Annotated in this window: 42 protein-coding genes and 4 pseudogenes (1 of these 46 only partly in view); 26 read left to right on the top strand and 20 right to left on the bottom strand. The window is 61.2% G+C overall.

What is annotated here, in order from left to right; genetic code table 11:
• Nucleotides 1-566: 566 nt before the first annotated feature.
• Nucleotides 567-731, top strand: a pseudogene (locus QSV46_RS23025) (IS5/IS1182 family transposase); the annotation flags it as partial.
• On the opposite strand, the pseudogene QSV46_RS23030 reads toward QSV46_RS23025, so the two are convergent.
• A pseudogene (locus tag QSV46_RS23030) lies at nt 731-891 on the bottom strand (IS5/IS1182 family transposase); the annotation flags it as partial. The pseudogenes QSV46_RS23025 and QSV46_RS23030 overlap by 1 nt on opposite strands.
• Nucleotides 892-1,672: 781 nt before the next feature.
• Between QSV46_RS23030 and QSV46_RS23035 the strand changes: the two are divergent.
• A complete protein-coding gene (locus QSV46_RS23035; RefSeq protein WP_314957078.1) occupies nt 1,673-1,930 on the top strand; it encodes a hypothetical protein in 258 nt (85 codons plus the stop codon).
• Nucleotides 1,931-2,267: 337 nt separating this feature from the next.
• Here QSV46_RS23035 and QSV46_RS23040 read toward each other — a convergent pair whose 3' ends face one another.
• Complete coding sequence (locus tag QSV46_RS23040; protein ID WP_314957080.1) at nt 2,268-2,822, bottom strand: peroxiredoxin; 555 nt, start codon at nt 2,820-2,822, stop codon at nt 2,268-2,270.
• 538 nt (nt 2,823-3,360) lie between these two features.
• On the opposite strand from QSV46_RS23040, the gene nifH reads away from it, so the two are divergent.
• The 7 genes from nifH (at nt 3,361) to QSV46_RS23075 (ending at nt 10,357) form a co-directional block, all read left to right on the top strand.
• Complete coding sequence (gene nifH / locus QSV46_RS23045; protein ID WP_314957411.1) at nt 3,361-4,251, top strand: nitrogenase iron protein; 891 nt, start codon at nt 3,361-3,363, stop codon at nt 4,249-4,251.
• A gap of 66 nt (nt 4,252-4,317) precedes the next feature.
• Nucleotides 4,318-5,085: a nitrogen fixation protein NifQ gene (locus QSV46_RS23050; RefSeq protein ID WP_314957082.1), complete on the top strand. Its 768-nt coding sequence runs from the start codon at nt 4,318-4,320 to the stop codon at nt 5,083-5,085.
• A 278-nt stretch (nt 5,086-5,363) separates the two neighbouring features.
• Complete coding sequence (gene nifW, locus QSV46_RS23055) at nt 5,364-5,696, top strand: nitrogenase stabilizing/protective protein NifW (protein ID WP_314957083.1); 333 nt, start codon at nt 5,364-5,366, stop codon at nt 5,694-5,696.
• Nucleotides 5,697-6,814: 1,118 nt separating this feature from the next.
• On the top strand, nt 6,815-7,930 hold the full coding sequence (locus QSV46_RS23060; RefSeq protein WP_409997198.1) for an electron transfer flavoprotein subunit alpha/FixB family protein: 1,116 nt from the start codon (nt 6,815-6,817) through the stop codon (nt 7,928-7,930).
• A gap of 10 nt (nt 7,931-7,940) precedes the next feature.
• On the top strand, nt 7,941-9,248 hold the full coding sequence (locus QSV46_RS23065; RefSeq protein ID WP_314957085.1) for an FAD-binding protein: 1,308 nt from the start codon (nt 7,941-7,943) through the stop codon (nt 9,246-9,248).
• Nucleotides 9,249-9,289: 41 nt separating this feature from the next.
• Nucleotides 9,290-9,586 carry a ferredoxin family protein gene (locus QSV46_RS23070; protein ID WP_314957087.1) on the top strand — a complete coding sequence of 99 codons (297 nt, stop codon included), beginning with the start codon at nt 9,290-9,292 and terminating at the stop codon, nt 9,584-9,586.
• A gap of 243 nt (nt 9,587-9,829) precedes the next feature.
• Nucleotides 9,830-10,357, top strand: coding sequence for a hypothetical protein (locus QSV46_RS23075; RefSeq protein ID WP_314957089.1), 528 nt, complete (start codon nt 9,830-9,832; stop codon nt 10,355-10,357).
• An 805-nt stretch (nt 10,358-11,162) separates the two neighbouring features.
• On the opposite strand, the gene QSV46_RS23080 is transcribed toward QSV46_RS23075, so the two are convergent.
• From QSV46_RS23080 to QSV46_RS23145, 14 genes are all read right to left on the bottom strand, one after another.
• Entirely contained in the window at nt 11,163-12,026 is an 864-nt protein-coding gene (locus QSV46_RS23080; protein WP_314957091.1) for an SPASM domain-containing protein, read from the bottom strand.
• A gap of 1,540 nt (nt 12,027-13,566) precedes the next feature.
• Nucleotides 13,567-14,301: a hypothetical protein gene (locus tag QSV46_RS23085; RefSeq protein WP_314957093.1), complete on the bottom strand. Its 735-nt coding sequence runs from the start codon at nt 14,299-14,301 to the stop codon at nt 13,567-13,569.
• Nucleotides 14,302-14,755: 454 nt separating this feature from the next.
• Nucleotides 14,756-15,883 carry an NAD(P)/FAD-dependent oxidoreductase gene (locus tag QSV46_RS23090; RefSeq protein ID WP_314957095.1) on the bottom strand — a complete coding sequence of 376 codons (1,128 nt, stop codon included), beginning with the start codon at nt 15,881-15,883 and terminating at the stop codon, nt 14,756-14,758.
• 5 nt (nt 15,884-15,888) lie between these two features.
• Nucleotides 15,889-17,871 carry a LodA/GoxA family CTQ-dependent oxidase gene (locus QSV46_RS23095; RefSeq protein ID WP_314957097.1) on the bottom strand — a complete coding sequence of 661 codons (1,983 nt, stop codon included), beginning with the start codon at nt 17,869-17,871 and terminating at the stop codon, nt 15,889-15,891.
• A gap of 24 nt (nt 17,872-17,895) precedes the next feature.
• Nucleotides 17,896-18,552, bottom strand: a complete 657-nt coding sequence (locus tag QSV46_RS23100; RefSeq protein WP_314957098.1) for a hypothetical protein — start codon at nt 18,550-18,552, stop codon at nt 17,896-17,898.
• A gap of 27 nt (nt 18,553-18,579) precedes the next feature.
• Nucleotides 18,580-19,920, bottom strand: a complete 1,341-nt coding sequence (locus QSV46_RS23105) for a hypothetical protein (RefSeq protein WP_314957100.1) — start codon at nt 19,918-19,920, stop codon at nt 18,580-18,582.
• A gap of 67 nt (nt 19,921-19,987) precedes the next feature.
• Nucleotides 19,988-20,839, bottom strand: coding sequence for an MBL fold metallo-hydrolase (locus QSV46_RS23110; protein ID WP_314957102.1), 852 nt, complete (start codon nt 20,837-20,839; stop codon nt 19,988-19,990).
• A 9-nt stretch (nt 20,840-20,848) separates the two neighbouring features.
• Nucleotides 20,849-21,964: a hypothetical protein gene (locus QSV46_RS23115; protein WP_314957104.1), complete on the bottom strand. Its 1,116-nt coding sequence runs from the start codon at nt 21,962-21,964 to the stop codon at nt 20,849-20,851.
• Nucleotides 21,965-22,002: 38 nt separating this feature from the next.
• A complete protein-coding gene (locus QSV46_RS23120; RefSeq protein ID WP_314957106.1) occupies nt 22,003-23,469 on the bottom strand; it encodes a hypothetical protein in 1,467 nt (488 codons plus the stop codon).
• A gap of 712 nt (nt 23,470-24,181) precedes the next feature.
• Entirely contained in the window at nt 24,182-25,282 is a 1,101-nt protein-coding gene (locus QSV46_RS23125; RefSeq protein WP_314957108.1) for a hypothetical protein, read from the bottom strand.
• A 241-nt stretch (nt 25,283-25,523) separates the two neighbouring features.
• Nucleotides 25,524-25,991 (bottom strand): hypothetical protein, encoded by a 468-nt coding sequence (locus tag QSV46_RS23130; protein ID WP_314957109.1) that lies wholly within the window; start codon nt 25,989-25,991, stop codon nt 25,524-25,526.
• A gap of 44 nt (nt 25,992-26,035) precedes the next feature.
• Nucleotides 26,036-28,219, bottom strand: coding sequence for a multicopper oxidase domain-containing protein (locus QSV46_RS23135; RefSeq protein WP_314957111.1), 2,184 nt, complete (start codon nt 28,217-28,219; stop codon nt 26,036-26,038).
• 935 nt (nt 28,220-29,154) lie between these two features.
• Nucleotides 29,155-29,544, bottom strand: coding sequence for a hypothetical protein (locus tag QSV46_RS23140; protein ID WP_314957113.1), 390 nt, complete (start codon nt 29,542-29,544; stop codon nt 29,155-29,157).
• 454 nt (nt 29,545-29,998) lie between these two features.
• Entirely contained in the window at nt 29,999-32,578 is a 2,580-nt protein-coding gene (locus QSV46_RS23145; RefSeq protein ID WP_314957115.1) for a caspase family protein, read from the bottom strand.
• Nucleotides 32,579-32,662: 84 nt separating this feature from the next.
• Between QSV46_RS23145 and QSV46_RS23150 the strand changes: the two genes are divergently transcribed.
• Nucleotides 32,663-33,001 (top strand): hypothetical protein, encoded by a 339-nt coding sequence (locus QSV46_RS23150; protein WP_314957117.1) that lies wholly within the window; start codon nt 32,663-32,665, stop codon nt 32,999-33,001.
• A gap of 201 nt (nt 33,002-33,202) precedes the next feature.
• Here QSV46_RS23150 and QSV46_RS23155 read toward each other — a convergent pair whose 3' ends face one another.
• Nucleotides 33,203-33,487, bottom strand: coding sequence for a hypothetical protein (locus tag QSV46_RS23155; protein ID WP_314957119.1), 285 nt, complete (start codon nt 33,485-33,487; stop codon nt 33,203-33,205).
• A complete protein-coding gene (locus QSV46_RS23160) occupies nt 33,451-34,122 on the bottom strand; it encodes a hypothetical protein (RefSeq protein WP_314957121.1) in 672 nt (223 codons plus the stop codon). Before QSV46_RS23160 ends, QSV46_RS23155 begins: the two co-directional genes overlap by 37 nt.
• Nucleotides 34,123-35,491: 1,369 nt before the next feature.
• On the opposite strand from QSV46_RS23160, the gene QSV46_RS23165 reads away from it, so the two are divergent.
• From QSV46_RS23165 to QSV46_RS23210, 10 genes and pseudogenes are all read left to right on the top strand, one after another.
• Complete coding sequence (locus QSV46_RS23165; RefSeq protein WP_314957123.1) at nt 35,492-35,734, top strand: hypothetical protein; 243 nt, start codon at nt 35,492-35,494, stop codon at nt 35,732-35,734.
• The gene (locus QSV46_RS23170) at nt 35,731-38,202 is read left to right on the top strand and encodes an AAA family ATPase (RefSeq protein WP_314957125.1); all 2,472 of its coding nucleotides are present in this window, start codon (nt 35,731-35,733) and stop codon (nt 38,200-38,202) included. The genes QSV46_RS23165 and QSV46_RS23170 overlap by 4 nt, the downstream gene beginning before the upstream one ends.
• A 217-nt stretch (nt 38,203-38,419) precedes the next feature.
• Nucleotides 38,420-43,099, top strand: a complete 4,680-nt coding sequence (locus QSV46_RS23175; protein WP_314957127.1) for a hypothetical protein — start codon at nt 38,420-38,422, stop codon at nt 43,097-43,099.
• 113 nt (nt 43,100-43,212) lie between these two features.
• Nucleotides 43,213-43,395 carry a hypothetical protein gene (locus QSV46_RS23180; RefSeq protein WP_314957129.1) on the top strand — a complete coding sequence of 61 codons (183 nt, stop codon included), beginning with the start codon at nt 43,213-43,215 and terminating at the stop codon, nt 43,393-43,395.
• 503 nt (nt 43,396-43,898) lie between these two features.
• Nucleotides 43,899-44,855: an ArdC family protein gene (locus QSV46_RS23185; protein ID WP_314957415.1), complete on the top strand. Its 957-nt coding sequence runs from the start codon at nt 43,899-43,901 to the stop codon at nt 44,853-44,855.
• 108 nt (nt 44,856-44,963) lie between these two features.
• Nucleotides 44,964-47,054 (top strand): annotated as a pseudogene (locus tag QSV46_RS23190) (ParB/RepB/Spo0J family partition protein).
• Between the two features lie 184 nt (nt 47,055-47,238).
• Nucleotides 47,239-51,261 (top strand): strawberry notch-like NTP hydrolase domain-containing protein, encoded by a 4,023-nt coding sequence (locus tag QSV46_RS23195; RefSeq protein ID WP_314957131.1) that lies wholly within the window; start codon nt 47,239-47,241, stop codon nt 51,259-51,261.
• A complete protein-coding gene (locus QSV46_RS23200; RefSeq protein WP_314957133.1) occupies nt 51,261-52,322 on the top strand; it encodes a toprim domain-containing protein in 1,062 nt (353 codons plus the stop codon). Before QSV46_RS23195 ends, QSV46_RS23200 begins: the two co-directional genes overlap by 1 nt.
• 327 nt (nt 52,323-52,649) lie before the next feature.
• Nucleotides 52,650-53,573: a DUF2493 domain-containing protein gene (locus QSV46_RS23205; protein WP_314957136.1), complete on the top strand. Its 924-nt coding sequence runs from the start codon at nt 52,650-52,652 to the stop codon at nt 53,571-53,573.
• A 137-nt stretch (nt 53,574-53,710) separates the two neighbouring features.
• The gene (locus tag QSV46_RS23210) at nt 53,711-54,187 is read left to right on the top strand and encodes a hypothetical protein (protein ID WP_314957138.1); all 477 of its coding nucleotides are present in this window, start codon (nt 53,711-53,713) and stop codon (nt 54,185-54,187) included.
• Between the two features lie 86 nt (nt 54,188-54,273).
• Here the strand turns inward: QSV46_RS23210 and QSV46_RS23215 are convergent.
• Nucleotides 54,274-54,369 (bottom strand): annotated as a pseudogene (locus QSV46_RS23215) (hypothetical protein); the annotation flags it as partial.
• A gap of 380 nt (nt 54,370-54,749) precedes the next feature.
• Between QSV46_RS23215 and QSV46_RS23220 the strand changes: the two are divergent.
• Complete coding sequence (locus QSV46_RS23220; protein ID WP_275173028.1) at nt 54,750-55,070, top strand: DUF736 domain-containing protein; 321 nt, start codon at nt 54,750-54,752, stop codon at nt 55,068-55,070.
• Nucleotides 55,071-55,235: 165 nt separating this feature from the next.
• Here the strand turns inward: QSV46_RS23220 and QSV46_RS23225 are convergent, their stop codons facing one another.
• Complete coding sequence (locus tag QSV46_RS23225) at nt 55,236-55,514, bottom strand: helix-turn-helix domain-containing protein (RefSeq protein WP_314957142.1); 279 nt, start codon at nt 55,512-55,514, stop codon at nt 55,236-55,238.
• Between the two features lie 106 nt (nt 55,515-55,620).
• On the opposite strand from QSV46_RS23225, the gene QSV46_RS23230 reads away from it, so the two are divergent.
• The 5 genes from QSV46_RS23230 to QSV46_RS23250 all read left to right on the top strand — a co-directional run.
• Nucleotides 55,621-55,899, top strand: a complete 279-nt coding sequence (locus QSV46_RS23230) for a DNA -binding domain-containing protein (protein WP_314957144.1) — start codon at nt 55,621-55,623, stop codon at nt 55,897-55,899.
• A 157-nt stretch (nt 55,900-56,056) separates the two neighbouring features.
• On the top strand, nt 56,057-56,239 hold the full coding sequence (locus QSV46_RS23235; protein ID WP_314957146.1) for a transcriptional regulator domain-containing protein: 183 nt from the start codon (nt 56,057-56,059) through the stop codon (nt 56,237-56,239).
• Between the two features lie 58 nt (nt 56,240-56,297).
• Nucleotides 56,298-56,819 (top strand): DUF2285 domain-containing protein, encoded by a 522-nt coding sequence (locus QSV46_RS23240; RefSeq protein WP_409997204.1) that lies wholly within the window; start codon nt 56,298-56,300, stop codon nt 56,817-56,819.
• 124 nt (nt 56,820-56,943) lie between these two features.
• Nucleotides 56,944-57,222, top strand: coding sequence for a helix-turn-helix transcriptional regulator (locus QSV46_RS23245; protein WP_085398892.1), 279 nt, complete (start codon nt 56,944-56,946; stop codon nt 57,220-57,222).
• A 2-nt stretch (nt 57,223-57,224) separates the two neighbouring features.
• On the top strand, nt 57,225-57,671 hold the 5' end (the start) of the coding sequence (locus QSV46_RS23250; RefSeq protein ID WP_314957155.1) for a replication initiator protein A. Its footprint extends 456 nt past the window's final position; the window shows 447 of its 903 coding nt (coding positions 1-447); the start codon lies at nt 57,225-57,227; the stop codon falls past the right edge of the window.

Here is a 57,671-nt window from a genome sequence, read left to right on the forward strand (position 1 = left end):
GCGCGCCACCGCCCGAGACGATCCGAAAGAAATTACCCGCACGCCTCTTCCGACAACCTGAACTACCTCTACGATCTGTTCGCGAAAGCCGCTGAAAAGTCTGACGCGGCAGCGAATAACCTGAGAGAGCCTACTCTGTCTGCGTAAGTTGGCGAATGATCTCGGGCGTCTGGGACGTATGATTAGAGCGGACCACGCATCCTTGCGCGCTCACGCCGAAAAGTACCTGATTTCATGACCGCCACATGATTGGCACGATGGGCATGTTTCTTCGATTGCGAGAGGGCTGCTGGCTCGATGGTCGGCGTCAAGCCCCTTGCCCCTCTAAGGCAGACGGTGATCTCATCGAAGCTGCCTGTGGTCTGAGTCGGAGAACTACCAGGACTGACGGTGATAAGCTTCGCAATTTTCCAAAACAGTTCATTGAAGACCTGAAGCACCTACCAGGCTGCTAAACAGTGGTTTTGCGAGTTGGTTGGGTGTGATTCCGTGCGCGTGTCTGATTCCTTTGGGCTGGGGATGCGATGCGCCGGGCAGATCAGCGGACGGAAGACATATTCAGCTAGCTGCCGTTGGAGCAGCGCGTTCCAGCGGATCATCGCCTCCGTGCCATCCGCGACTTGGCCTGCGCGGCGCTGAAGGATCTGTCGCGACTTTGCCTGTACGCGCGCCATGGCCGACCGTCGATTCCGCCGGAGCGGCTGTTGCGGGCGCTGCTGCTGCAGGCGTACAGCCCGTTGCCGTTCTCCATCATCAGATGCCCCATGTGGCAGAGCTTGGCCTCGTTGCCAGCGCCCTTGCGAAACAATCGGGCGTCGGGTCGGTCGAAGAATGCGTGTTGTTCTTGCGCTTCTCGCCACGGAAGCCGCGCTCGACATTGCGTCCCTGCCCGCTGCCCGTTTGTTTTTCGCTTCCACTTGGCCAACTTCGCAAGGAACGGTTCCTACCGCTGGACCTGAGCGTCGAGCAGCGACTGGAACGGTCGCGAGCGAGACCTGCTGCTCGGGCGCAGCCCGGATGCGTTCTTCGTTACCTGTGGGGCATCGTCTCGGCGATTGCGGTGCGGCGCTACAACTTCGCGCACGTATACCAGCAGATCGGGCTAAGGCTTCAGGTTGTTCGCGTTCTGCGACCCTCGAAATAAGGGGCGGCATTTCGAAGTACGCCCGAGCGGCTTGCGATCTGGACTCGGCCGCGTTGTACGCGTGTCACTTCGATATCGGCGAGGCGGTCCAGATCCGCCACCACACGTCAATCCCTCGTACGCCGTCATCCCGTTCGCGCACCTTTGATGCAGCGCCGAGACCAGCCTGTTCAACTGATCGCTCTTTTCCTCAGGTCGCCAGTGGCCGTCGACCAGTGCTCTTCGGTGACGAGATTGGGCTCGCGCCAGGCGGTCGAGAGTTGCTCCAGCACGCTCGACTTCTCGGATTTGCTCGAGTGCACCTTGAGACAGTAGTGCCGAGCCCGGTGGCCTGCAACTGACGCCTTCGGGCGCCGCAGTCTTCTGCGCTACGAACAGCACCGTCTTTTCGTGTGCGAGGCAGTTGGCGATACTCTGGACTCTAGCCCGGGCGGGCCGAACAGTACATAGTCCGCGCCGCGCTTGGGGCAACGAAGGTAGCAGATCTGCAAGGAGGCCGAGAGCGGCGCGAACAGTTCGATCGGATCGATGATCTCGCCGATGGTTCGCGCATCGATGAAGCTCGCCCCGGACCCATCGTGGCTGTGGGTCGGCGGTATCGATCGGGTGACGCGCGACGGGATTGGGCTTGAGCAAATCTGTGCGGTCGACGGAATCCTTTCACATCAGGTGCTTGATGAAGGACAGCGTCGCGAGCGTGATCGGTTCGGTGACTTCCCAGCCCTTGATGCTCTCAATGTGGCCGCGGACACCTTCGAGCTGGGCAGGCGGATTGGCTCACTCTGAAATGAGTGGGTTTGAGTTGCGCCGGTGCTCTCCGTTTGTCGGCCGAATTCATTGGCGGGCTGCTGAAAGACGAGCTTTAGAAATGCGGCGGAAGCTGATCTGGATGATCGGGCTTCCAACGATGCTCATGGGCCTGTTCGCCCTCCTGTTGGGTTGCCGTATCGCCAAAACAGTCGCGTCGATGACGGCAGCCATGCGCCAGCTGGGCGACGGCCGTTGCGATGTGGTTCTGCCGGGTAGCGGATCCAGGAAATGGCCTCCACGTTAGACCGTACCGAGTCTGACGTTCTTCGAATGCGGGAGCTTCTCCTTCAACTGCACGATCCAACATGTTGCCTCAGGCAGGTTTAAGCGTGTCGCCGCCGATCTCGCGGTTGCAAGGGCAGAGCTCATGAGTCTGTATCGCATCCAGAACGCGTAGCGTGTCCTTTGGGCTCCGGCCGACATTGAGGCTTGTCGCATAGACATGCTGGATGGTGTTCTCAGGATCGGCGATGAAGGTGTAGCGATGCGCGATGCCATCACACGAGCGCACTCCAAGGCCATCGACCAGTGCGCCATCGGTGTCGGCAAACTGCCAGATCGATAGACGGTGCAGGTCTTTGTGCTCACGCCGCCAGGCGAGCTTGCAGAACTCGTTATCGGTCGAGCCACCAAGTACGACTGCATCGCGATCGGCAAACTCCTTGGACAGGCGGGCAAACTCAGCGATTTCGGTTGGGCAGACGAATGTGAAATCCTTCGGGTAAAAGAAGATGACTTTCCATTTTCCTGGAAAGCTCCTCTCAGTCAGCGTCTCGAAGGCGCTCTGCCCGTTCTCCTCTGGCAGGTGAAAGCCGGGCTTCACGCCTGTGATTTCGAACGGCGGCAACTTACTTCCAATTCCAGACATATTGTCCTCACTACAACATCGCGTCACGCGGAACCTGCGTTCGGGGCCTCGCAAAGCAAGCGATATGCCACCCGCTCTGACGGCAAGTACCCACCGTGCCGGTCATGAAACATTCGCCTTTGATGATGGCAGTGTCCTCGAACCCGATCTGCACCGTATGATCTCCTCAGTCGCCTCGGGCTAAGGCCCGGCATTCCCCGTTCCGCGCCCTGTCGCCGGGCGCTCGTAATGGAATCAATGCGCCAGGGCTTTGTCCGGTTTCTGTCAAAGCCCTTGCCGCTGTCGCGTCCGCCACGGCATCCGCTCTCGGACGCCGCGCGATTAGTCCAGCATGCTCAGGCGCTTGACGCACCTGCGAACGAAATGGCACGCCGGTTGCTAAATGGATGCAGCAACAACGAGTGAGGGCTGAGGGCACGCCGACGCCGATGGCGAGCGATGGCCTCCTTCCCGAAACCCGTGTGGCCACGTTTCTGAGAGAGAAACAGCCTCGCGCGTTCGGCGCGAAAAAGTTGGCAATCGGTTGATGGAGAGCAACATGTCTTCGCTGAGACAAATCGCGTTTTATGGCAAGGGTGGTATCGGTAAATCGACGACGTCGCAAAATACGCTGGCGGCCCTTGCTGAGCTAGGCCAAAAGATTCTGATCGTCGGTTGTGATCCCAAAGCAGACTCGACCCGCCTTATCCTGCACGCCAAAGCGCAGGACACCATTCTGAGCCTGGCGGCGAATGCCGGCAGCGTCGAGGATCTCGAAATCGAGGACGTCATCAAGCTCGGCTACAGAGACATTCGGTGCGTCGAGTCCGGCGGCCCGGAGCCGGGAGTCGGGTGCGCCGGAAGAGGCGTGATCACTTCCATTAACTTTCTGGAGGAGAATGGCGCCTATGAGGACATCGACTACGTTTCTTACGACGTGCTCGGCGACGTCGTCTGCGGCGGCTTCGCGATGCCTATCCGCGAGAACAAGGCACAGGAAATCTACATCGTGATGTCCGGCGAGATGATGGCGATGTATGCCGCCAACAACATCTCCAAGGGTATTCTGAAGTATGCGAATTCCGGCGGCGTGCGCCTCGGTGGCCTGATCTGCAACGAGCGGCAGACCGACAAGGAGCTGGAGCTTGCAGATGCTTTGGCCAAGAAGCTCGGCAGCCGGCTGATCTACTTCGTGCCGCGCGACAACGTCGTTCAGCACGCGGAGCTGCGCCGCATGACGGTGTTGGAATACGCGCCAGATTCCAAGCAGGCGGATCACTATCGCAATCTCGCGACCAAGATCCACAATAATGCTGGACAAGGCGCTATCCCGACGCCAATCAGCATGGACGAGCTCGAGGATATGCTCATGGAGCACGGCATCATCAAGCCCGTCGACGAGAGCTTGGTCGGCAAGACCGCCGCCGAGCTCGCCGCTGTTTCGGCATAATTCGTGTTGTCGGCCTTCTCGATCCGGGAGGGCCGACATCGTCCACTCAGATGCTGGGGGACCCTCATGATTGATACACAAAGAAAATTGGCCGATACGTTGTCACATCCTGTATCGGCAGCTCACGTCGCCGAGCAGCGCGATCCAAGTAAGCTCTACGGCCTTCTGACTGGCAGCCATCCAACAGAAGTCGACATCAGCGATAATTACGATTTCGATCGCCATGTGCTCGCTTGCGTTCTCGCCGCATCCGCTATGGATGGGGGCCAACTTCCCGAACGGGCTGGCTTGACTAACCAGGAGCTCAATGCGCTCCTAGTGCAATACTTCCCGTCCAGCCCGGTCAGAAGGTGGACCTGGCGCGAACAGTCCGCGTTAGCGGCTCCTGACGAGACAATTATCGTGCGCGACCTCCTGCTTGCGCAACGTTCCACCCATAGCGAGGTCGGCGGCTGGTTGGCGACGATGATCGCGCGGCGCGCCATGGAGCCAAATCACTTGTGGGAAGATCTCGGTCTGCGGAAGCGGGACGAATTGTCCCGCCTCCTGACGCGCCATTTCGGGCCGCTAGCGGCTCGCAACTCCAAGAAGATGCGCTGGAAGCGCTTCTTCTATCGCGTGCTATGCGAAGATGACGGTCTGGTGATGTGTACTACGCCGGTCTGCACGGAATGCAATGATTTTGATCTTTGCTTCGGCGAGGAGAGCGGGGAGAGCCGGATGGCGGGACGACGGCGTGATCATCTGCGTCGTCTCGATGACTCCGCTGGAAAATTCGACTCACCAACCAAGCGCTGGACCCGCGATTGCTTGGCCGCTCCCACCGCATTGTGATCGCAAGGATTCAGAGCTTGCCGCGATCACTTCGCGGTTGTCCGAGTTGCAGCTATCGGTCACCGACGAGCAAACCGAAACCATCATCGCGCGTCGGCAAGCATGCCATCGAGCACAAAGGGCCGGTTGCGCCGGAACGGTGGTGGCAACCTGGCGCGACATTCACGAGGGCTCGCGTCAACGGCGGGTGATCGGCTGGTCAGCCATGCGCGCCGCGCGATCAGGTTGAAACATTCGGCCGGATGCTTTCTGGGCGCGGATCTAGATGGAGGTTGAGAATGATGACGGACGGTATCCTTTCGCAGTTGAAGAAGGCCTCGGCAGCAGAGGAGTTTTTTGCACTGCTCGGCGTCGAGTACGACGAAAAGATCATCAACGTGGCGCGGCTTCACATCCTGCGTCGCATGGGTCAATATCTTGCGGGCGAGGAGTTGACCGGTGCACCCGATCCTGACATCGCCTTGCGGTGTAAGGCTACGCTTGAGCGCGCCTATGCCGACTTCGTCACGTCCTCCCCGATCGAACAGCGCGTGTTCAAGGTCCTCAAGGATGCGGCAGCGCCACAACCGAACAAGCATCCAGCCTTGGTCCAGCTCGGTTCCTTGGAGTGAATCGAGTTTACATCTCGTGCTCTGGACCGTGACGGTTCGGAGCTGACAGCCTCAGCTTGCAATTCAAACGGAAGTTGCCGTGGCCTCGTGGATCCGCAGCTTTAACACTTACTCCGCTCTCCTTAAGGGCCACTCACGACTGAGCGCTGGTTTGTCCATCCTTTCAGGCTGCTGCCCATGGCGCACCTATCTCCTGCAATGGTACGCCGCCAGCGGGAAGCGCACACTTGGCGAGGAAAGCGCACCAGATTCGGATGACCGTCTTCTGTCGCATTCCGGACACGCCTCGGCACCGTTACCGAATGTTCCGATCCTCGTGAGAGGCCGCCAACCAATATCGTTCCGTAAGAGTCTGTAGTGGCGCCCAATTTTAATCGCCCACGCAATTGGTACGACAATTGCTGACATATGCTCAGCCAGTCTGGAGAAGCGCATGCACATCTTGGTTCGCATCGATTGTGTTTTTGACGTCGCGCAGGTTCGCGCGCGCTGCCTGTCGGCAACATGATGCGTCGCGACGCCAACGCGATGGCCACATATTCGGACCTGGCTGAGCTGAACGCTGGGCGTGATCCGCGCCAAAGGTTCGTCGACGAAATCACCGCCGTTGACCGATCCATAGCCGAGGTTTTCGCCGGGGGGCAGTCCTTGCTCCCCAGCGCCGGTCGCGCGGCGTCGTTGACGGGCGGTTTGACCCCGGCGCTCGTGCCTTCGCCGGGAGTTGCGGACTTGTCGCTGCGATCGGCGAGAGATCGAGCGCATTCGGAGCAATGGATCGCGATTTCATCGGCGAGCACGTGGCGGAGAATGATATCAGCCGAGCCTCTGCCACATCCTCGATCCGTACCAGCTCGGTTGCATCTCGAAGATGAGGGGGACCAATCGATCGGCTCGCGTGATCGGCGCGGAGAACCTGAAACGCGTGATTCCATGGTCGTCGTCGACACATCGAGCAATGTCTGTCTCGGCCCCGCGCTGCTGCCAGGCGGCGCTGATTGAATGGCGGCGGGCACCCGGCCGAACTTTTGACTGAAGCAATCCTCAAGCGCGAATTCAAAGCTGAGGGCGGAGCGCCGCTCCGCTGGCGAGCCGCTACGGAACAACGGATAGGAGTACAGATGATGAGCACCGCCCCCAAAAGCGCAGCGCCGGCCGCGGGTGGTGGTCGCGCAGCGACCAAGAGGGAGCTACCCGAGCGATTTAAGGCGTATAAGCACGTCTGGGTCTTCATCGAGCAGGAACGCGGGGTTGTGCACCCCGTCTCCTGGGAGCTGATGGGTGCCGGCCGCCGGCTCGCCGACAAGCTCAATGTCGACCTTGCCGCGGTTGTCATCGGCCCGGTCGGGGAGACAACGGAGCAGGCAGTCGCCGAATCCTTCTGCTACGGCGCCGACCTCGCCTATATCGTCGCAGACCATCTCTTGGCCGACTATCGCAATGAGTCCTATACCAAGGCCCTGTCAGAGCTGGTCAATACGTACAAGCCGGAAATCCTACTCCTAGGGGCAACTACACTCGGCCGGGATCTCGCCGGCTCAGTGGCCACCACACTGCTCACCGGCCTAACTGCCGATTGCACCGAGCTCGATGTCGATCCCGACGGCTCGCTTGCAGCGACGCGGCCGACGTTTGGCGGTTCACTGTTGTGCACGATCTACACACTCAACTATCGGCCACAGATGGCAACCGTCCGCCCACGCGTGATGCCGACCCCCGAGCGCGTGACGGGCGCCGTCTGGCGCGTCATCTCGCATCCGCTCGGGCTTGTAGAAGAAGATATCGTCACTAAAGTCCTCTCGTTCCTGCCGGACCGCGATTCTAAAAAGTCCAACCTTGCCTATGCGGACGTGGTCGTCGCTGGAGGGCTCGGTCTGGGATCGCCTGAGAACTTCCAACTGGTACAGCAGCTCGCCGACGTGCTTGGCGCCGAATACGGGTGTTCGCGGCCGCTGGTCCAGAAGGGCTGGGTCACCTCGGACCGACAAATCGGCCAGACTGGGAAAACCATTAGGCCAAAGCTTTACATCGCGGCCGGCATTTCCGGGGCGATCCAGCATCGCGTCGGAGTTGAGGGTGGCGACCTCATCGTTGCCATCAATACCGACAAGAACGCCCCGATCTTCGACTTCGCCCATATCGGTATCGTCACCGACGCCATTCGACTGTTGCCGGCATTGACCTCTGCATTCCGCGCGCGGCTGTCGCCGCACTCGCACGACCGCATCGCCGGCTAGGGAGCTTGTTATGATCGATGAAAAATTCGACGCGATCGTCGTCGGTGCTGGCATGGGCGGGAATGCGGCGGCGCTTACCATGGCCCAGCGTGGCCTGAAAGTGCTGCAGCTGGAGCGCGGCGAGTATTCGGGGTCGAAGAACGTGCAAGGGGCCATCCTCTATGCCGATATGCTGGAGAAGCTGATCCCGGATTTCCGCGACGATGCACCGCTTGAGCGGCATCTGGTCGAGCAGCGCTTCTGGATCATGGACGAGCGTTCGCACACGGGGCTTCACTATCGCTCCGATGATTTCAATGAGGAGAAGCCGAACCGCTACACCATCATCCGCGCTCAGTTCGATAAATGGTTCTCGCTCAAGGTCCGCGAGGCTGGCGCCACGGTGTTGTGCGAGACCACCGTGACCGAGCTCCTCCAGGATGCACATGGGCGGGTGGTCGGGGTGCGCACAGACCGCGATGGCGGTGAAATCCATGCAGATGTCGTCGTGCTGGCCGAGGGGGTGAACGGAGTGCTCGGGACGGGTGCGGGGTTAAGAGGGCGGCTGAAGCCGGACAAGGTGGCACTCGCGGTCAAGGAGATGCATTTCCTGTCGCGCGAGACAATCGATGCTCGCTTCAGTCTCAAAGGCGACGAGGGGCTCGTCATCGAAGCTGTCGGAACCATCTCCCGCGGCATGACCGGCATGGGCTTCATCTATTCCAACAAGGAATGCATCTCGCTCGGTATTGGCTGTCTTGTTGCCGACTTCCAGCGTACCGGCGAGACGCCCTACGGCTTGCTCGAGGGTTTCAAGCGTCACCCCTCCGTCGCGCCGCTGATCGAGGGTTCGGAAGTAAAGGAATATTCCGCGCACTTGATCCCCGAAGGTGGGTACAAGGCCATCCCGCAGCTTTGTGGTGAGGGCTGGGTCGTCGTCGGGGACGCCGCCCAGCTCAACAACGCCATCCATCGCGAGGGGTCCAACCTGGCGATGACGTCGGGCCGTATCGCGGCGGAAGCGATCTGTCTTATCAGATCGCGAAATGATCCGATGACGGCGAAAAATCTTTCGCTTTACAAAAAAATGTTGAATGACTCCTTCGTAATCAAGGACCTGAAGAAGTACAAGGATATGCCGGCACTGTTGCATACCCACTCGCAGAACTTCTTTCTCACATATCCGAAGCTCTTCTCGAAGGCGATGCAGGATTACCTGCGCGTCGACGGTACACCAAAGCTCGAGAAAGAGAAGCTGATGCTGAAGTCGTTCATCAAGGCGCGATCGTGGAGTGGACTGTTCAGCGATGCCCTCCGCATTGCCCGGGCCTGGCGCTGATCACGAAGCAAAGACAACGACGATTGACGGAGCCAGAATCAATGCCGAGCGAGCCAGCCCAACGTGTCGAGGACAAACTATTCTACAACCGTTATCTTGTTGATTCCGGCCGCGCCCATATCAAGGTGCGGCCGCACACCACGCCATCGTCGCAGCTGCTATCAATGCTGAAGGCTTGCCCAGCACGGTGCTACGATCTCAACGATAAAGGTCATGTTGAGGTTACAGTCGACGGGTGTCTCGAGTGCGGCACCTGCCGGGTGATCTGCGAAGAAAGCGGTGATATCAAGTGGAGCTACCCACGGGGCGGTTACGGTGTGCTATTCAAGTTTGGTTGAAGCTTCAGGGGAGGGCCTGGCTTTGGCAGGATACGGCGTTGTCGCGATGCAACGAGATGCGCGGGACTCGAGATTTCACCCGGGCACATTCGATCGGGGCAACGGGCAGGCCCTTGCAAGGTGGACAACCGCGGCTTCCCAGCTTCCCCCCATAATTTTCCCGAAGATAGCCAAAGCGAGCGGATCCAAAACAAGGGCGCGACGCATTGTATCGCGGGGATATATCGTCTGCCGGAGAGCATTATGATGATTCGAGTACAAAAGAGCAGGGCAGCCCCTAAGGCGCGGCGAGCAGAGGTAGGCCGTGAGAGTTCGGTTGGCGACATCCAGGCATGCATGGCGGAATTGAGAAGCTTGCCGCGCGACAAGCTCGCGGATGCGGTGTTCATGCTCTCGATGAATGCAAGACGGCAGGGCGAGTTGATCCGACAGGCGATCGAGAAGCGCGCCGAGGTCGACTTGGACTTTGATCCGCCGGCGAATGCGGATTTGGCGACCTATCTCGCCAATGATGCCGTCTCGACCTTACGCCGCCACGTTGTTGACGTTCCGGACTTGCTGAACTTCTTGGTTCAGCAAGCGCCTGACGTCTGCTTCACCGTCCATCGGGAAGAAGCCGTTTTGCTGCTCGCCGCAATCATTCGCGAACAGCGGCTCGAAGGAGTCCTCGAAGGCCTCAGGCTCACCGGGCTTCTGAATGACCCAGCGAAGGATCGTCATGCCGGGATTGGTTTGGAAGCGGACTTGAGAGGAGCTGCCGACGACGTGTGAGTGTTCAGGGCGCTTTGAGGACAGTCCCTGCAGAGAGGTCAAAACCGCGTTGAAAGTCGCGGCGTAGTTCCTTTGTCCTCCGTTTGACGTTTACCGCCGACGCGGAGCCGCTATGCACGCCCGGTGGCAGTCCCCGGCCGCGTCAAGCTCGGGTCCTTATAGTGAGCACAAGATCCGCAGTTCTGAGCTTTCGTGCTCAGTTGCAGCACGCGCGGTGCGCTGGCCAATCATGGAACCGTTCGCTAATAGCCTAGCAAGGGAAATCACGGCAGGACACGCGGGCCAAGCAGCGGCGAGGCGGACGCCGCTTTTCCGCTAGGCTTGCCGGGCGCAAGTTGATCCATGTTCATTTTAGCGTCCGGTTTGGCGCCACTTCCTCCCGACCATGCTCAAAGGAGTAAGGTGGTCTCAAACTCCCGTAAGCGCGAACGGCGCAAGACGCAAAGTCGCGAGCTCCGCAGGAATAGCACCATTTCGGCCGTGATTCTTGGGAACCATGGAGTCGAGGCCATCCCAAGCTGCGCCTTTGGAGTTCGAGAGAGAGCCGCTTTCGCCTCAGAAGAATGATGGGGTTCACCAGGGCCTGATAAGACAAGGGCGTGGCACGGAAACAACAATCAGATTCCGCGGGCTAGCCCAGGCGACTTCCAGCAGAACGGCGACCAACAAAATGCTCCAGTCCATGGCGACCCTCCGTTCATGGCAGGGTCGTTCCCGCGGCTGATGTAATGATGAGCTGCAGGGCCGACCTTCGCTAGGGCTCGCGATTCGCTTCGATCGGGCAGCGGCCAACTGCTCTCAAAGATCAGCTCTCCGACGTTATTGGTTCAGCGAATTCACACGATCGACAAAGCAGAAAGCCGTCCGTTCCGTTCATGCGATCGGCAATGTTACGAAAAGTCGCCCCTTCGAAGAGATCCTTGTACTTGTCGCGGAGGAGGTTGCCCAAGACGTGTCGTCGCTCAAAATCCATGCAGCAGAAAGTAACATCGCCGTTTGGGAGAAGAACATTACGATATTGCCGTTCGTCAGGACATGTCAGTGTTCCAACGAGTGGCTGTCGTGCTTCAACCATCTCAAGCTCGCCGCTGCCACCCCTCCTGCGCGGCGGACGCAAGCGGACCAGCGCTTCGTCAGGAAGGATGTCGACAAGTTCGGGATGAACCTCGCCCGTGACTATGAAGAGCAGTGATGAAATGTCGGCATCGACAAGTTCGCGCATCAAATCGACATAGTTGCGCCGGACGAGACCATTATCCATGTATGTGCCGTCATCAACAACCTGCACCAGGAAAACGCGGAACTGCAGCGCACGTAAGCGTCTTAGATCCTGCCTATTCATTCCGGCCAGGGTTGTGAAAATCCGGTTTCCATGGCCACCCGCGTAGGCATGCTCAACCATTTCGGTGCAAGCCGGATTGAGCCAAGGCTGCGAATACCCGGAAAAGCTGATGTCGACAGCTGGTGGTACGTGCGCCAGGCATCGCTTGAAATCTTGCAGAGAAAGATGCTTCACGTCGGATCTCGCTCTTTGCCGATCGGCAAACCTGTCCTGCGAGCAATAAGAACATCCGACGACACAGCCCGTTGTCGTAGTTATCTCCAAGACCCTGCCGCCACTGACTGCAGAGCGCAGCTCCTGTAGAGTCATCGCTTCGATATTATCCACTTCCGCGCTTCCCCGTTAGGAATAAGTGATCTTGAGGGTGACCGTCGAGCTGTATCCCTCATGCCAGTTCGCTCATGCATCATTTTCGTTCGGTGCGACACGGCACCGTTGCAAGCGCGACTGCCAAAGATGAAGAAAGCGCCACGGCTCTCTCCCGCCTAGTCCAGCAGGATCGGACGGCTCCCGAGTGCGCTTGCATCGATGGATTTGTCTACGTCTCGTTTACTTCAACAAGCATCACTCATGCCAGGCGGTACTTTCCGTAAGTCGACACGTTCGCGATGAATGTCATCACAATTGCGGCAACCGAGGCGCAGCTCTACGCAATCGATAGAGTACAATATGACCTTACGTACGATTCAAGCTCTTTCGGAAACGAGTTGAATTGCGGGTTTCTACGAAATGTGACGGCGTTGCCGCTGCCCCGAGCACCACGTCATCGTGATCATGGTGGTCGGACTCCGCCGCGCGACATCGGGATTGCGATTGCGATTGCCCCGGGCCGCAGTCGACAACCGAAAATCTCCATCGTGCCTTCATGGTGCAAATCGAGAATTTCAAGCGGCACACACTTCCCGGAGGCAATGCGGATATTCCGCGTCTACAAAGGATGGAAGAGCGGCAGGAGGGGACTGGCTCAGAGGCGATCTTCCAAAGTGTGGCGGCGCAGCTGACCGCCGCGGGGGTAGCGTTCAACACTCCATTCAAAGTTGGCAAACTGCCTGAGGCGGCCCTGTGGACCGCGAGGTGTTCAAGCAAGAGCACGGGTTGGCCGAGGACTTGGCTGACGAGATGTTAGCGCTTGCCAAGGGGGACATCACCCAGGTGCGCTTCAGCGTGGAGGAGCTGCTAGAAGAGTTTCGGCTGAACTTGGACCCCAAGAGCCACTCGTACAGGCGGATGGCTGTGCTCGCAGCCCGTGTGAAGGCGCTCAACAATTGGCATCAAGGACACTCACCGCGTGTTTCATTCATTCCGCCACGGAGTGAACGATGCCTTGCGTAGTGGCCGGCTGGATGTGGAAGCCCGCGAGGCGCTCTTAGGCCACTCCGGTTCAACCTCGGCCGTTAGCAGGGGCTATGGGGCAAACGAGATGCTTGAACGGTGGGGCGTGAAGGTGCGGCGCGATGCATCTCTAAAATTGAATACGTTGCGCTCGACCTGTCCAAGATGAAAACTGGCCATGAAGCCAAAGCGGGCAGGTCAGCAAGCGCTGACCTGATTCTAGTTGAGTGCGCATCTACCGGTGGAGGCTGTCCGGGGTATCAATGAAAGCTCCTGTCCGATCATTGTGTCGCGTGTCCTGATGTCGAGACCTGCTATGCGCATGGGCGGCGCCAAGGTGACCGGTGACTGACCAAGGCCGCTCTGGGGCTCGAGAACTAGGTCGGTGAATGGACGCGCAGCAGACGAGCCTTCAAGTAGGCCATCAGACCGCGTTTTGCCCCCCGGCTGACTTCAGGCCGGTTCGCCTGACCGGATCGGACGAGATGTCTGTCCATGTCATCATACGGCGGACCAGCGTCTGTACAGCCACAAGTTAGTCCAACTGCTCGTCAAGGCCCTGGCCTGACTCAAAAAGGACATCGTCCGATCTCTCCATCACGCAGGTCACGAACTCCATGACGGAGTCCGAGTAGTATTGGAGGTCCAAGGCCACCGTATCAAAATTCTTGCCGAGTTGATTCTCGAAGCGGCTAAATTGGGCAAGTTGTTTATCAACTCTTCCAACGTGCTTAATTTTATTATTGAGAACTCGACACTCATCCACCGCCACGTAGCTCTTGCAACGAACGAGGTCGACACCAAGACCGATGAACCGATCTGCAAGGGAAGACCATCGATGGGGTGTTTCCTTCTGTACATGACCACGTCGTAGGCAGCGCTCCATTTCGCTCAACGTGCGTCCACAGTACTGCTCGACCATTGCCCACAGGCCGATCATGAGCAGTTGGTCTCCGAAAATCCGGATGCTTTCCTTTTCCATGTCAAGCACGTGCACAGTGTCTCTCATGCGAGCTTGAGCTATCATGTTCAATCCATCTGGCAGGGTTGCCGAAAGGATCTCTTTGTTATCCGCGACGAATTGGTCCAGGTAAGTATTGCGGGCGTCGATTTGCTTGTAAATTGCTTGATGGAACAAGCAGAGGTCATGGTGGTGCCAAATGAAACGCGACCACAATGCCATCAACTCTGACGATGATTTTAGTGGTACGTAACGCTCGACACCTCGATCAGCTCCGAACTCCATCACAGAGAGGATCGGCCCACGCATGTTGTCCACTCCTGCGACGTCTTTATAGCTACAAATCCAGCCATCATCGAGGGGCAAGAATCCAACCTTTAGACGGCCGATGCGCCCGGTATCGATGTGCCGCTGGTCGTCCACACATGGCCCATAGCAGCATTTCGGGCCAACCCGCCCGTATGCCCCCGGGGTCTAACCGGACGTTGCCACGAATGCACCGAAAGGCCGCACCTAAGCCTCCGAATAGAAACCTTGGCGCGGGAGCGCCCCAGTATCCGACCCGTAGGGGCCGGGTAATGTCGCGAGGTCAAGGGAGGGTCTTGTCATGCGAATCGGCGAACGATCCGCACCTAATAACGACGCCCGATTGCTTGCTTATTGAGCGTGCCGGCACATTCAACCCAACTCGCAATAGATCTGTCCCACTCAGTCGGCCGAGCAATAAGTCGGCGGATGCGGCGGGCGAACGATTCGGGCGTCGTCACATTCTCAATCGCGTCCTTGCCGCGAGCGGAAGGTGCGCTTGCCAAAAAGGTGTTGGCCAGCGGTGTGCGGCTGCTTGGTAAATCGAAAAAAGCTGCCGCACAGAATGGTGCCATGTTTCAGCAGTTCGTACGGCGAAGGCCTCCATAGCGACGCAATCGCCGAGGAGGTGACGGCCGATTGCCTCTGCACCGTCCACCGCCGATGCTAAGGCGTTCGCAAGGCCTTGAGATGCGATCGGATCAAAGCTTGCGGCGGCGTCGCCGATTGCCAGCCAACCCTCACCGGTCGGATGATCGAGGAACGACGGCGAAGCGTCGACGCTCTGCACATGGCCGCTTCGAACCAGTTCCTTGGTCCAGCGAGGAAGTGAGTTTGTGTGGTCAATCGCGGCGAGAAGGGCTGACCGCGCGGCGTCGCTTCGGGCGCGGGCGGGATCACCGGTGAACAGGGCGCACGTCAGCGTCTGCCGCGGGCCGCATACCGCGTACCACCATCCGACCGCAGTGGCTTCGACGGTCAGTGACGCCGGTTCGCTCTGCCTTTCTGTGTCGGGCGCGGACTGGACATGAACGGCGAGCAGGCGAAAGAGACGCTTTCGTTTCGCGCCGAGCCGGCGAGCTAATGTCGACGTAGGCCCGCTTGCATCGACCACGAACGCCGCACGCAGGGAGGCCAGACCATTCCTCGAACTGCTCTGCACAGACCAATATCTATTGCGGCGGCTTAGACCGCGAACGTGATGGCCGGGAAAGACACGGACGCCGGCCCTCATGGCTCGGCCCACGAGCAATTGCTCGAGGGCGATGCGGTCGATCACCCACGCGCGCCCACCCGGGTGACGGAGAAAATGCTCGCGGTTCGGCCGAGCCATCGACCATGCGCGATCGATGCATGCGAGGGGACATGCCAGATTGCCATTCGCTTCGATAAGGTCGAGGAGACCGAGATGAGAAAGAATAGGAATGGCGTTCGGCGTCAGTACCTCACCGGGCTTGCCCTTAGGCTGCAGGTCTTTCTCCAGGAGTGCGACGAGCAGGCCCCGCTCCGCGAGAGCCGCGGCGGCGACCGCTCCCGCCGGGCCCGCGCCGACCACGAGAACGTCCCAGACGCGGTCGTCGTCCACGCCGTTCACACCTCGCCCTGACGGAACTGATGGCGCGGCGGCGTGGTCGGTTCGGGCGGCGCTTCGAGGCCCGCTTGGGAGGGAGTCGGCTTCGGTGTCCGCTCCCGCAGCGACTCGATCCGGGTAATCAAGGCAATTTTTTCGTCGGAGCCGGCATTCGCGCGATCGCGGCCAGTCTCCACGTGGACTGTTTCCGGGAAGCCAACGTCGCGCAGCGCCTGCGGCGTTTGGCGTGGTTCGACAATCCCGAGCGTTGCCCACAGCTGAACCATCTTATCAATGCGCTCGTAATAGGTGCGGCCGCGCACGTCGCGCAGCCAGTCCTCCCGCAGCAACGCGTGCTTGAGACGCTGCAGCTTTGGGTCCTCAAACGGATCGGTGACGTTAGCGCTCGCTCGCTCGAAAGCGGCAGAGCTCAGCACTTGGTCGGGCACGCGCGCGCCCCAGAAGCTCGGGAATGACAAATATGTGCTAGGGGAGTAATCGGCGCTGGAGTTGCACGATGCTTCGTCGGTCTGCCAGGGCAGGCCGAGCCAGCGCGTGAGCGCACCGGGGCCCGCAGCTGTGATCGGGCCTGCGGGTCCAAGGCATGTGTCCCGCGTCAGTTGTGAACCGAAATCCTGGCGCACGGCTTCGCCCTCAGGGACGAGGTTCAATCTGTACAGCAGGCGATCGTCGCGTTGGGCCGCGTGATGCAGCGCCCACAGCTCAGGCCGCCGCATCGGCCATGTAAGCTCGATGCCCGGGTGGAACGGGCCGCCGAGGCACTCGGTGAGCCCCGCGCGCATCAGCTGAGATACTTGCGCTTCGGCGGAGAGCGCCGCGAAGTCCGGTGGCGACGGTAGTCCCTGCCAATCGGATACAAACGCGCCCGCGGCCCACCGATCGAGGTGTGCGAACATCGTAGGGGTGACCGACAGAAAGGTCAGATCGACGTCGCGGGCCTCACCAAAGAGGTCCCCGTATATGTAGGGTATCTGCCGTTGCGAGCCGGGGCCGGGAGATACCGGGCGGAACAAGGCAAATACCTGTTGGCGCCATGACTTGTTCCCGGGACTGGCGTCGGCCAGGCGTGAGATCACCGAGACGGCCCGCGCATCGAGCGGCGACCCCACGCCGTGCGCAACAAGGAATCCGTGATTGATCCACTGCAGCGCGGTTAGACGGTCGAAGATCGGCCAAACGTCCTGCGAGAAACTTGTCGTCATCGGTCGGGCGAGCCAGCCGGCTGCCATGAACGCCTCCCGGACGGTGTCGTCCATCGTCACGAGACCGTTAAGGCCGGGCGCGAAATTGGGCGGCGTGACGACCACATAACCGGGATCAGCTTCGAATTCCGTGGTACCCACGGTTACGCGCGCGCGCACTGGCCCGTCGCATGTGTCGTCATACCAACGATCGTTGTTGGCGAAGGTGACGGGGCGCATACTGCTGTAGAACGGCGCCGACTTGCCAAAACCGCCCAGGAAAATGAGCCGCCCGGCGTCGTCGGTTCGTAGCTCGCCAAGGGTGACGAAGAAATTGAGAATCTGCCCATCGTCGAAACGGAATTCGGGCCCGGACAGGTTCAGACCGCCGATCTGCCGCGCTGCCGGGCGAATGTCGAGCTCACGCCGCCGAACATAGTCCACGTTGCGCCGCGCCGCTGGAACCACGAACTGCGCCGGCAGGTCCATGGCCTGGTTGAACTGGTACCAGCCGGCTTTGAGATTGGCGACTTCAACGCGCCAGGAGATCTTCACGTCCGAGCCCTGGACGAGTTCGATGGTCTCGCCTGACTTCAGCCGCGCGTAGACGTGGAAGCGCACCCCTTGGCGTTTGATCTCTCCGGCCGCAGTCTGAAACCCGCCGCGCGCATCGGGCGTTCCGCCGATCACCTCGGGCGCCAGCGTGTAGTCGTCCTGCCCCTGCGCGTTGCCCAGGCGAGCAATGCCGATCGGCGGATAGACGCCTATCCAGGCAATCTCGGATGCACTCACGCTCGCCATGTCGTCCCCCCCGTATGCTGCCGCCTATTCCTTGAATCGAAGGTCCATCTCGTCTTCAGCGATGATGCTGTCGTCAAAGCCGGTCGAGCGCAGCACACGAACGGTGGCACGCTCCGCGGCAGGAAACTGGTTGCGGTCAAGCACGGCCTTCGGGCTCTTCTGGCCAACGGCGATCGTTTGCCATGTTTTCTCGCCGTCAGGCCGCACCTGGATCGTGTAACTGACGCCCGGCTCATCGGGGGCGGCCATGGACATCGATCGCTTTTCGGGATGTCCAGGCGGCCCCGCGCCCATTTCCAATCCTTGAGACCGGGCTGCCACGGTGGGTTCCGGAGAGCCTGCCTCGAACGTGTTCACGACCTTGCCATCGTGCAGCAGCACGAGACGGGCCATGCCCTCCGCATACGATACGTTCTGGTCGATCAGCCCGGTCTTCGATGCATGGTCGTCGCTGGGAAGGAGAATGGCTGGCCGCACGCGGCTCAGCTCCCTCCCATCCGCCGCTTCCACGACGAGTTCGAACCCGGTCCCTTGCGGCGGCTGGTTGGCGGCTGGAGCGGCGCCTGCCGTTGCTGATTGGCTTGCGGCCGCGGTGGCCGGATTGACATAAAGGAATTCGCCCGTACCTGATCCGATGTCGACGGATCCGACGATGTGAATAACTTTGTTCTCGTATGACATCATTCGCCTCCTGATCGTCCGCCGGTATCACGCGTTCGGCGGAGCGAGCGCCGTATCCTCATGGACCAGGCGATCGTGAATGGCCTCATAAGTATACGCCGAGAGCCACTGGCTGTCGGCATAGGTCATCACATCGTGATGGATGTTCCCCGGCAGCGCCCGCATCTGCAGGCCGAGGGCGGGGTCGCCGAAATCGAAGCCCACGAATTCCTGCGCAGGTGAGCTAATCAAGCCACCGGCATAGGGAAAGGTCGTTTCGAGGTTGTCTCGGGGCTGGCCTGTCCCCTGAACAGGATCAAAGGTCGGGAAGCCCGGGTGCCGGCGCTGGAACGTGTGGCCAAGTTCGTGCGCGCCGTACCAGTCCGCGAAACTCGCGTCGCTGTCGCCGGTCCAGCCATTAGGCACGCCGCAGGGGCCGCATGCCACCGCCCCGAAGATGGTGGTCGCCTCATCGTAAAGGGCGCTGCCGCGCATGAAGCTTTTGCCCGCCTCATTGTCCACCAGGCCATAATAATGGGCCCGTGGATCCATTCCGGATGAAATCTCTCGCATGCGCAGAGCCGATAGTTGGGCGTTGACCAGGATCGACTGATTGCTCCCGAATGGCGGCCTGAGGCGGTCGCCATCGATGACAATCTGTGACCATTCGAGCGCAGCGACCGGGTAGGCCCGCGTCAGATAGGACCGAAGGTAATCGAAATGGATTGCGCCCGGTGTGATCGTCGCCGTCGGGGCGTTCGTGCTGCGATAGCGAAGCCCGATCGCCCGGATGCGCAACACCGGCGCTGCGACGAAATTGGCGATCATCGCCGGTTGCGCCGCGAGTGGCAGCTTCTCTCCTCCCGGCACATTGAGGTGGTCGAGACGGAGTTCGATCGATCCGGCGCCGAGCGCGTCGGCTGGAAGAACAAAATTCAGGCTTTCGGCGACATCGAAGCGTTGTCCCATGAGATCGGGCGTGCCCGCCGGATCCAGCTTCACGCGGTTCATCGCCGCGAGATAGAAAGCGCCGCCGTTGGCGCGTCGCCACGTAATCTCGCCAGTCACCAGTGTCGAGGCAGCGACCGTGGCGGGGTCGAGATAGACGCGCACGATTGTGGGTTTGCCGGCAATGAGCCGCACACGGTTGTCGAGGGCCTGGATGACCTGCACGATCTCGACGCCGCGCACGCCGACATTGGCCGCCGAGCGTGTCCCCGCTGGAGCCAAGGCCGTTGCCGCCATTCGCGCCCGGCGCGGCCTCCTGATGGTTGGCTGTTCGTAGGGCGAGGACCCCACCGGATCATATTTCGGCGCCGCCCTGCCGCTGGCGCTCGGCGCATCCGCCGCTGACTTTCTTGGCCGTCGCGCACGTGGTTTTGTGGTCAAGGCGCCCTCCCTTCTCTTCTACACCAGCCACGCTTGGTGTTGCGCATGGCCACCGCGCGATGTTCCCTCAACTTTGGTCAGCGCGCTCGATGATGAAATGATCACGCGTTATACGTTGCGCTAAATTGCCAATCGCTTCACAGGCCTGATGCCACTCGGCGAATATTTCGGCACTGAGCGGCAGCGGATGCTCGTCAGGCTGAAACGTCGTCCCGAGCGGATAAAGCTCGCCGGGGGTCTTGGTCATCTCAATATGGTTTCCGAGCACGAGTGAAACCGGGTGCTCGGATGCGAACGCCGCAAGGCGCGCCGCGCTGCCTCGATAAGCCGCCCAATCGGCAACAGTTAGCAGGCCAGGGTAGAGCGTGTCCCCGGTCAGCAGAGCCTGCATGCGAAGGTCATAGACGGCGATGTGATCGGAAACGTGGCCTGGAAGGGGCAACACGACCAGCGCGCGGCTGCCGAGATCGAGCGTGGCTTGCCCTTCCGGCCAAGCGGGGAGATTGAACGCGTGCTGAACCGCGCCTACGCCGCGGCCGATAACCCTTGTCTGGGGCCGCCCGGCAAACTGCCTGTCCCAGAAGACATGATCGCCGTGACCATGTGTGTGCGCTATAATAAGCTCGCTGATGGCGCGACCTTCTTCGGCACGCCGTGACAGCAGCGTATCGACAGCCTCGCGGATCGGCAGGATTTTCCGTGGGTCGCCGTCGTCGGGACTGGCCCCCGTATCGAACAACACGGCCTTCTCGCTGCCCATCAGCAGGTACATGAACGGTGCTTCGAAACTGAAGCACTTGCTCTGCCGGAGCACATGGGTGTCGTCATCGACCGACACCACTTGCAGCGGCGGGTCGGTGCTCGCCGCGCAATCAGCGGAGCCGTGGATCCAACTGACTTGGTCAATACGGAGCGGCACGGCCTGCGCCTAAAGCCGACCGCGCGTGTCGCCGGCCGAAAGGACCGCGCCCACCGAAAGCGGCCCGCCAGCACCGCCGGCGGCACCCGCTCCGTCGCCGACGCAGCCGCGAACCGGCTGCGCCGTACTCTGGCCGATGCGCGTTGCGAGCGCCCGGATCGTCATTTGAATACGGTCTGCGATCTGGCCACCGAACTGGATCGCTCTTCCGTCGATTAGTACATCGCCCAGCACGTAACCGCGGTCGCTCGGCACTTCGATGACGGCTCGGACCGGACGTTCTGGAGTTCCGCGCGTATACTTCCAGAAAGCGGCAGGATCGCTGCCGTCGGGGGTTTCCCATTCCTGCGTGTCCAGGCCGCCGAAATAGATGCCGACAGGGTTGGCGACAGTGACGTCTGCCTTGCTACGCGCATGAAAGTTCACGCGCGCGCCGATGAACGGGTCGCTGTGTCGCTGTTCGGCGCCGTATCTGCCACACCGGATCAATTCCAGGGTATCGACCATTGGCGAACCATCGGCGCGCAGCCGCGTAACCGTTGCCGCGCCCGCGATCTCGATCTCGGCACCCAGTGTGTTGTTCCTCTGCACGAGGTGCATGGCCCCATTGGATGTCGAATTGTTGAAGCGGTTGCGCAGGATGTAGGCGCCCGATGGGGTGAAGAGGTCCGCCTGTGTTGCCGAGGCGTCGACATGTTGCTTGTAGAGTGCGAGCGTTTGGGTCGGATCGGTTGCGGCGAGAAAGCGCCAGTACTCCGGCCCTTCGCAGGTAAACGTGACCCGCGTGATCTTGTTCGTGCCGGATTGCCGGGTCACGCTCCACTCGCAGTACTCGTCCTGTACGTCGCGTGAGGCATCGGCAGAGCGCCAGCGCTCCATGTCCGAGCCGCTGCTGATCTGCACAATGCGGGGAAACGCGGTCCATTTCACATCCTCGACCGCTGGGTTGGGTCCCGCCTCGACTTTGGCGGCATTGAAGAATTGCGCCCGGGGTGAGTCGGACGGATCGCCGCTACCCTCTTGAGCGGAGTTCATCGCGTCGGAGATGAACTGATGCCAGGCATCGCGTTGGGCCGGTCCGAAATCGTCGAGAAAACCCGGTGGGTCAAATCGTTGCAACGCCATATTCACCTCCTGATGACTGTGCGACAGGACCGGAAATCTCATCTTTCGACCACCTCGGCATCCCTGGTTACTGCCAGGGGCGGCGCGTTCACGTCGACGTTGCTGAACGGTAGCGTCAGGCCGAATTCAGCTATTCTGCGCTTGCGGAAAGCGCGCCTGCGCCAATCGGCGACACGCATGAAATCGAGAACGCCTTGCGACGTCGCGAGACGCGCGCGCACTTTGGCAACGAACGCGTCAAGCTCCGCGGCGGCCCGTGTGCGCATCGCTCCCTCGTCGAGCGCCAGGTAGTCGGCTGCGATGCGTTCCGGTGCCTCCGGAGGCAGGCCGGACGCGGCGTTGTTGATGTTCCTGCGCGTTTCGGCCTCGATCTGGCCTGCTGGCGTTGTCCCCGCGGGGACGTACTGCAGCAGACTTTCACGCGCGGCCGAGTCAATCGGATTCCAGGCGTCCACCATCAGGAGCCCAAGCGCAAAGCCGGGAGAAAGGATGCCTCGTCGCGTGAGCTCGCCCACGACCACGCAATCCTCGAATGCCCGCTCCGAAACCGGCCAGGCAAAGAAGGCATCGCCGGCCTGCTGGAAGCCCGCATCCGAGTGCTTCAGCACGAGCCCGAGCGCGGCGACGGCGCTTTCGTAGTCCGGTCGTCGCACCTGAAACGCCTGGCCGAGTCCGGAGATATCGAGCGCGAGCTGGTTGACGATGCTCTCGACGTCGAAGAAGAAAGTGGCCGGCAGTCCGAACTCAGGCTTGCTCCCGCGGCTTCGCTCCTCGCTTGAGACGATGTTGACGGATGTGGCCGCGAGCAGCTGGCGCAACAGCTCCCTGGGCGCCGCGACACCGCCTGGCGCGCCGAGCAGGCGATCAAGGCGCGCGCGGGTCCAGCGTTGAACGGCCGGGCGTACCACCCGCCGCTCCAGGATGTCCGCGCTCTCGCGGGCAGCGAAAAGCGGATCGGTCCTCACCGGGTGATCTGGCGGAAAGGACTCGAGCGGGATCTCCTGCGCCGTGCTGTTCCAGTGCAGCCAGGGCAAGCGCAGTTCTTTCATGACCAGCGTGCCATTCACGTGGCTATCGAATGGCCCTTTGCCCCGCGCTGCATCATCGAACGCGTGCCAGGAGGACCCTTCCCACAACCATGCGTCTCCTGCGCGCTCGTAGAAATGAAAGACCTTGTTGCGGCTGTCCCAGCCAGCGACCTGCAGAAAAGCGGTCGGATCGGTCGCGGGCGGTCGCGTGCTGACCAGAACCGTTGGTCCATTGGCGGAACGGCCGCGGGTGACCACGTAGCGGACGCTCCTTGGCAGCCGCGAGTTCGCTTCGTTGAATGGAATCTGGCCGGCTTCCGCGACGACGAAGACCATTTGCTCAGGCAGGCCTTCGGGGGCGCCATTCGACTCGTTCAGCACGGCGAGGAGTTCGGCAGCCGTCCCCGGGAAGCGCCCGCGCGCCAGTACGAGCTCGAAGAAAGGGTCGCCCAGGGACGCGCGTTCGCCGTCTGTCATGGGGCGGCCTCCATTGGGATCTATACCGACCACTCTGGCGCGAAGGCTGGATGGAGATGAACCCGCGGAGTCGGAGGGACGATCGAGTCCCGCCGCGGCATACGATAGAGGATGGGAGCGTGTAGGATTAAGCGGATCTTGGCCGAGACTCATGGTGAGCCTCCCTTCCGACGCCTCTGGTGCTTGCCCTTCCAACCATCAGCGTACCCAATCTCGTGAAGTATTCTTGCCACAATCTAATATAGTATTCACTATCTGCTGATGCCTCCGGTTGCGCAACAATTTTTTGCTGATTGCAACGCGCGGAATGTCGCAGAACCGCTTGCGATGCTGCAGCGCGAACAATTGCGGATCTCGCTGTCGCCACATTGCGATTCTTTGCGCGACCAAGAGATCGAAATCGCTGCCGATGCGGTGGCTGCCTTTCGAAAGGTCAGCCGCTAGACCGAGCCCGCATCCCAGCGCGAAAGCCGAACGAAAACGTGGAAGTCGCAATTAGAAGCAGGACACACTACAGTTGGATGCACGGCGCCGTCGGCGTCGGAAAGCGAATTATTTTCGACGGCGGATGGGGGCGTGTATAACTAATTCAAATATCGCCGAAAATCGGCCTTACGAGATTGCTGCTTTTCAGAAGTTTACGTTTCGACATGCCCAAGCGCGTCGAGAAACGTCGCATGGTCATTTCGCAGGGTGACAATGCCATCTGGCCCTAAACATGGGGGGCTTGAATTGGACCTTCTGGTCCTGCTACGGCATTCGAATATTGAAATTGAATGGGCACCGTTCGAGTGCCATTGGTGAGATTCACCTCCTTCATCACGCGGCTCAGATTCGCACCAGCTTCGGTTATCGGGAAGTCGCCGCACTCTTCACCCTGCGCGGATGTCCATCCGAGAAACTTGACCGCATTGGGGCTGCCGCCGGCCCGAATGGCATCCTCCACGTCGGGGTCGGTCCGCGCCTCATTCAGTTCGTGATAAAACGTCGCAACGATGTTTTTCCATGGCTGATCGAACGCGACGATCCCGTTATCGGATCCGCTCGGCCGCGCTTCGGAGAAGACGCCGATAGCGTAGTAGATGGTGACCTTGCTGGTCGGATGGATTGAGCCATGATAGCCGCCCAACCCTCGCAGCGAGCTGGCTTCATCCTCGACGGGAATAACACCGGCGGCGGCATTGCCGACCGGGCTGATTGCAGCCGTCGGATCCTCGTCGGTCGTCAAGATCGTTCCGCTCGGCAGCAGGAAATTGAAGACGGTCGAGCCGAAATCGAAACCCTGCAGCGCGCCCTGCTGGAAAAGACTGTTGACCAGCTGTTCGACGTCGCCTTGCGAGAACTGGGATGGCCTTGCGCCAGGCAGTATGTGCGAGGGCTCGAACGTTGTGGTGATCGGCTTGTTCTTGAAATACTGCATCATGACGTTGTTCAAGTTGCTGTCCGCCATCGCGGCTGCCAAAGCATCGTCGATATTCTTGATGTCGCTTGCCGCCCATGACGATGCGCCACCGATATAGAAATTGGTATAGACGAGGTCCTGGATGATATTTCCACCGTGATTGATCAGATTGTGCTCGGGAGTTGGCGCGAATTTCGACGCGGTCGCCGCTACAACGGCGGCCATCGGCGCGGCCATGCCCCGGTAATACTTTTCAGCCGGCGAACCCGCGGTGGTAACAACGTTCATCGGACGAAATTTGACCGCCCTCTTGGTCGATCTCTTGGTCGTTGATTTCTTGGACTTACCCGATTTCGTTTTCGTAACTGACTTCTTCTTTGTAACCGACTTCTTCGTCTTTGCCTTGGCCATGAGACTTTCCACTCCTTGAGTAACTCGACGTCCGGGCCATCGATATCGTTGCGCGCGTTCGCCGCCACGACGCACGAAATGCGAGAACGGTCGATGGCAGCTCAATGAGTGAGCCCACCGTGCAGATCGCAGCCGCGATGGGACTTTCCATCGATCCTCCAATCATTCTCCCGTCGCTCCGCACGAGCATGCGAAGTGCTTCGGCGCGAGCGACAAGGGGCGCGTGCGAGCGCTACCGATCTCACGGCGCGAGCTTGAGCACTCCCGGCATGAGCCCCTTGTGGACCACACAAAAGAAGTCGACCGGATCCTTGAACTTGTCCGTGACTTCCAGCCGGAGGCTTCCAGTGAACCCGACGCCGAACTTGCTGGTGGTCCCGTTGCAATCGAGTTCGCGGAGCGCGGCGTTGGGTTTGGCCGTGGTGTCGTCGCAGGCAAGCACGGGACTCTTGTCCTCGGCCGGAGGCCCGCCATCGGTTCGCTTGAGGGTGACAAATCCGTGATGGACGGGGCCGCTGGGGATCTGAACCTCGACGATGTCACCGACCTTCAGATCATCGACGGCGAGAGGTGTGGAAGCCGTCGATTTCTTGTCCTTGTAGGTCCAGGCGAGCCCCTGGACACCGATCACATGGGTGTCTGCCGCAGATGCAGCACCCGCAAATGCCAGAGTTGCACCGACAATGATGCTCGCGATCGGCAGCGGCATTGAGAACGTCCTCATTGGTCTCCTCCTCACTTGGCGTTTTGACGCTATTGCGCTGCCAGCCCGGGACCCCAGACCTCGATAGGAGCCATCAACCCTTTGTCCTCGTGCTTGAGGATATGGCAATGGAAAACGAAGCGTCCGAGCTGCTGGCTTGTATCGAAGCTCATCACCACGAACACCGACTGCCCCGGAGGCAGCGGAATTGTATCGTGCCAGCGTCGCGTCGCGCCGGGATCCAGGTCGCTATTTTTTTGATCGTCATAGAGATCATAGTTTGGCGTATCCGCCGGGCATGCGCCCTGGCCGCAGGTGCGCGCCGAATCGGGAGGCTTTATGAAGTAGCTGTAGAGTTCATCGGCTGTCGCCAACCGAAATTTCATCTGGTGAATGTGGAAATTATGCAGAGTGCTTGTTTGATTGGACAGAACCCAAAGCTGCTTGTGGCTACCTGCGTGAGCTTTCTTGTCGATGAAGACACACACATGCTTCTTGTTCGTCCAATCGACGAGCCCATCGCTTCCGACATATTCCTCGAACGGGATGCCCCCTCCGTTAAGCCCGACCGTCGTCTTGTCGGGATCTTCGTCCGCTGGTGGGTTGTGCATCGATTCGTCCTGCGGGTCTGGTCCCGTCGGGCGCACTATCTGGGTGAAAACGCTCCAATCGGTCGTTTGCCCGTGGCTTGTCGTGACGCCATCCAGAAACATGACCCGGCGATACTCACGAAACGCCGGGGCCAGATCGCGAATGCATCCCCCGGGTAGCTCCGCAGTCTCAATCGCCAGGGCCGGGCTCGCAATTTGGGCCGGACCGGGGATGGCGACGGCAGCATTCAATGCGATCCGCACGTTGCTGGCAGTGGCATTAGGCTCCAGCACGATACGGGCCAGCTGGATCTCCGGCCATTCGTCCGTTCCCGCTTCGACCCTGTGTCGCTTGGTCTTCAGAATATAGACCTGCCGGGTCGGACGCTTGTCGTCGTTGCGCACGTAGATCTCCGCGCGCGTGGCCGGCATCATCAGCACATCGTCATAGTCGACGGCCTGCACTGGCTTCTGTGCCTGCCCGGGGGCAATCGGTATCGCCGGCACTACTCCATCGAGGCTGAGGATCGTCATCCGCAGAGGCTTCTTGTCCGCCGCGTCCTCGTTCCGCAGCTCCAGCCAGTACGGGATGTTAGCGCTGAGATTGCCCAGCCGGAGGAGGAGATTCTTGCCACCCTCCACAGTGATCGTCGGGTATCGCTGCCCATTCACCGTAAAAAGCAGTGCCTTCGTCTGCTCGCGCTGACAGAAGCCGGTTCGCAGCTTCGGATCGAGGTCAGGTCCGGAGCCGTCGGTCTTCCACACGCCGCACGGCTTGCCCGGAGTAAAATCCCGCGCGGCCGGATCTGGATCCCACGTCGCAGCATCGCCGTTCGCCTCGCCGGGGAGCTTGGCGATGTTCATTACCGGCATGTCGCGGAGCAGCGCATAGCGCACCATGGTGATACGTTTCAGGTCGCTTGTGTCCTTCGCGACGTCGTTGGAGCATTTCTCCTTGTCGTTCGGATCCGGCAGACAGCCCGCCTTCACGTTGGCCGTTGCTTCGCCGACCGAAAGCAGACCCGACATTCCACCCATCACCTGATCAGACGAGATCCCGTGCAGATGCGAGTGATACCAGTTCAGCCCAAGAGGGTGCGGGATGAGTCCCGTGCTTTCGAGAACGCGTGCGTCAATCATGTCATTGCCGGGGATCGGCGTCTTTCCCGGGATCGGCACCTTGTAATCGAAACTCAGGCCGGGCTTGAGATGGACATAGACGTTGTCGCCCGTGCCAAGCTCCGCGGGCGCGGGTCGCGCGTTGTTCGGTGATACGATTCCGCCATGAAAATAATGAAGGTTCGTCGAACCGTCATTATGGTCGTGCATGCTGCCGTTGGCGCTGGAGGTCAGCGCGTTGATCAGGTGCGCCGAAACGGTATCGCCCGGCATCGCTTCAACGATTGGCGTCAGATAGTTGTAATTGTAGTTTCCGGAGGTGACCTTGTAGCCGCCCATGACGATCTCGGCGCTGGCTGCCTTCAGAGTGATTTCTACCTCGTTTTGGCCATTGACGAGCGGCGTAATGGAGCAGATGCCGGCGAGATCAGGCTGTCCTGCCGTTGCTTCAGAGCAGATTGGTGGCTGAACGAGCTCTGCTGCGATTGCCGGCTGAAGCAGGAAACCCAGGGCGACCCCGGTCACCCATGCAGCCTGGCCAAACCGGATCGGAAGCCGCCCTTCCCAGGGATTTAAGCGTTGCATCGCGTGACTACCCAAACGACGGTGCGCACATGACGCCGCGCACGAAAGCGCGGACTAAATACAATCGATTCAAAAAGTCGTTCGAACAAATGAAAAGACGTGAACGACCTCACGTTGCCGTTGAGACTACATGCGCCTCTCTGATGTAGTCAATCCATTCCACGAAGCCAGCGACGAAAACCCCAGATGCGACCATTGATTGAAATGGCTGGTCTGAGGACGTTTCCGGCTCCGCGAGGACGGCCGGTAACATAGAGGCGATCAAACAGCCGCTCGGAGGCAGCCGCGCCGGCTGATCCGCAGACTGTTTCAGCTCCTTCTGCGGGCGGTCGCCGGAGCTTCCAGTCCGGCCGTGATGATGCCGTTCCGCCAAAACCAACCCAGAACGGGCCAAGGCCTTCTCCAGCGAAAATGCGGTTCGCCAGATCGCGGTCAGTTCGGGCGCGGTGGATAAAGTCGACATCGATGCGAGGGCCGCATGAAAACGGTACGCCGTCCACGAAGGCGACGGCTTCCTGCAAATTCGGATCGGAACAGGGTGGTGGTGCGGACAACCTGGGCGGCGCCGATTAGGCTGGGTGTCTGCACGAGCTCGGCTGCTGCACTCATTGCCAGTATCTGGTTCCGCGGCGGCAATGGTGTTGCTGACAGGGCGTTTTCGACACGCGGCGGCATGCGCGTCGCCAGAACACGCCAAAACTCAGTCACGTGGACATGGTACGCCTCGGCGTATCGGTCCGATGACCAGCTGCGATGTGTCGCGGCTTGTGCGGAGTTCCCTCCGCATCTCCGCCCAGAACGAGAGCGCCTCATATCCTTCATCGCTCATTCGACGGAGCAACTCGTGAAACCCTTTGCCTTGCAGCGAGAAGCTGTCATCGTTGACAGTGACCAGGGTCTGCGTACCTGCCAGCATAGCTGCCGTCTTTCCATAGCGCCGCGATCGCATTCGAGGAGTAGATGGCATTCGGACGCCAGTATCGGCGCGAGCCGCCGAAGCTCTTGAAGACAATTTGCCCGTGCAGTGGCGCGAAGGCGGCAACCTCCTCGGCCGAGGAGGAGACCAGCGTGTCGGGAATGGCGAACCCCAGCTCGGTTGCGACGCGCAGCTGCAACAGATTGCGGTCGGCCGCATGGTCGACGCGCCGGTCGTTGTACCAGACCGTGTTCGGCGGTAAGAGCGCCAGGAAGCCCGTCCAGAAGAATTCGCATTGGATGTCGAGATACCCGTCGACGCTCGTGGTCTTCCGTCTCGCGGTGCGCAAGTGCCAGCGGTCGTCGCCACCAGACTGTCCTAACCTGATCCAACGCGTCGATGTTCGGATCATCAAGCGCAAAGCGCACATCGCGCGAAGGCTCAAGTCTAATGCTTGCCGCGTATCTTGTCAGATAGGCAGAGTACTCGATGACAACCGGTCGCGACGCGGCCACAAGCCGCTGGCACACCGCCCCAACGTGGGGTCGGCCATGCTCCCGACAATGGCAACGGTCGGACCCGACAGCGGCCCAACTATGCGGCCCGCCATCGTGATGATGTGCGTCTGCTCTTTGGTCTTTCGATCCCGATCGAGGTATCCGATCAGCGCGACCAACGTTGGTTCTGCCATGGACTTCCCCCGGCGTCATTCTCGCTCCGATTGCAATCGTAAGGGTTTGCCAGTATTCGCCAACTTCGCCGGCGTACCCGAGCCGGGGATTACGGCGGGCCACTGACGCGCTTCAGCGCGCCGGTCCTTCACATAATTTGTCGAGCTCGAATGTGTATTGGGCAATCAGATGCTTCGCGACCAGCATAGCGTCGAGCCGCAGATAGGATGGCGCGCTTGAAAAAACAGGATCGTGCAGCAGCCCCTCGCTCGCCCGAAGCGTCAACGCTTCCAACACAGCGCTGCGTACCAGCGCATCGTTCTGTTGCGATGCGAGCAGACGACTCACGGTGAATGCATCCTGGGCCGCCAATGCGACCGCGAGCGCGCGGTACAGCGGCTGCAGCCCTTCGTACGACCAATGGTTTGCCGCATAGCGCGCAAGCACAACCGTCGATCTGGTCTTCTCATCCGCGCGGCCCAAAATCGACGCCGCTAGCGCATGCGCGGCCGCGATATCCGTGACCTCGATCACGCTCACTCCGGTCAGCGGATCGGTCGCACGCGCCGGCATAATGCGCAGCTGGTAGTCAAGGCTACTCTCCAACGCCTTGAGCCAGCGGTCCGGCAGCTTACTCCAGCATCCAACGTCCCTGATCTGCGAGCCGTAGAGCGCGATGCGGTCCTGCTTCATGCGCTCATCGAGCCGTTTCAGTAGCATCGATTGCTCCGACGGCTCGAGAAAGCCTCCCTGCGCGCTCAGGATATTGGCGGCCATGTCCGCATCCAGGTCTGAGCAGGCAACGTGGCTACCAGCAATGTGAAACGCGCAGCGTTCGAGCCCACCCTTCCAGGATGATCGAAACTCGAGCACGCGGGCAAAGCGTGGCAGCCAGATCGGATCGATCCAGATTGGCTCCCCTATAACGATGAATCGGAAAAAGCGGATGATCCAATCGAACTCGGCCTGGCCGAGATCGCCGTGGCGCGCGAGCAACAACAGGGCCGGGAGCGACCAGCTGCGCGCACCGTCGCCCTCGGCATCACGTCGATCGGTTACGCGCGCGATCAGCCACGTCAGCATTCCGGCGCCGTTGCCGACGCCCGCGGCATCGGCCCCGGCGGCAAAAAAGGCCGCGAGCTTTTCCGCAAGCTCACACCAACTCCGCGCGCAGGCGTTCAGCCGCGGAAACGTCGCGATATCTGCCGCGACGTCGAGGCGCGGGCTCTTCGCCACGTCCTCGAGGAAGCGCATGTACGCGAGCCAGTCCGCCTCGCGCACCACACCTTTCTCGGCGCGGATCGAGACCAAAAGTATCGCCGCCTCTAGCGCGCGTCGCCGCAGATCCGCGTCAGTGAGTTCTCGATAAGCGAACGCGAGGCCGACGAGATATATACGGATTGCCTGATCGGAGAGCTCGCTCAAACCGAAGTCGAGATGGGTGGCTGGATTCGTCACCGCATAGAGCGCCTCCACCTCTGGCCCCTGCTCAAGGAAGAAGACCGGCGCGCAGGCGCGCTTGCGATCGATGAGTGCGGCCTCCACCGCGAACTGATAGTCCCGTGCACGGTCGCGACGCGGCTCGTTCGCGGCGCATACCGAGCCCAGCCCGTCGCGCGCAAGCGCGAAATCTACTCTGCGCTGCGCTTCCCGCGACAGCTCCGGCCACAGCTTGAACTCCCAGTTCTCTCTTCCCTCGATCGTATGCGTCGCAAGTCCACCGATCTGACCGGCGAGCAGCTCGGCGCGTTGCGCGATGCGCCGTTCGTCCCAGCGGGGGGAGGGGGTGGCGAGATCCATCACCGCGAGCGGGAATTGCACGCCGACGTTGATCCCTTGCGGCACCAGCGAGGCCATCCAAGGCGGCCCGGCCCGCATCTCGACCCACCCTTCGGGGCCGACGGTCAGATGATATTGCAGCAAAAATAGCAGGCCGCCGGTCAGCAGCGCGACGGTCGCGCTCCATCCTACGATTCGGCGCAGCCGAGACGCGAACGCCCGGCGCGGCTCCGGTGCCTTGGGTGGCGCGATTGCGTCCGCGGTCCATGTCAATCCGACCCTTCCTGCTCCGTAAATCTCTGGCGTCTGGCGCTTTCCCCCGGCATAGAGATACGCCAGTTGCTCGGTTCGCTCGCGAGCGAACACGAACAGGCTGGCGAGGTCCGTACGTGGCCCGCCCGGTGCGGCAGCGAGCGTGTAGAATCCACGCTCGGTGACCGCTTCGTGCAGCGCGATCGTGAACAGCCCGCGCCCGAGCGCGGGGTGCTCGTAGGCAAGCTCCGCGGCTGCTGCACCGGCCATCACCAGCACGGCGCCTGCATCGAGATCGGCCTCAAGAGCGCGATGCAGGTCTGCCGCGACCCCGCCGGCGTGACAGAAATCCAGGATGGCCGTCACGCGGCGCGCGCCGGCCATCCGGATCAGATCGGCGAGATCTGCACCTGTGAGGTCGACGGCCCCCGGGCGGGCCTGGAAGGTGCAAAACCATGATTGGCCATTGGCTTCGTCACCGTGACCTGACAAGATCAAGCACAGGTTGAGGGCGGGGTCTTGCTTGGAGTCTCTTATGGCGGCGATGTCGGCAAACACTTGCGCAAGATTCTCGCGCGTAAGTGCTTCATCTGTAACGTCGATCCGCCGGTCGCAGGAGGCCAGTTTTACGAGGGCAGAGCCAAGGCCGAGTGCGCCTTCGACTGCAAACTGAAGTCGCACACGTGATCCCATGTAGAGGGGATCGGCGAAGCGGTCGGCTGCGAGAATGACCAGGATTGACGCGCAATCGGGAGGGAGGGACACATGACCGGCGGGGTTACCTTGGCTAGCGCTTTGGCCGTTTTTCTGGTTGGCTTGTTCGGTGGTGCCGTGGCAGAGCTCGTTCATTGGTACGGTTTGCGCACCAATCCACGGTTTCCCGAGTACTGGAGCAGCATTAAGTACTGGACCATCACCGTCGCGATGATCCTTGTCGCCGGTATTTTCACCTGGTTGAATTTCGGGAGCCAAGCACAGGCCCTCACGGCATTTCAGATTGGATTGCTTACACCGTTAATTCTTCAAAAGGCAATCGCGAGCGCCGCCGGAGGCGAGACCGCACGATCACCGCGTGCGAATGTCACGGACTTCCTGCGTGGGTGAGCTTCGCCGCACGTCACCCGATCGCCACGACTCCTCCCCGCCAGCAAGGCCAGACGGACGCGCGCCGGGATTCCAAGCGTCAGGCTATAGGTCTATGCCGAATAGGGCCACGTAGGGGATACTTGTCAAAGCTACTACCGGCAAAAACAAGGTCTGGTTTGGGGATCGTCGCATAGCCGTCCATTTCTGAAGGCGATGGTGTCATGCCATCATCCTCCGGCTAAAGGCCGTATGGGCATTGACGACGATCTTTGGTAGGCTGGCTCCCTCCTGGCCTTCAAATGGCTGCAAAACGTGATCGACCGCCCGCCCGGTGCTCGGAAGCAGGAGGTTGATCCATGCCGAGAGCAATGCATCGCCCCGGTTATTGAACCGGCTTCCCAGCCGCTCGTCCAAAAAGCCGATTGCTTGCTGCCGCGCGTGCTTGGGCCAAATCCAAACGTCGGGTTTCAGGACGGGCCAGAACCGGCCGTCAATTTCATCCACCTCGAGCCGGACCGCCTCCGCCCCCACACTTCTTCGGACTTGGGATGTTCCGGCGTTATCGCGGAGACCATCCCGTCGATCCGCCCGTGCAAACTGCCGACGCATTGAGAAATATTTTTCGTCAGGGTGAGATTGGGACGTTGTCGATCAAGAATAAGGACCGAGCCTCCGCGCCAATCCTCCATGAGCAGTGGCTTACCTCGTATAAGAGAAAGGCCTATCGCCCGTTCGATGAAGCCCTTGAGGTAGAGATTGTTGGCGTAATCCTGGAGACGATCCTTAATGGAGTACGGCGACAAGGACGTGAGATCCTTGCCAAACGCTCGCCGTAGGGTCTGTTCGTCGCCCCACGCGAGGATAGAACTGCCTTTGGTCGCGACAATCTGATTGCGTGCTTGTTGCTCCGCAGAGTGGATATCGTCCCAGTCCTTGGCAGCCGCGAAACTGAGTTCAAGACAGGTCCGGTATTTCGAGCAACGGAAGCGCGTAAGACGCAAAATTGGGCGCCACCGCCAGCGCTCTTGCGCGGAATGGAAACCGCCTGAGAACCCGTTCGGTCGATCTTCTCGATGAGCTCCTTTGGCTTGTCCGGCAATTGTTTCCAGATGCGCGACACAGGGAATCGAAAGTTTCAATTTCGATAAGCTCGGCGCGCACGCCCTTTGGCGCGCGCCGCCCCGGGAGCGGTTCCGTCCTGTAAGCGTTGTCCAGTAAAGGCCATGTGGGAAAGGATTAGGGCCGTCGAGGACACGGTGAAGGAGCTGCATCACACTTTCGTCGCGGCCGCTCGTATCCCGCTACGATCATGCCAAACCGATTGCAGGTGCTTACGAGGCAATCGCCCATCTCGGCATTCTGAGTTTTCAGATCCGCTGTAAGATTTTGATGCTCGTATTCGAAAGTCACCGTGAAGCTTGCAGTAAATTGGGAAGGCGTCATTGTTCAGCGCCTGCTTTGCGGCGTAGCTGCCTTCCAGCTGAAATGCAGCAAGGCTCTTGCCGGTATCCGAGCTCCCTTGCGGAGCGGCAAAGATACGCGGGGATCCTGCAGGCTGAACTCGACCAGCAGGCCGCGCTTGTGCTTGTGATGGCGCCTGCCCGCGAAGAGGCTATTGAGCATCTGGTCGTCTCGCTGAGCCGGATCGTCTCGGGGCGATCGGCAAGACTGGTCGTGCGTCAAGACCCCAACGGCGGGCGCTTCTCGGTCGTGTTCGGAGAGGACACGTCCATCCAAACCACGCTACAGGCGGACGACGGCGCGAGCTATCAGCCGCGGTCTGGCGATGAGATCGCCTGGCAATTCATCTGTGTCGGAAAATTGCCTGACCTGAATGCCAGCATCCGCGGTTGCTACGACATGAATTACGGGTACTTGATGGCGAATTCAGCAAAGCGGCCCCTGGAATCGGCGCAGGGACGATATGTTTTCCAGGGAACCAGATCCACCCGGCGAACAGGATGCTCGAAGCGCCGAGCGGATTCTGCAGGCCTATTTTCCTGGAGCTCAAGTCCGGCGCGTGCAAGCTCGAAGTCGAGATTGTCAGGGCTGGAAAGTAACTCGGCTCTCCCGTGAGGTACTTGCTTTCCGATCTTGCGGGCTCGGCGCAGGAAGGGGCGGCCATTAACCCGACGAGAATGAAGTCATCGGCCCGCGGGCTCATCGGCCGGTAGGGAGAACAAATGGGGCGTCGTCCCGTGAGCAAGGCACTTCGCCGGGCTCGCCGCTTCCGGTGAAAGGTTGCGGCGCGGTGCTCTCAGCCGATTGTCGCATTTGACAGAATTGCGACGCGGGGGCTGCTAAAAAACCTACTCGCACGGCCGAGGAGGTCGCTCAGAATCAGTTCTGTACGGAACGTACCAAGGGCGCGCTGTCTGCGAGGTGGATAACGCGTTAACCGTGTTGAATGTGAGGCCGAATCCGTACCACGTGCGTGCACGAAAGCAGTAGCAAGACGATCATTTGCGTTGCCGCATTGAGTGACGATTATGTGCTTGGGGGAGCATAGTGACGAATACTGAAATTGCATTCGAAATCGGTGACAGCAGAACCGTTGATGAAAACATCTCGGCGCTCTCGGCCGCGCTCAAGCGGATCGACGATCCCCTGGCAGACGTCCTGTCGGGGGCACTGTCAAGCCTCAGCCTGGACATCGCTCTCGATCAGGATGCGCTCCTGGACGCGTTGTATGCAGCGACCTCGCCTGTCGAATCCCAGCAGACCGCCTCTGAGGAAGGCCCTGCACAATGAGCGGCTGGTATCTTCAGAAGGTCTCTATCGAAGGCTTTCGCGGCATCAACAACGAGGGTGCCCCTCTCGTCCTCAAACTCAAGACGGATTGCGTCAACTCCATCTCCGCGCCCAACGGGGTAGGAAAGACATCGATCTTTGATGCGGTGGTCTACGCGATCACCGGCCGAATTCCCAAGCTCGATGATCTGCCCGCGGTCGAAAAGGGCCCGTCTTATTATCTGAACCGCTTCCATGCGGGTGGTGTGGGAACGATCACCCTGACCCTTATGCCTGCCGGCGGCGGCGCCGAGGTCGATGTGACGGTCCGGCGCGATGCCGCCGGCGGGCGGACCGTTGTGGCTAGCGCAGGTGCAGACGGAAATGCGATCCTGGCCGACCTCAATCGCGAGTTCGTCCTTCTCGATGGAAAGACATTTCAGGACTTTATCGATCTTGCGCCGCAGAAGCGCGGGCGGTCGTTCGCGGGGCTGCTGGGCCTGAAGCGTTACTCGTCGCTGCGGCAAGGGTTGGCCTCGCTGACAAACACGAGGGCATTCAACAATCACTTCGGTGTCGCCGGTATGGAAGCCAAGCAAAATAGTGCGGCCGTATCTGTCCAGCGGGCCCGAGGCAATATCAAGGAGGCGTTCACGGCGCTCGTCGGCGACGAATGCGATCCGGCCGAAGCCGAGGCGACGATGCTCGCGAAGGCGCATTCCGCCCTCAGTGGCATCGAACTGCTCAAGCCCCTCTGCGAGGGGCGCAGGTTCGAGGAGATCGATCCTTCAAGTTGCGTCGATGCAGCGAAAGCTGCCGAGGGAGGTGAGGCAAGGAGAGAACTCGCGAACATCCTGCGCGACGAGGCGAGGTGGTCAGAGGCCGTGAAAGCCGCGCCAAGCGAACAGCATGCCAACCGCATCGTGGAACTGGCCGATGCTCGCGACGCCGCCCTAAAATTAACGCAAGGAGATCTGTTTCGTCAGCTCTACGGCCTCAGCGAAACTATCCTTCAGGATGACAGTTGGGCTGACAAGTGCCTCTGCCCGACATGTGATCAATCCGCTCCCGGTTCGATTCTCGACCACGTTCGCGACAAAATCGCGGCGTTTGAGGCCGTGGAGACTGCTTCTGCCAATCTGGCTCGAGAGTGGACCGAACAAGGCTGGAATCAGCTTGACGAGCTGGAGCGGTTGGGCCGCCAGGAAGATGAGCCGGCCCAGCTCTCCGATGCAAAGGAGGTCGGACTGAAGGGGGCGCTGGACGGGGTGCACGCATGCGCACTCGCCGAATGGCTGAAGACGCTCACGAAGCGCGCGCTCGCCAACGTCAAAGAGTTGACCGACAGGAAACTCACCCTGGAGAAGGGCCTTCCCGACAAGCTCACCGCTGTGGTGGAAAAGGCCGAAGCCGCACGCCGTCTTCAGAGCAATTTGTTGGATCTGCGCGCCGCGCGGAGGGAGCAGTCCGCCATCACTGCAGAGCTTGCGCGAATTGCCCGAGTCAAGAGGTTTCTTGACACAGCCAGCTCATGCTTCGCAAGCGCCGAATCCGCGGCAAGTGCGCGTCGGCTCGCCGCGATCGAACCCGTCAGCCGAAATATCTTCGCAGCGATCATGTACACCGATGTCGTGCCGGCCCTGAGGAAGCGCGCCGGCAGCGAGGATCTTTCCATCTCGCTTGCTCAGTTCTGGACGCTGCCGGACATCTCAGCCCAAGCCGTTCTCTCCGAAAGCTATCGCAACGCCTTCGCGATCAGCGTCTATTTGGCGGCCGCTTCGCTCTATGGTGGGGGCGCCAAGTTTCTGATTCTTGATGACGTAACATCGAGCTTTGATTCCGGACACCAGTTCCACCTGATGAACGTGTTCAAGGAACAATTTGCCCGGCCCGGCGTCCCCGATGGCCCACAGGTCATCCTTCTCAGCCACGACACTATCCTCGAGAAGCTATTCAATACAAATGCCAACGAGGGCGGCTGGTGGCATCAGTGCATTCAGGGCACGGCACGAACATCGGTGCTGCCACAGTCGGGCGCAATCCATAAGATCCGCGATGCGACTCACGCCTTTCTGGATACCGGCAACACCGATGATGCCGCTCACCGTATCAGACAGTACCTCGAGTTCAAGCTCGAGGAGATTATCTCCAAAGTCGGCATTTCGGTGCCTATCGGCATTGCCTTCAACGACGACAAGCACATGGCGAAAAACCTGATAGACGCCATCAGGGCAGCCGTCGATCTCCACGAAGCGGCTGGCCGCCTGGTCCTGGAGCCTGCCCAACTCGCGGGCCTCGGCACCTCGGTGGCAACCATCGTGAGCAATTACCTCTCGCATTGGTCGACGGGGCAGACCCATGCCTTCACGGCCCCGTCCCTGAAAGGGGTCATGCAAGCGATTGAGAATTTCGCGGGTTGCTTTCAGTTCGAGCATCCGGCAGGCTCGAGCCAATACCGCTACTACCGGTCTCTTAGCCAAAGGATGTGAGAATGGGCAGGGCGGCTCGAGCTGGCCGTAAAATCATCCTAGCGCGACTTCTCATGGCATCGGCCGTCGAGGAGAGAGATAGCGTATCATCGAAGCCAACACGAACTGCCTTGGACGGGGCTGCTCAGGCTCTGCCCAGGCGCTAGGAATTTAGTCGCGCCCTGGGCAGCATTCCAAGTACGCGTTCGCAAGTCCCGTTCGTTACAACCGATCACTCATGCCGCTCACCCCCGAAGAGCTATCCCGTCAGAGCCAATTGAAATCTGCGCTTCAGGCCGAGAGGAACGCCCACAAGCTGGAAAATCTCGCGGCCGGACTTGTAGGCCGGTTGCTCGGTATTTCGATTGCGGTGGCCAAATCGGGTTTTCAATACGGTGGCGATGCGGGTGCGGTCGGCCAGCAGGATCGCCGGTTCCGCCTGGAGTGCAAGAAATATGGCGACGACACCAGCCTGAGCGATCGCGAACTCCTCGGCGAAATCGACCATGCGCTGGCGCGCGACGAGGCACTGGAAGCATGGGTCCTGATTGCCACGCGCAGCGTTCCCGAGCAGCTCGCCCAGGACCTGGTGCAAAAGGGCGAACGGCTCGGCATTCCCGTTGTCGTCATCGGCTGGAAGGAACATGAGCCCGCGCCGCTCGCCGCCTTGTGCGCATTTGGCCCCGATCTCGTGCAAGCCGAGTTCTCGCAAGACGCTGGCAATCATGCACGCAGCTTACAACCCGCCATGGGCGAGGCCATTGCCAGCCTGCGCCGCAATCTGCAGGTTTGGTGCCTTGGCTTCGAAAGCCTGCGATCCGAATCGCACCGCAAACTGCAGGGCATCTGGACCTCGCATCGCGTTTCGAATGCCGAACTAGGGCAGGACGCGGCGGGAGGTGCTCACTCCAAGAGAGTGCGGCGCCAACGGGTTCATGCTGCGCTGGATGCCTGGTGGCGCGGTGCTGCCGTTAACGACGCGCCGGCGGCGATCGTCGGGTGGGACGGTGTCGGGAAGACTTGGGCCGCGCTCGACTGGCTGACTGACCGGATGCGCGAACAGCCGATTATCCTCACCGTTCCCTCTTCCGCGCTTGCCGGTCTGACCGGGATCTCGGAATCGACCATCAGGCGTTTTTTGGGCGAGCGGCTCTGTGAGCTTACCGGCACACGCGATCCCGAGCATTGGTTGCGTCGGCTTGCCTACCTGCTCAAGCGGCCGAGGGAGGAGGGGCCCGTTCTCACCGTGCTGTTCGATGGCCTCAATCAGGAGCCCTCGGTTCCTTGGCTAACGCTCCTCAAGGCCGTCCAGGGCGTGGCCTTCGAGGGGCGGGTGCGTGTGATCATCAGCACGCGCCGATATCATTTTGAAGACAAGCTCTCGGGACTTCGCGGGCTTGTTGTCGCGGCAGTGCCCGTCACCGTCGACGTCTATGATGCCACTTCAGGCGGCGAGCTTGACCAGATGCTCGCTTTCGAGAACCTCACTCGGGCAGATTTGCATCCCGACCTCCTCGAGCTTGCGTGCACGCCGCGCTTGTTCAGGCTTGTCATCCGCTTTCGTGATCGGCTCGTGGAGGCGGGGCAGGTCACGGTCCATCGGCTGTTGTGGGAATATGGGCGGGACACATTCGGTGATCGGGCCGGCAAATCCTTCAGCGAAAATGAGTGGCGTGCATGGCTTGCTGAAGTCGCGGGACGCTACCGCGGCGGTATCCAGGAATTCTCGCTCAAGAGCCTTGGGGAAACGGCAAGCCGGCCCGATCTCTCCGAGCGGGAGGTGTATGCCCGGCTGAGCGACATCATTGACGGGCGCTTTGCGCGGCCCGGACCCTCGGGCGCAATGCAGCTCAGTCCGACGGTCGTAGCTCATGCGCTCGGGGCCGCGCTGCTTGCACAACTCGATGCGATGGATGGTGCGACCTTTGCGGCGGCCGAAGCCGAGGTCACGCAATGGCTCGACCCGATTGCCGGCCTTGATCAGCGCGCGGAAATTCTGCGGGCGGCTCTATCTATCCTTGTCGAACGTGGAGGCCCGTTCACAACGCCTATCGGCGGCGTTCTTGTTACGGCGTGGCTGCAAACCCAGAACGTGACCGACAGCCACCGCCGAGAGCTTGCGAGCCTGGCACCGAGCATTCCAGACGCCCTTCTCGACGCCGTGGAACAGTCGGGCGCGCACGCGCACGCATCCGCTCGGATGTGGGCGATCAATGCGCTTCGCGCCATCCCGCGGATTGAAGGCGCGCAATTGACCGCGATCGTTGCGCGGGTCCGTGCCTGGTTTTCGATCGTGTCCCGCGAAGTCGACAGCAGGCCGGACGCGAACGCCGACTTTGAGCGGCGTCGTGCGGAGCGTTACCGCGGCCGTGTCGGGATCGATACGTCCGGACCATTGACGGTGCTGGGCGTTACGCTTCGTCTCGTCGGTCGCGACGATGGCAGGCTGCAGGCCGCGGCGCCTTCGATTCTCGAGGGGTTCCCTCTATCGAAGATCATGCCGTGTTTTGAAGCCATCGCGGTTGCTTCGGCTGTCCGCGGACACGCGGATGGCTGGCAGGGCCTGAAATGGCTTTGCTACTTGAATGAGCTCGATCCCGAACCCACGGCTATTGCCCTGCGCGGTCTGTCCGGGCATATCCGCTCGCGCGTGCCCGAATCCGGCATTCACCCGCAGCTTCCTGCACGGGCCGCGGCGCTCGTGCTCTGGCTCAGCGGACAGGAAGCCGACGAGGAATGCGCCGCTAGCCTCGACCCCGGCATCGACCGGCACTACACCTATGAGAACGACTACTTGCCAAACCCGAGCCGGAGTTTTTATGCCCTTGAACGCCGGCACGCGCACGTTGCGCTTGAGGACAAGGAGCGGCCTCTCCATACTCGGTTGCAGCGCACCGGCGAGCTGTGGCTTGATCCAACCTTTCAGCCGCCACCCGGCTTCGTCGAGGAGTTGCGTTCCGCCGCCGCCGGCTTCGATGTTGCGAAGCTCCACCGGCAGATGGGACGTATGCCGGAAGAATTGTTCTTCGAACAACTCCAACCGGCACTCGCACGATGCGCTCCGGACGCTCTCGCCGCCTTGCTACGGCGCAAAATGGACAGCTTCGCGTCCTGTCCGCCCGACTCACGCTATTGGAGCGCCATTCACGCCACAGAGGCTTTCATCCTGGCAGGAACGGCGGAGGCGCAGGCAGCACAGGTTTTGCGCCTGAGCGCGCACGAAGCGGACGAGAATAATGATGCGATCTCGGCGAGCGAGCTGCTCAAGATCGAACTGCAGTCCCTTGGTGATGCACAAACTCAGTTCGATAGGCTTATTGCGGCCGATCTCAAATTCATTCCTGCCGATTTTGCCGAGGTCATGCGAACTGCGTCCTCTGCGGACATTGACGCCCTGATTGCGCGGTACGGCGAGGCGCCTGCCAAGCAGCAGCGTGATCTCGTTGTGCTCTTGTCGGTTCACCCGGGCGGCTTTAGCGACAGTGCCTGGTCGTGGCTGATAAGTTTGATCGACCAGCCCGTTCATGAGCTGGACGGTGTGCTGTTTCGCATGCTGACACTGGCCGATGCCGCTCGGTTTGGGCACTATCTTGCCGCAAAGGCCTGGGGCTGGAGCCCGTCGGCCGATGTCTGGGTCAACCACTATGGGACCGGCGCACTTATCAAAGCCGAATCGACTCTGCCCTTTGACCAGTTGGGGCCCCGGCTTGCGCCGTGGCGCCTGCTAGAAGCAGCGCGTGTCCGGGGCGCCGATCCCACTGAGGTGCGGCTTGCCGCCGAGATCTTCGGTCACGTGCTTGCTGCCAACGAAATCGCGGAACCGGACCCGGGCTCGACACTCACGGTCAACCGGACGGAGCAGAGATTCACACCGTTCTTCGTTTCCGTGCAGCTGAGACCAGATCCCCAGGACCGAAATAGCCCTGCAGCGATCCGGGCTGCGCTTGATGCCGATGCGCGCATCAAGGCTCACCAACGTGCGGTAGAGACCGCAACAGCCCGCATCGAGGAAGCAAGGCAATCAGGAGCGAGCCTCTATCTCACCAATGTTGATGCCCTCGATCTGGTTCCTGTGATCCAGCATGCATCCAACATGATCGATCGCTGGCTGGAAGGCTCGCACGACATCAGTACGGATTTCCGCAGACGCGTGCGCCTTGCGGAGACTGCGTTCCTTGCGCTGTGCGAGGCGCTGCTCATTCAAGAGCCCACGCGCGGTGCCGCGCTGTGGCGCGCACTGCACAGGACCGTGACAACACGCTACATGGGGCCGGCCGGCGTAGACGAGTTGCTGCATATCGTGTTTCGCGTTCCCGATTCGCCGCCCGTCGCCGCGCTTCGGGACGAACTTGTTAGCCTGCCATTCTGCCATTCGGATCAGGATCTCTTCGATGTCGCCTTGGCGGCGGCGTACAATGGCAAGGCTGCCTGGATCGCCGATCTTGCGGCCGCGGATCGTGCCTCGTCGCTGACTTGGCGGCAGCGAAGAGGTGCCCTCCTGGACGGGCTAGGCACCGGTTATGCGCTACCTGTCACGGACGCTTGGCCCGAAGGCGAGATGCGCACGGATAGTGCCAATCTGCGCGCTAAGGCCGCGCGGCTGCGCTGGCGTGAAGCCTGCGCCCATCATTGGTGGCAGACCTATATCGCGGCTCAGGATGCGGTAGAGGCTTATGCCTCTTGGGTCCTGTTTCTGCGCTCGGCGGACGCGCGCGCCTGGACCTGGATGCGCGATGATGTGCAAGGACGGGCCAACAGTGACGGCTTCTTTGCCCTTAAATTCGCACATGTGCAGCTCAACCGAGCGGAACTACAGCGAGCGATGGACAAGGCCCTGGAGAGACGTGACAAGACGTTTCTCGATCACGACGTCGTGGAAGGCATCGGGCCTTGGGCGAAAGCGGCCAGCCCCATCTAATCAATCCACAAATGTGATAGCCAATCACCGCCTTTGACAATCGAATCTCGCGCGGTTTGGGCGACTCATGCTACCCATCATTCTCAATCACATCACTGCACAATGGGAATGAAATGGTTGCTGCCGCCCGTGAATTGCCCGCCTCCGGTTACGCGCTTGAAGTGGATGGCAGGCTCAAAGCCGAATTTGCAACCAAAGACGGCGCCAGGGCAGGTGGCGAAGAATTAAAGAAGCGTTTTCCCATGCTTCAGATCAGGATCTATGACGCACAGACGCGTGCGCGCGAGGAAATCTAGATCCTCTGACTCAAGCCTTAGCGGAGTTCTTCCATTTGCGCCCGGTGCGGCTGCCGCCGCACCGGGCCCTCGAACCGAGTCGCTTTGCGTCTCGGCCGTACGGCGTCGATCCCTCGCGCACAGAAAGGGAGCGGAGCTCCTCGCCGGGGGCACTCGGAAAAGGGGCTCGCCTGCGGCGATCGCTATCACTGCCCCGTTCCCGGGTGCCGCTATTGAACCGGTCTCATCGCTGCACTCGGACCCGCGTGCCCCTTCGGGTCGCTATGCTCACGCTCTCCGGGTGCCATTTTCCCTTGAGGCGATGCGCCCCTGGCGCACGCCTGGTCGGGCTGGCGGCCCTGGGGTAGCTCACCGCAACTCCCATGAACACGATGGAAGGCGAACTGCGTCGCAGATTCGCATCCTCTCAGGTAGGGGCGAGAGTCAGAGTGTCGGCGCGGTTTTACTGTGACGGGTTATCAGGCTGCGAGAGAGGCTCGCGGCGCCCGTCGCGGAGATCCGCGATGTCCAGACATTATCCTCGGGTGCGCACCAGTGAGGACCGGAGAAGCCTTTATGACGACATCACCAGCAAGATCATCGCCGAATTGGAGACTGGCCGAGTGCCCTGGGTGCAGCCTTGGGGCACCACGGCGGCGAAGGCGCCTTTTGCCTTGCCGAAGAGCGCGACGTCCGGCCGCCAATACAGCGGCATAAACATTTTAATTCTATGGGGTGCCGCGACCGAACACGGATTTACAGGGCAGAGCTGGCTTACCTTCCGCCAGGCGCTGTCGCTCGGTGGTCACGTCCGCAAGGGCGAGCGCGGCACGACCGTCGTCTATGCCGACCGCTTCGTGCCTGCCTGCGAAAAGCGCCGCGCACATGAGACCGGCGAGGAAGCGCAGGCCATACCGTTCCTCAAGCAGTTCACGGTCTTCAACTGTGATCAATGCGGCGGCTTGCCTCCAGAGATCGCGACAACGGCGCCACCTCCGCCGCCAGGCCTGATCGAGCCGCAGGTCGAATACCTGATCAAGGCGACCGGCATCGACTTCCGCATCGGCGGCAATCGTGCCTTCTATATGCCGACCGAAGATTATGTGCAGGTGCCGCCTCCGCAGGCCTATTTTGAACCGATCAATTGGCATCGAACGGCTCTCCACGAGCTGGCGCATGCCAGTGGCCATCCATCGCGTCTCAACCGTGACCTGTCAGGCAGCTACGGTACCAAGAAGTATGCCTTCGAGGAGCTGGTTGCGGAAATCTCGTCTGCGTTCAGTTGCGCCTCGCTCGGGATCGTGCCCACGGTGCGGCACGCCGACTATATCGGCTCCTGGTTGGAGGTGCTGCGAGAGGATAATCGCGCGATCGTGCGAGCTGCTTCGCAGGCCAGCAAGGTAGCGGATTATCTGCTGGGGTTCCTGCCGGAAGTCACTGTCGACACGACCACTGATATAACGGAGCAGGAGATGGCGTGAGTTTCTCCCCTGTTGCCTCGCATAAGAGAGTGAGAGGTGAGCGGCGGTTTTCGCGACGGGTTGGAGGCCGAGAGAGAGGCTCCCGGCCGCCCGTCGTGGAGAATCGATATGACCAAGGCTGTCCAAAAGATCACCTTGTCGCCCTCACGCGATATTCCGTTCAACGAGCTGGTGCTGAGCCAGTTGCACGTCCGGCATGTGAAGGCGAGCGTTTCCATCGAGCAACTCGCCGAAAGCATCGCGCAGCGTACGCTAATGCAAAAGTCTCAACTTGCGGGCGGTTGTGGATGCCGAAGGCAATGAGACCGGCATGTTCGAGGTGCCGGCCTGCGGCCGGCGCTATCGCGCGCTGGAGCTTCTCGTCAAGCAGAAGCAAATGGCGAAGCCGCAGGCGGTTCCTTGTGTCGTGCGCGAGGGAGGCATCGCTGAAGACGACTCGCTTGCAGAAAATGACGAGCGAGTAGGACTGCACCAGCTAGATTAGTTCCGATCCTTCCAGACCTTGAGTAGCGTCGGCATGTCCGATGAGAACATCGCTGCCTGGCACTTCGTGACACCGGCCGCCGTGAAGCAACGGCTTCGGCTGGCGTCCGTGTCGCCATAGCTCTATCTATGCCGATGACGGCATGACTCTCGAGCTTATGGCCTTTTCTGTTACAGCGACCACGCTAGGCAGGAGCAGGTCCGGGACAAGTCAGCCGATCCGGCTATGACGAACCTGATCAGATCCGGCGGATGCTCACGGAAAATACCTTGCGCGCGTCCGATCGCGTTCAATTCATTGGGCTGGATGCTTACGAACAGCCGGCGGCGGCGTTCTGCGGGATCTGTTCCAGCACGATGATGGCTGACTCCAGGATGTTGCTTTACTCAACCGCCTCGTGACAGAAAAGCTCAAAGCCGAGCCGAACGATTGCAGCCGAAGGCTGGATGTGGATTTAGCTCGCCGTCGAATTCCCCTACGGCCACACGCAGGGCCTGCGTGCAATCGACGGCAAAGCTTCGATCTCTCCCCCGAGGAGCAGGCCACTATCGACGCGCTCAACGCCGAGCAAGCCAGGCTCGAATCCGATTACCAGGATGCCGACGAGCTGCCCGACGAGGTCGATCAGCGTCTCGGCGAAATGGCACTGCTCGCGGTTGAACACCGGCTGATGATTTACGATCCGGCCGAGATCGTCCGCGCTGGCGTCTTCGTCAGCATCGATTCCGAAGGGTGGCCTCTCTGTTGACCCGGGTTACGTCCGGCCGGAGGACGATTTGTCGGCAGCCCAGCCCGATGTCGGGCCGGGCTTCGACACACAGTCAATCGAGGGGAAGGCATCTGGCACTTCCGTTCAGCGCACGATTCGCGGTCGCGAGTGGCGCTGCTGATACGGAAGAAGATGATGAGGACACGACAAAACCTCTGCCGGATCGGCTGATCACTGAGCTGACGGCGCATCGTACGCTGGCGTTGCGGGATGCGCTGGCAGAAAATCCTGCGCTCGCGTTCCAGGCGGTGCTGCACAACTTTGTACTGACGGCCTTACAGATTCGCATCGTCGGGAAGCTGCCTTGAGATCGGACTTCGGACGCCGACCTTTCCGGCTCAAGCGCCTGGCTTGAGGGAAAGCGCGTCGGCGAAGGCCGTCGAGGCGCGGCATGAGTCCTGGAAGGCACGTTTGCCGAAGGGTGAGAGCGATCTCTGGGATGCTCTTTCAGCCCTCGGTGGCGACGCACAGGCATCCTTGTTCGCTCAGTGCGCGTCATTAGCGGTCAACGCCGTCTTTGAGCCGGCCAACCGCTACAATCAGGCCCGCGTCTCCGCCCATGGCGTCCGCACCCGGCTCGACCGGGCCGATCTGCTGGCGCGCGCCGGTCGGCCTCGACATGGTTCAAGCGGGGTGGAAGCCCGCCGTCGACAACTATCTCGGCCGGGTCACTAAGCCCCGCATTCTGGAGGCGGTACGGGAAGCCAAGGGTGAATCCTCGGCGCAACTGATCGACCATCTGAAGAAGGCCGACATGGCGAAGGAGGCTGAGCGTCTTCTCGACGGCTCGGGCTGGTTGCCGGAACCACTGCGTCTCGTCGATCCCGATGCGGGGTCAGGGGAGCAGGAGAGTGAAGCGGGCCCGCTGCCCGAATTCCTCGCCGATGACGAGGATCAGGAGAACGCGGGCGACGATGATCCGCAACAGCTCGACGCGGCCAGGTGACATGTAGAACGGGATGGCTCCGGCCGTCCCACAGTTGTTCGGGGACCGGTGTGCCGCATCGGTCCCCGTTCTTATGCGCGAGGGCTGAGAGGGAGAGTCGGGCCGGGAAAGGTTTGAGCTGTCGGGTCGTAAGGAGAGCGCTTGATGGTTCGACCCTTTCCTGCTCTCCGAAAGAAATCTTGTCATGACTGAATCTCTCGCCGGCGGCGCTGCCGCCGCGCCGCTCTCGATGCGCGCTGCTGCAACTCTCACCTCCGCCGCGGTCAGGGCCGCGCGACAGCTCGTGATTGATCTCGAGCGCGGTCGTCGCATCGATGCCGCGGTCCTGCGTAGCGCCATGGAAGCTGCCTTCGGCGCTTCCGACGCCACTGGCGTCTGGAACTGGAAGACGGCCTATGATGTCTGTAAGGCGGCGACCGTTCTGTTCCTTCGCAAGTTCGGCCCGGCCATCCGGACCAAGGCGGGCTCGACGGCCGCGATGCTGCCGATGCTTGCGAGAATCTCGCGCTGTTTGCCGACCCACACGCGGCGCTCCGAGGAAAGCCAAGCCCTTCAACAATTCTCCACGCCGATCCCGCTGGGGCTTGCCGTATGCATCGCTGCCGGCGTCACGCCTTCCGATCGGGTTCTGGAGCCCTCCGCAGGGACCGGCTTGCTCGCCATCTTTGCCGAGCTTGCTGGCGGCGCCTTGGTGTTGAACGAGTTGGCCGAGGCCCGCGCGGCATTGCTCGATCAACTGTTTCCAAACGTTGAGGTCACGCAGTTCGATGCCCCCCAGATAGATGATCACCTCGATGCGAGCGCCGTACCGAGCCTCATCTTGATGAGCCCGCCGTTCTCGGCATTGGCGAACGTCGATCGGCGAATGGCGGATGCGGCTCTCCGCCACACCGCCTCTGCCTTGGCGCGCCTTTGCGACGGTGGGCGTCTGGGTACCATTACCGGCGCGAGCCTTGCGCCGGATAACCCGGCATGGCGAGATGCCGTCGTTCGCCTCCAGCAACGCGGGCGGGTGGTGTTTTCTGCCGCCATCGATGGCGCGGTCTATGCGAAACACGGAACGCAGACCCACACAAGGCTGCTTGTGATCGACAAGCAGCCTGCCGCAGATCCGAAGGCCTTTGAGACCTCGCTGGGAATGGCGGGCGATGTCGCAACTTTCCTTGACTGGGTGACCCAGCATGTGCCTCCGAGGCTGCCCGTTGTCGCGCCGGGCGTGGTCGACGTCATCAGGCGCCCAGAGATATCACGATCCGTCGGCGCTTCTGCGCCACGCGCGTCGTCTACTTCGAGCGGTGCAGCGCCGGAAGGCGCCGAGATTACCTATGAGACGGTCGAATGGTCGCCGTCGGAAGGTGCCCGTCTCACCGATGCGCTTTATGAAGAATACGCACTGCAGGCGATCCGTATTCCGGACGCGCATGCGCATCCGACCGAACTCGTGCGGTCCACCGCGATGGCCTCGGTCGCGCCGCCCCAGCCGTGTTACCGGCCACATCTGCCGGCTAAACTGGTGGCGGATGGCATCCTGTCCGACGCCCAGCTCGAGAGCGTCATCTACGCCGGGGAAGCGCACGCCGAATTTCTTGCGGGCTCCTGGACGGTGGATGCGACCTTTGATGTTGTGGCGGCCGCGCGTGACGATGCAGAAAATGCCGCGCGTTTTCGCCGCAGCTGGTTTTTAGGCGACGGCACCGGTGAAGGCAAGGGACGGCAGGTCGCAGGCATCCTTGTCGACAATTGGCTCAAGGGCCTCCGCCGCGCCCTCTGGATCAGCAAATCCGACAAGCTGATCGAAGACGCGCAGCGCGATGGGTCCGCGCTCGGCAAGGAGCGGCGGCTCGTGACGTCGCTCTCACGCTTCCGACGGGGCCCATCGATCCGGCTCGCGGAAGGCGTCCTATTCACCACCCACGCTACGCTGCGTACCTACGAGCGCGGCGAGAAGCTTTCGCGCGTTCGGCAGATCGTCGAATGGTTGGGCTCCGAGTTCGATGGAGTGATCGTCTCCGACGAGAGCCACGCGATGCAGAACGCGGCAGGCCAGAAGGGCGAGCGCGGCGACCTCAAGGCGATTGCTTGCAATCGCCCGGGGGCGGCGTCCCAGCAGGGGCGGGCTGGCCTGAGACTCCAGCACGCGTTGCCGAATGCCCGCGTCGTCTATGTCTCCGCAACCGGCGGCACCACGATCCACAATCTCGCCTACGCCCAGCGGCTGGGCCTGTGGGGCGGCGACGATTTTCTGTTCGTCACCCGTGCCGAGTTCGTCGAAGCGATCGAGGAGGGTGGGGTCGCAGCGATGGAGGTGCTGGCCCGCGATCTCAAGGCGCTCGGTCTTTACGCGGCCCGCTCGCTCTCTTACGAAGGCGTCGCGTACGAGCTCGCCGAGAACCAGATCACGCCCGAGCAGGTTCGAATCTATGACGCCTATGCCGGCGCGTTCAGCGTCATCCATAACAATCTCGACGCCGCGATGCGGGCCGCCAACATCACCGGCGAGAGCGGTGCGCTGAACGGCCAGTCTAAATCGGCCGCGCGATCGGCTTTCGAGAGCGCCAAGCAGCGCTTCTTTGGCCACCTCCTGACCTCAATGAAGACGCTGTCGCTGATCCGCTCGATCGAGCGCGATCTTGGCGCCGGCCATGCCGCCGTCATCCAGATCGTCTCGACCGGCGAGGCGCTGATGGAGCGCCGGCTCGCCGAGATTTCGACGGAGGACTCGGGCGACGTCCAGGTCGATATCACTCCACGCGAGTACGTCCTCGACTATCTCGCCGATTCCTTTCCGGTCCACCTCTACGAGCCCTTCACAGACTCGGAGGGCTACCTCTGCTCCCGGCCTGTCTATTGCGATGGCCAGCCGGTCGAGAGCCGGCAGGCGGTCGCCCGCCGCGACCGCCTCATCGAGAAGCTCGACTCGCTGCCGCCGGTACCGGGAGCGCTGGATCAGGTCGTCCAGCGCTTCGGTACCGACATGGTCGCGGAGATAACCGGCCGCTCGCGCCGCATCGTTCGCAAGGGCGCCCGGCCGGTCGTCGAAAACCGCGCCGGTGTGGCTAACCTCGCCGAGACCTCGGCCTTTATGGATGACCTCAAGCGCATCCTCGTGTTCTCCGTTGCCGGCGGTACGGGGAGGAGCGACCACGCTGAGCTGTCGGCGCGGAATCGCCGCCTGCGGGCCCACTATTTGCTGGAGCCCGGCTGGAAGGCAGATGCCGCGATCCAGGGCCGCACCAACCGGACCAAACAGGCGCAGCCACCGCTGTTTCGTCCTATCGCCACCGGCGTGAAGGCCGAGAAGCGCTTTCTCAGCACCATCGCCCGCCGGCTCGACACGCTGGGCGCTATCACCCGCGGCCAGCGTCAAACCGGAGGGCAGGGTCTGTTCCGACCCGACGCCAACCTTGAGAGGCTCGAGGATGCAACCGGCCTGAAGCTGACCGATGCCAACGGGCTCAAGGATGACCTGCCGCCGATCACGACCTTCCTGAACCGGTTGCTGGCGCTCACCATCGATCTTCAGAACATCCTGTTCAACGTCTTCGGGCAGCTCCTGACCGCTCGGATCGAGGGGGCGGTCGCACCGGGCAGCTATGACGTCTGGCTGGAAACGCTCCGCGCGGAGAGCTTTGTCGTTACCGATCGGCGCACGATATACATTCATCCCGGCACCGGTGCCGAAACCCGGCTTCTCATGATCACCCAGCGCCAGTGTCATCATCCAGTGAGCCTGGATGATGCTCTTGCTCGTGTCTCCGATCGCCATTCCGTGCTGTTGGTCAATGAGCGCTCGGGACGAGCCGCCGTGCAGGTCGCGGCGGCGAGCAATGGGCTTCAAACCAATGCGGGCGAGCGGATCATCGGCCGCAGGGTCTCGGCGGCCTTGGTCGCGAACGTCCTTGCGGCCGACGCGCCGGCGTTGATGCCGGCCGCCGCCTTCGCAACGCTGATGGAGGGGTGGACCGTCCTCAATCTCGCAGATGGACTCCAACTTCGCCATGCCCGGGTGACGGGCGCGCATCGTATCGAGCTGTCGGGCTTCAGCGACGTGATTCGCGACCGCCTCCGAGCTTACGGCCTTTTCGGGGAGATCATCTCCTGGAAGCTGCGCATCTTTGTGCTCACGGACGCGAGCGGTGTCGAAATCCTGTCGAAGGTGCTCGAGGCCTATCCGGTTGCGCGCATCGGTGAGCGGGAGGCCGCGTGATGTCGCGCGATGCTTCCGAACTGGCCCGCCGCCTCGCGCGCGAAGCGGAGGCGGTGTGCCGAGACTATCTCTCCAATGGTAAGCGGGCGGGACGTTACTGGGTGGTCGGCGATGTGCACAACACGCCGGGCCGTTCGCTATTTGTGCGGCTCCAGGAATCACCAAAGGGGCCCGCCGGCAAATGGACCGATGCTGCGACCGGCGAGCATGGCGATCTCCTCGACATCATCCGCGAAAGCCTGGGCTTGCGCGATTTCCGCGAGGTCGCCGAGGAGGCGAGGCGCTTTCTCAAGCTTCCTCGTTCTGAGCAGCAACCAACCGCGAAACCGGTTCGTTCGCCGGCGCCGACCGGATCACAACAGGCGGCTCGTCGGCTCTTTGCGATGTCCAGCCCGATTGAAGGAACGGTGGCCGAGACGTACTTGCAGCGTCGCGGAATGGCCCACATCCACCATGGTGGCAGCCTGCGCTTCCACCCACGCTGCTATTATCGGCCGGATGAACATTTTCCGACCGAAACCTGGCCGGCGATGATCGCCGGCGTCACGGATCTCGAGGGTCGGATCACCGGCGTGCACCGGACTTGGCTCGACCCGGATGGTTTTGACCGTGTCCATCTCGGCAAGGCTCCGATCGATACCCCACGACGCGCCATGGGCGACCTTCTCGGCAATGCCGTTCGCTTCGGCGTGGTGGACGACGTGCTCGCTGCTGGCGAGGGTATCGAAACCATGCTGTCGTTACGCTGCCTGCTGCCGACTATGCCGATGGCCGCTGCACTCTCGGCCAATCACCTCTCAGCGATGATGCTCCCGTCGAGCCTGCGCCGCCTCTACATCGCCCGCGATGCCGATGCAGCCGGCGATACGGTGCAGGCGATTCTCAGCCAGCGCGCAGCAGACGCCGGCATTGAAGCGATTCCGCTATCGCCCCGGCTGGGCGACTTCAACGAAGATCTGCACATCTTTGGGCTGGAGGCTCTCCGAGCAGTGTTGCGGCTTCAGCTCGCACCAGAGGATGTCGTCCGCTTCCTGCATTTCTCGACGCTAGCTGCGGAATAGCTCCCGGGCTTCGATCGACGTTGATAGGCCGGTCATAGGCGAGGCCCGTGCGGAAGAGGACGCGACCACGGCCTTCTAGAGGGCGATCGGACGGCAAGCGGCCCGGGCCGGCAATGGCTGCGTCCGGCTATTTTCCGCCGCGCGCAGCGATGTGAAGACACATCATACGTTGGGGCCAGCGCGCTTTGCATCGCCAAGCAAAATAGCCGGCCTCCGCCATCCTCCGCTGCCGCTTCGGCCCTTTCGGGTTCTGGCCCGTTCCGCCTGCCGTCAGAGGATCGCCACGAAGGCCGCGATGGTCGCGGCACCGGCAAAGGACCTCTTCCCATGACCGACCATGACGACATCGAACCGCCGCACGCCTCTTCCCCGACCGACCACGTCCTCACCGAATTACAGCTCTTCGGCCATCGTCCCTTCGACGACCAGCCCGATCCACGGCCGCTTCCGGAGGGCAAGATGATCGCGGGCGCCGTGGTCGATATGTTTGACGCCCTCGTTGCGACCCTGAATGACACTCGGCTCGAGCCGGACCTTGACGATCTGCTCTGGTCGACCGTCAACCTATTCCATCGGGCAGTCGATCGCATCGAACGGCAGCTCGATCACAACGAACAAGCACAGCATAAGAGCCAACGCGAGCAGAACGGCTCGGAAGTGCGATCGGTCGAACTCGAGCGCCTGACGACCGAGGGCATCACGCTGATCGAGCGCCGTGATTGCCTGGAACTGTTCCGGGATCACGCCATTGAGCGATTTGAGGTCCACACCGGCTCAACTTGGCGCCCACGATCGGGATCATTGGTCAATCACCGAACCCTCACCGCGGCAATGATCGACTCCCGCGACTACGTCGCCGCCAAGCGTCGTTCCGAGACCGAGGTCATGTTGCCAGCCGGACCGAAAATCGCACTCACCGGTGGGCTCGACTTCAATGACCACAACCTCATCTGGGACCGCCTCGACAAGGTTCACGCCAAGCACCCCGACATGGTCCTCCTCCATGGCGGCTCCCCGAAAGGCGCCGAACTGATCGCCTCCAAATGGGCGACCAACCGCAAGGTGCCTCAGATCGCCTTCAAGCCCGACTGGACGAAGCACGCCAAGGCAGCGCCCTTCAAGCGCAACGATGTTATGCTCGAACTCCTGCCGATCGGCGTCATGCATTTCCCGGGCACGGGAATTCAGGACAATCTCGCCGACAAGGCGAAGCGGCTCGGCATTCCCGTCTGGAAGTTCGGCGGCGCATGAGCGCCGTCGCCTCGAAGACGCCAGGGTGGAGTTGCACGCCGCAACTCCGCCTCGTTTCGTTTTTACATCAAAAACTGCGCCGTGGTGGTGGTGGTGGAAGGCGCGATTGATAAATCCATGCACATGGAGCCACCACCATGCTCGCGCTTGGGCTTGTTCTCAACACACTCGGCATTGGCTTGTTCTGCTGGGCCATCTTTGCGCTCGCGGTGTATGCGCTACCGTTTTTCGTCGCACTCAGTGTCGGGATGTTCGCATTTCGTCATGGCGCGGGCGTCTTCGGCGCATTGCTGATCGGAATTGCTTCTGGCACGCTGACACTTGCCGCTGGTCAGGTCGCCGTCGCCGTTAGTCGGTCCTTGACCTTGCGCGTCGCGATCGCAACCGCATTCGCCGTCCCTGCGGCAATCGCGGGCTATCATGTGGTGTTTGTCCTGCCGCAGATCGGGGTGCCTTCGCTGACTTGGCGCGAGGCCTTCGCTTGCGGAGGTGCGGTTTGCATCGGCGGCACGGCATGGACGCGCTTGACCGTGTTTGCGGAGCTCCGCCCGTTGGAGTCGGGCGGGGTGGTGGAGAATATGCCTCGACCCAGTTCTTGCAGCCGCCACGCATGAGCAATGACGAGTCGTCGCAACCATCGGTCGAGCAAGGTCGCACAGGGCGGCACGTTGAAGGAGGGATCGTCGAGCTTGAGGGAGAGGTAACCGCACTTCTCCTCAGAGGGCTTTGAACAAGTCCTACCAATCTCTGTCTGGCCCACATGACTGCGGTGGAGCGGCACGCCGCGCTCGGTCATTCCTTCCGGGACGATACCGCCCTTTGCGGCAGATTGTTTCTCTTTCTGCGCCGAACCGTACCAACCTCTTGTTCAGCACAACCGAGGTTTGCCAATCTTCTCCTTAAGCTTGCGGTTCAGCACGCGGACCACGTGGCCTCTTTGATGGCTTGATCTAGCCGAAGACCGGCTGCGCCTCGACCGTCTGAGCCGCAACGCCGTTGATGCGACTTTCTTCCCCTGGGCTTCGCCCATTCCTCGCGAGACAAGAAAGTCGCCACAACGGCGTCCTCCGCTGCGCTCCGGCCCGCGAGCGGGTGCGTCGCCGATCGTCTTCGGCTTCCAGATCGCCATCGAGGCCGCGGTGGTCGCGGGCTCGAAACACAAATAGGAGAAGTAACATGGCTAATATCGGTTCGTTCAAGAAGGTGGGAAACGAGTTTCACGGCGAGATCGTCACCCTGAGCCTTCAGACCAAGGGCGTCCGCATCGTCGCCGAAACCAACCGCTCCAGCGACAACGCGCCCAGCCACCGCATCTACGTGGGCCGCGCGGAGATCGGGGCAGCCTGGTCGAAGCGCTCCGAGGAGGGCCGCGACTATCTCTCGCTTAAGCTCGACGATCCCTCCTTCAACTCACCGATCTACGCGAACCTGTTCGATGACGAAGGCGGCGAAGGCTACACATTGCTCTGGTCGCGGCCCCGCAAGAACGGAGAGTAAGGGTCATCATCGCCCCGCCCGACAGCCTCGGGCGGGGTTCACTCTGGGAGAAACGCCGATTGACCAAAGTTGCAGCTGCATCGGCTTGGTCGAGTTGATTTTCACTTGTTTAAGACGCGCCCTTCCGTGGCGCTTGTCCACATGGGTTGAACTCACTCAATGCTATTATTTTTTGGATCGTAGACGCGCTGACCTGCGGCCTTTAGGTAATGTCTGGGGTGTCGCCGCTCCCTTGGGTGGCTGAATAAAGAATTCAGATAAATGAACACCCAGCGTCTCGGCGAGTCGGTCGAGAAGATCAATTGTCGGATTCTCAGATTGCCGCTCAAGGCCGCTCATATATGAGCGGTCAATCCCGGCATCGTAGGCCAGTTGCTCTTGCGGAATGCCGCGATCCACGCGGATCCGGCGGACATTCCATGCCACGAGCGCACGAGCTTTCATGCGCCCAAACAGCCATTAGGCTGACCATCAAACCACTGGCTATAACCAAACTATTCCGCTAAGTTTGGTTACAATGCAGATCAGCGAAGTGCGCGCATAAGCCTAGATGACGAAGCCACCGTTAGATCCCGACGTCGCAGATGTCGCGCCGGATCAGCCGGTGCTGACGACCTATGACGAGCAGCATCTGGTTACGTATTGGCGACTTCTTGACGCCGAAGCCGATGGCGCGGATTGGAAAGAGGTGACCCGGCTCGTGTTGCATATCGACCCGGTTCGCGAAGCGGCGCGCGCCCGCAATGCATTTGATAGTCATCTGGCCCGCGCAAAATGGATGGCAGACCACGGCTACCGTGACTTGCTTCGCGGCGGCGCCGCTAAATAGCAAAATCTGTCATGGTGAGTTCGCACTCGAGAACAGAGTTCTCCGCTGACGCGTGATCGCCTGCATGCATCACGCGATGCACAATTGGTGACTTGCCCAACAACCCCAAGCTTCATAGACATTGCGCCGCAATCGACCCACGGCACGGAATCTAGCAATGTCTGAGTTCGACTGGCGCTCACCGGAGGCGTATCAACGAGCTATCAAGTCGGGCGAGATGGCGGATTTCGCCTGGGAGTCGCTGCGGCGCAGCCCCAACTATCGAGCTTCCTATCGTGAAAATCGATCGCAGATGACTTCCGAATTCCGAAGGAGATGGGGCGTCTGCTTTCGCTCATGACCCGCAGGGGTCCTTTTACCAACAGACAATCTTCTGGGCACCTGAGGCGTTGCCGACGGTGGTGCCGGTCGTTCAGAGCGCGTCCGGCTCAAAAGCGGTCGGCGCGGGTCTACCACTTACCGAGCTTTCGTCGGGCACCATCAGACAAGCATCTGACGGCTGGCATGCTGTGTTGCGCATTCAAGGGGCACAACATCATCTCTGGCTGAAAGAGGCGCCGCAGTTTGGTGTCTCATATGCGGCCGAACTGCCGCTCGATGCGGACTTTGAGATCCGCGCCCACGCCTCACAGCGGTTGTGGCGCGCAATCAACGGCCGTCCGCCAGGACCTCCCTTTCATCAGCTTTCGGCGCAGCGGCGGGAACGAATCGTCTTGGTGTTGCGAGCGCTCGATGGACGCATGGATGGTGCGTCGTATCGCGTCATCGCCGAGGTGCTGTTCGGCCGAAAACGAATCCCTGAACGCGCCTGGAAGACCCATGAGCTGCGCAGCCGGACCATTCGCCTGGTGCATGCTGGCTTGGCTCTGATGCGCGGCGGCTACCGCGCATTGCTACGTCCCCCATCTCGCAAAAAGTAGAGCAGGGGTGCCGAACATCATCGCGCGATCTTCGGCATCCCCCTAAGCACTCCTACTGCGCCATCGTGACCGTCGACGCGCGGCCCGAGCCGGCCGCGCTCCAGACGACCACGGAGCCTTGCAAATGCCCGATCCGAACGCCGGCCTGCCGCCGCGGTACCTGCGCACGCCCGAAGCGGCGCGCTTTCTAGGACTCTCCGGCCGAACCCTGGAAAAGCACCGCACCTATGGGACGGGCCCGACCTACCGCAAGCTTGGGGGGCGCGTTGTTTATGCCCTCGAGGACCTGAAGGCGTGGGTTGACCGCGGCGCCAAAACGTCCACCAGCGATCCCGGCACAGGCACGGTCCTGCCCGCGAAACGGCACACACCCGTCCCGTATGCCGGCAAGGAGCGGCGCTGACCATGCCGGACAGCAACTCCACTGCAAGCAGGCGGCGTCGATCAGAGCGCGACCAACTCGATCTGTTTCGCGCCCTGCCCGGCGATCTGGCGCCACGGGACGCGCAAGACCTGATGGCCTATCCGTTCTTTTCGCTGGCAAAATCGAAGCGCAATGTGGCCATCGATTTCCGCGCCGGCACCGTCACCATTCGTGTCGAGGCCGTGCCGGAACATGGCATGGCGACGATCTGGGACGCGGACGTTCTGATCTGGGCTGCCTCGCAGATTGTCGAAGCCCGTGATGCCGGCCTGAAAACGTCCCGGCTGATGGCAGCGACCCCTTACGAGATCCTGACCTTCGTCGGCCGCGGCACCAGCGTGCGCGACTACGACCGCCTGAAGGCTGCGCTCGACCGGCTGCAATCGACCACTGTGATGACATCGATCCGGCAGCCGAGCGAACGGCGG

It is taken from the genome of Bradyrhizobium cosmicum (genome assembly GCF_032290525.1).
Taxonomy (GTDB): Bacteria; Pseudomonadota; Alphaproteobacteria; order Rhizobiales; family Xanthobacteraceae; genus Bradyrhizobium; species Bradyrhizobium cosmicum_A.

What these genes read in the sequence shown, in the direction of transcription:
- QSV46_RS23210 (WP_314957138.1), top strand. Translation starts at nt 53,711, where the DNA reads ATGCTCGCGCTTGGGCTTGTTCTCAACACACTCGGCATTGGCTTGTTC.
- QSV46_RS23035 (WP_314957078.1), top strand. Translation starts at nt 1,673, where the DNA reads ATGATCTCGCCGATGGTTCGCGCATCGATGAAGCTCGCCCCGGACCCA.
- QSV46_RS23040 (WP_314957080.1), bottom strand. Translation starts at nt 2,822, where the DNA reads ATGTCTGGAATTGGAAGTAAGTTGCCGCCGTTCGAAATCACAGGCGTG.
- QSV46_RS23220 (WP_275173028.1), top strand. Translation starts at nt 54,750, where the DNA reads ATGGCTAATATCGGTTCGTTCAAGAAGGTGGGAAACGAGTTTCACGGC.
- QSV46_RS23150 (WP_314957117.1), top strand. Translation starts at nt 32,663, where the DNA reads ATGACCGGCGGGGTTACCTTGGCTAGCGCTTTGGCCGTTTTTCTGGTT.
- QSV46_RS23115 (WP_314957104.1), bottom strand. Translation starts at nt 21,964, where the DNA reads ATGGCGTTGCAACGATTTGACCCACCGGGTTTTCTCGACGATTTCGGA.
- QSV46_RS23120 (WP_314957106.1), bottom strand. Translation starts at nt 23,469, where the DNA reads ATGACAGACGGCGAACGCGCGTCCCTGGGCGACCCTTTCTTCGAGCTC.
- QSV46_RS23125 (WP_314957108.1), bottom strand. Translation starts at nt 25,282, where the DNA reads ATGGCCAAGGCAAAGACGAAGAAGTCGGTTACAAAGAAGAAGTCAGTT.
- QSV46_RS23100 (WP_314957098.1), bottom strand. Translation starts at nt 18,552, where the DNA reads ATGTCATACGAGAACAAAGTTATTCACATCGTCGGATCCGTCGACATC.
- QSV46_RS23185 (WP_314957415.1), top strand. Translation starts at nt 43,899, where the DNA reads ATGTCCAGACATTATCCTCGGGTGCGCACCAGTGAGGACCGGAGAAGC.
- QSV46_RS23060 (WP_409997198.1), top strand. Translation starts at nt 6,815, where the DNA reads ATGATGAGCACCGCCCCCAAAAGCGCAGCGCCGGCCGCGGGTGGTGGT.
- nifH (WP_314957411.1), top strand. Translation starts at nt 3,361, where the DNA reads ATGTCTTCGCTGAGACAAATCGCGTTTTATGGCAAGGGTGGTATCGGT.
- nifW (WP_314957083.1), top strand. Translation starts at nt 5,364, where the DNA reads ATGATGACGGACGGTATCCTTTCGCAGTTGAAGAAGGCCTCGGCAGCA.
- QSV46_RS23070 (WP_314957087.1), top strand. Translation starts at nt 9,290, where the DNA reads ATGCCGAGCGAGCCAGCCCAACGTGTCGAGGACAAACTATTCTACAAC.
- QSV46_RS23200 (WP_314957133.1), top strand. Translation starts at nt 51,261, where the DNA reads ATGTCGCGCGATGCTTCCGAACTGGCCCGCCGCCTCGCGCGCGAAGCG.
- QSV46_RS23195 (WP_314957131.1), top strand. Translation starts at nt 47,239, where the DNA reads ATGACTGAATCTCTCGCCGGCGGCGCTGCCGCCGCGCCGCTCTCGATG.
- QSV46_RS23130 (WP_314957109.1), bottom strand. Translation starts at nt 25,991, where the DNA reads ATGCCGCTGCCGATCGCGAGCATCATTGTCGGTGCAACTCTGGCATTT.
- QSV46_RS23225 (WP_314957142.1), bottom strand. Translation starts at nt 55,514, where the DNA reads ATGAAAGCTCGTGCGCTCGTGGCATGGAATGTCCGCCGGATCCGCGTG.
- QSV46_RS23205 (WP_314957136.1), top strand. Translation starts at nt 52,650, where the DNA reads ATGACCGACCATGACGACATCGAACCGCCGCACGCCTCTTCCCCGACC.
- QSV46_RS23235 (WP_314957146.1), top strand. Translation starts at nt 56,057, where the DNA reads ATGTCTGAGTTCGACTGGCGCTCACCGGAGGCGTATCAACGAGCTATC.
- QSV46_RS23075 (WP_314957089.1), top strand. Translation starts at nt 9,830, where the DNA reads ATGATGATTCGAGTACAAAAGAGCAGGGCAGCCCCTAAGGCGCGGCGA.
- QSV46_RS23230 (WP_314957144.1), top strand. Translation starts at nt 55,621, where the DNA reads ATGACGAAGCCACCGTTAGATCCCGACGTCGCAGATGTCGCGCCGGAT.
- QSV46_RS23095 (WP_314957097.1), bottom strand. Translation starts at nt 17,871, where the DNA reads ATGGCGAGCGTGAGTGCATCCGAGATTGCCTGGATAGGCGTCTATCCG.
- QSV46_RS23050 (WP_314957082.1), top strand. Translation starts at nt 4,318, where the DNA reads ATGATTGATACACAAAGAAAATTGGCCGATACGTTGTCACATCCTGTA.
- QSV46_RS23245 (WP_085398892.1), top strand. Translation starts at nt 56,944, where the DNA reads ATGCCCGATCCGAACGCCGGCCTGCCGCCGCGGTACCTGCGCACGCCC.
- QSV46_RS23085 (WP_314957093.1), bottom strand. Translation starts at nt 14,301, where the DNA reads ATGCGTGGGCCGATCCTCTCTGTGATGGAGTTCGGAGCTGATCGAGGT.
- QSV46_RS23170 (WP_314957125.1), top strand. Translation starts at nt 35,731, where the DNA reads ATGAGCGGCTGGTATCTTCAGAAGGTCTCTATCGAAGGCTTTCGCGGC.
- QSV46_RS23180 (WP_314957129.1), top strand. Translation starts at nt 43,213, where the DNA reads ATGGTTGCTGCCGCCCGTGAATTGCCCGCCTCCGGTTACGCGCTTGAA.
- QSV46_RS23065 (WP_314957085.1), top strand. Translation starts at nt 7,941, where the DNA reads ATGATCGATGAAAAATTCGACGCGATCGTCGTCGGTGCTGGCATGGGC.
- QSV46_RS23175 (WP_314957127.1), top strand. Translation starts at nt 38,420, where the DNA reads ATGCCGCTCACCCCCGAAGAGCTATCCCGTCAGAGCCAATTGAAATCT.